This is a genomic window from Luedemannella helvata, from assembly GCF_039528415.1.
Classification (GTDB): domain Bacteria; phylum Actinomycetota; class Actinomycetes; order Mycobacteriales; family Micromonosporaceae; genus Luedemannella; species Luedemannella helvata.
The window spans coordinates 159725-217395 of the sequence record NZ_BAAALS010000001.1 but is presented as its reverse complement, the minus strand read 5'-3'; the positions used below and the strand labels follow the sequence as shown (position 1 = coordinate 217395).

Here is a 57671-nt window from a genome sequence, read left to right as displayed (position 1 = left end):
TGGCCAACGACGACGAGCACGACCCCGAGGGCACCACGATCGCTTTCGAGCGGGCCCAGGTCGCCGCGCTGCTCGACCAGGCCCGTGGGCGGCTGACCGACCTTGACGCCGCGCTGGCTCGGCTGGCGGAGGGCACCTACGGCACCTGTGAGCGGTGCGGGCGGCCGATCGACCCCGAACGTCTCGCGGCCCGGCCGGCCGCCCGCACCTGCATCACGTGCGCGTCCCGGCGCTGACCGCGCCCGTCGCACCCTGGCGTCCTCAGTTGCCTGATCGCCCGGCCCGTCAATCTTGACGGCGTCAGGTCAGGCGCGGGCCGCCCCCGGCCCGGGGGCGGCGACGAAGGCGGCGGGGACATCGAAGCCGTGCTCAGCGAACGCGCTGCTCACCGCGGTCGCGACGGCGTCCGCCGACTCGGTACGGACGAGTGCGATGACGCAGCCGCCGAAGCCGCCGCCCGTCATGCGGGCGCCGAGCGCCCCGGCGGCGAGGGCCGCGTCGACGGCCACGTCGAGTTCGGGGACGGTCACCTCGTAGTCGTCGCGCAACGACGCGTGCGACGCGGTGAGCAGCGGGCCGATCTCGCTCGTCCGGCCGGCGCGCAGCAGGGTCATCGTGTCGAGGACGCGCTGGTTCTCGGTGACGACGTGACGGACCCGGCGCACCGCGACCTCGTCCCCGGCGAGCGCGGCGAGCGCCTGGCCGAGGTCGGCGACCTCGCGCAGCAGGTCGACGCCCAGCCGGGCGGCGGCGGCCTCGCAGGTCTGACGGCGGGCCGCGTACTCCCCGTCGGTGTGCCGGTGCGGCGCGCGGGTGTCCACGACGAGCACGGCGAGGCCCTCGTCGGCGATCGTGAACGGCACCTGCTCGGTCTCCAGCGACCGGCAGTCGAGGAACAGGGCGTGGTCGGCGCGGCACAGCGACGACGCGGCCTGGTCCATGATGCCGCAGGGCATGCCGACGTAGACGTTCTCAGCGCGCTGGGCCAGCGCCGGCCAGTCGTCGAGCGGCAGCTCCGAGCCGGCCAGGTCCAGGAGGGCGCCGAGCGTCGCGCACTCCAGGGCGGCAGACGACGACAGGCCCGAGCCGACCGGCACGTCGGAGGCGACCGTGAGCCGCGCGCCGGGCACGTCCACGCCGGTGTCGCGCAGCGCCCAGACGACCGCCGCCAGGTAGCCGGCCCAGCCGGTGACCCGGCCGGGTTCGAGGTCGGCCTCGGCGAAGGTGACCGGCGCCGCCCGACCGACCTCCGACCACACCGTCCACTCGCGACGGTCGAGGCGACCGGCGGCCACGGCGGTGCGCTGCGGCAGCGCGAACGGCAGCACGTACCCGCCGTTGTAGTCCGTGTGCTCGCCGATCAGGTTCACCCGGCCGGGCGCGGTCCAGACGGTGTCCGGCGCGGCGCCGAACTCGGCGGCGAAGGCGGACCGGGCGCGGTCCTCCGGGGCGGTCATCGCAGTGCCTCGCGCAGCATCTTGGCGGCCTCCTCGGGACGCACGTCGTTGATGAAGACCCCCATGGCGGACTCCGAACCGGCGAGGTACTTCAGCTTGCCGGCCGCCCGGCGGATGCTGAACAGCTGCAGGTGCAGCCACGCCAGGTCGCGGCCCGCGTGGGTCGGCGCCTGGTACCACGCCGAGATGTACGGCATGGGCGCGCCGAACAGCGCGTCGAACGCCCGCAGCAGGCGCAGGTAGAGCCCGGCGAACGCGGCCCGCTCGGCGTCGTTGAGGGCCGCCAGGTCGGGCACCTGCCGGTGCGGCACGACATGCACCTCGAACGGCCAGCGCGCGGCGGCCGGCACGTACGCCGTCCAGAGGTCGTCGGCCAGGACGACGCGCTCGCCGCTGGCCCGCTCGGCGGCGAGGATGTCGCCGAAGAGGTTGGCGCCGCCGTGGGCGGCCGCGTACCGGACGGCCGAGGCCAGCATCGCGCGGGTGCGCGGCGTGACGAACGGGTACCCGTAGATCTGTCCGTGCGGGTGGTGCAGGGTGACGCCGATCTCCACGCCCCGGTTCTCGAAGCAGAAGACCTGCTCGACGTCGTCGCGCGCGGACAGCGCGGCCGTACGGTCCGCGAGGGCGTCGAGGACCGTACGGGCCCGGGTGGGGCTCAGCTCGGCGAAGCACGACGTGTGCTCGGGCGTGAAGCAGACGACCTCGCAGCGGCCCACGCCCGGGCGGATCGGGCTCAGCGGCGTAACCTGCGCCCCGACGGCCAGGTCGGCCTCGGCCGGGTTGTCGCTGAACGAGGGGAACCGGTTCTCGAAGACCGCCACGTCGTAGCTCGCGGCGGGCACCTCGCTGGCGTGCGTGGGCGTCGACGGGCACAGCGGGCACTCGTCGGTGGCCGGCAGGAACGTGCGGGTCTGCCGGTGCGCGGCGATGGCGACCCACTCGTCCAGCAGCGGGTCGTAGCGCAGCTGCGAGGCGAGTGGCCGAGGGTCGAGTGTCCGGGTGTCGACGGCGGCCGCACGGTCGGGCGGGTAGACCCCGGACGCGTCCGGCTCGTCGAAGTAGATCAGCTCGCGCCCGTCGGCAAGCGTGGTTGCGGTGCGTCTCATGCCGCCGGGGCCTCCACGATGATGAGTTCGCCGACCTCGCCGGCGAGGATGTCGCGGGCGGCGTCGGGCAGCCCGGAGTCGGTGATGAGCACGTCCGCCTCGCGCAGCGCGGCCATGGTGGAGATGCCGACCGTGTCCCACTTGGTGTGGTCGGCGAGCACGACGAGCCGGCCGGCGGACGCGACGAGCGCCCGGTTGGTCTCGGCCTCCATGAGGTTGGGCGTGGTGAAGCCGGCCCGCTGGCTCATGCCGTGCACGCCGAGGAACAGCACGTCGCAGTGGAGGCTGCCGATCGCGGCCACGGCGATCGGCCCGACGAGGGCGTCCGAGCGGGTGCGCACCCCGCCGGTGAGCACGACCTGCGGGCCGGACTCCAGCAGCGCTGAGTCCGCGTCGGCGGGGTTGTCGCGGCGCAGGGCGTCGGCGACCGGGATGGAGTTGGTGACGACCGTGAGGTCGGGGACGTCGCGCAGGAGCCCGGCGAGGCCGGCCGTCGTCGTGCCGGCGGACAGGGCCACGGCCGTGCCGGGTCGCACGAGGGACGCCGCGCGCTGCGCGATGGTGGCCTTCTCGGCCTGCTGGCGCACCGACTTGGCGGCGAAGCCGGGCTCGTGCGTGGCGCCCGGCCCGGCGGCGGTCGCCCCGCCGTGCACTTTGGACAGCAGGCCCCGCTCGTCCAGCGCGTCGAGGTCGCGGCGGATCGTCATCTCGGAGACCGCCAGCTCCGTCGCGAGTTCGGCGACCCGCACCGATCCCGTGCGCCGGACCCGCTCGAGGATCTCGGACTGCCGCTGGGCCGCGAGCATCACGCCGCCTCGGCGAGCGGCACCGGCAGCTGCGCGGCGGCCTCCCGCAGCACGACCACGCCGCCGGCCGCGACCTCGGTCGGGCCGGCCCACACGGTGCCGCTCAGCAGGTCCTCGCCGGCGACCGGCACGGTGGCCGGCTCGTCGCCGTGGTTGAGCAGGAACAGGAACGACGTGCCGTCCGCGTGGGCGCGGCGGACCGCCTCGACGCCCGGCGGCGTGCCGGGCAGCGTCGGCTCGACGCGAGCGGCCACCGCCACGCCAGCCAGCAGCGTGTCGAGGGACTCGTCGGGCAGGCGGGTGCCCACGTACCACGCCGTGCCCGCACCGTGGCGGTGGCGGGTGAGCGCGGGGGAGCCGGTGACCGGGCCCTCCGCGTACGTGACCAGCACCTGGGCGCCGTCGGCGCGGCCGAGCTCCGACCACGCGTATCCGGTCGCGCCGTTGGTCAGGGCGATCGTGGCGCCCGCCGGCAGCGGGTAGAACTCCTCGATCCGTACGCCCAGCAGGTCGCGCAGGGCGCCCGGGTAGCCGCCGGTGCGCACCCGGTGGCGCTCATCCACGACGCCCGAGTACGGCCCGACGACCAGGTGGGCGCCGTCCGCCACCCGGCGGGTCAGGTTGGCGGCGCCGGCGTCGCTCAGGGCGTACAGCGCCGGGGCGAGCAGCACCGCGTAACCGTCGAGGTCCGACTCCGGGTGGGCCACGTCGGCGGCGATGCCCGCCCGCCAGAGCGCCCGGTGCCAGCGGGCCACCTCGTCGAAGCAGGCCATGTCGCCGCTCGGGTGCGCGCCGTGCTCCTGTGCCCACAGCGACTCGTAGTCGAGCAGGATCGCCACGGGCGCGGTCACGGTGGAGCCGTCGACGTCGGCGAGCGCGCGCAGGTGCCGGCCCAGCTCGACGACCTCGCGCCAGATCCGGGAGTCGGTGCCCGCGTGCGGCAGCATGGCCGAGTGCCAGCGCTCGGCGCCCGCGACGCTGGCCCGCCACTGGAAGAACATGGCGCCCTCGCTGCCGCGCGCGACGTGCCCGAGGGCGTCGCGGACCAGCCGGCCGGGCGGCTTGGCGAGGTTGCGCGGCTGCCAGTTGACCGCGCTGGTGGAATGCTCCATGAGCAGCCACGGGGCGCCGGCGGCCAGCGAGCGGGTCACGTCCGCCGCGAAGGCGATCTGAGCGGCCGGCGGGGCGGCCGCGTCATTGATCACGTAGTGGTCGTTGGAGACCAGCCGGCCCGGGCCGCGCAGTTCGCGAGCCCACGCCCAGTGGTCGAGCTGGGTGTGCGTGGCGATCAGGTTGGTGGTGACCGGCACCTCGGGGGTGAGCCGCGCCAGCAGGTCACGCTCCGCGACGCACAGCGACAGGATCTCGGCGGAGCTGAACCGGCGGAAGTCGAGCGCCTGGCCCGGGTTGTGGAACGTCGGCGTGGCGCGCGGCGGGATGACCTCGGACCAGTCGCCGTAGCGCTGCGACCAGAAGGCGGTGCCCCACGCGTCGTTGAGCGCCTCGACCGTGCCGTAGCGCTCGCGCAGCCAGCCCCGGAACGCCTCCGCCGACGTGTCGCAGTAGCAGGCGGGGACGTGGCACGCGTATTCGTTGTTGAGGTGCCACAGCGCGAGCGCGGGGTGATCGCCGTAGCGCTCCGCGAGCCGCTCCACGAGCGTCAGCGCGGCGGCCCGGTAGTCCGGCGAGGACGGGCAGTAGGCCTGGCGGCTGCCGTGGCTGAGGACGCGACCGTCGGCGTCCACCGGCCGGCTGGCCGGGAAGGCCGTGGTGAACCACGGTGGCGGGGACGCGGTGGCCGTGGCCAGGTCGACCGCGATGCCGCCCGCGTGCAGCAGGTCGATCACCCGGTCGAGCCAGCCGAACTCCCAGCGGTCGGGCGTGGGTTGCAGCCACGCCCAGCTGAAGACCCCGACCGTGGCCAGCGTGACGCCGGCCTCGCGCATCAGCGCGACGTCGGCGGCCCAGACCTCCTCGGGCCACTGCTCCGGGTTGTAGTCGCCGCCGTAGCACAGGCCTGAGACGCGCGGGATGATGGCCGGCACCGTTCGCCCTCCCCAAGGACCGCACACAACCGAACAGGTCCGCACACTATCGCACGCGAGTGCCGCACACAAGAACTCAGATGCCGCGGCCCAGGCGGTGCAGCGCGTGCAGCACCCGCTCCACGCGGACGAGGCCACTCGCGGCGGCCATGGCGATCGCGGCCCGCGGCTCCCGCCAGTTGTTGCGGATCGCCGCGCGGGCCCACCGCAGCGCCTCGGTGCGGTTGCCCTGCGCGGCCTCCCAGCAGGCCATCTGCCCGTACACCCGGGCGGCCCCGGGCGGCGTCGCGCCGATCTCCGGGTGCCGGGCCAGCATCCAGCGCAGCGAGGAGATCTTCGTCTCGTACTCCTGGGCGAAGAGCGAGCTGCGCCCCCACAGCACCCGCACGAGCGGGACGTCCAGGTGCAGGATCGGGGCCAGGCGGGCGGCCCGCAGCAGCAGGTCCCAGTCCTCGTTCTGGCTGCCCGGGGCGTCCTCGGCGACCAGGCCGATGCCGCCGCGCGCCGGGTCGGTCACGATCGCCTCGCGGCGCATGAGAAAGCCCGACGAGTGCAGCATCGCCATCCGCGAGCGCGCCAGGTCGGCGACGGCCACCTCGTGCTTGCCGGCCAGCCGCGGCACCCGGCGTCCCCCGTACTCGACCTCGATCGCGCAGGTGGTGAACAGCGTGCCGGGCCGCGCGCGCAGGGCGGAGACCTGGGCGGTGAGCTTGCCCGGCAGCCAGGCGTCGTCATCGTCCAGAAAGGCGATCATCTCGCTGTCGGTGGCGGCCAGGATGCCGCGGTTGCGGGCGCCGGCGAGGCCCGGCGTACGCAGGTTGGACAGCACCGACACGGGCCGGTCGCCCGTGGCGTGCAGGGCGAACTCGGGCTCGGTCTGGTCGAACACGATGAACACCTGCAGCGGCCCGGGATAGTCCTGCGCCAGCACGGAACGCAGCGCGCGCCGCAGCAGCTGCGGCCGGTTGCGGGTGGGGATGACGACGCCGACGGGCGGCCAACCGACGTGCCGTGGCGCCGGGATGATGGCGTGCCGCGGCAGCAGCGAGGTCACGTCCGGCGTCCCGTGATCGGGTAGCCGTACGCGCCGTGCAGGGGGGCGGCGATCGCGGCCACGAGGCGGCGCTGGCGTGGCGGCAGGGCGGTGCGCCAGCTCTCGTCCGCGCGTACCTCGACCGGGCCGGTGCGGAAGCGCATCGGGTTGCCGGCGGCGCTGTGCGCGGGCGGCAGGTCGGCGTACACGCTGCCGTCGGCGCCCTCGGTCAGGAAGTCCAGCGCGCCGGTGTGCAGGTCCAGGCCCGCGAACGCGGCGATGGACAGGCTCACGCCGCGCGGGTCGGCGACGAATTCCTCGTACCGGAACCGTCGCACGGCCACGCCTCGCGCGCCGAGCAGCCCGAACGCCGCGTTGTGGGCGCTCCACAGGAGCGCCGCGCGGCCGGGGGAGTACCGCGTCATCGTCTCCCGCCGGTCACTCTCCGGGCGGGTCACCGTCTTGGTCCACGAGTACGCCACGCCGCGCGCGTCCCGCACGACATGCGCGACGCGCAAATCGATGTTCGGAGCGTGCCGGAGACAGTAGGCCAAGCTGGCGTGCTTGGAGGAATCGACGACCACGTTTGCCCCGGTGACCTCGGCCGCAGCGGCGTAGACGCGCGCGTAGTACAGGGCGTAATCTCGCGCATCATCGTTGCGCGTGCGCCCGGCGAGACTGGGGATGTGGCGGGTGCGCTCCACCCGCGACTGGAGGCGTAGGACGTGATGCGGGTCCAGCCGGTCCCACCCGCCGAAGGCGCGCTTGCCCACCTCGTGCCAGAACCCGCAGGCGGAGAACGCCTGCCCGCAGCCGCACCGCTCGTCGTCGATGAGGTCGCGGCGCCACAGGTGGACGACCTCGCCGAGGGTGCAGACCCCGGGTAGGCAGCCGAGGACACGTTCGAGCAGGGTGGTGCCGCTGCGCCCGAGACCGCCGAGGAAGAGGACGCGTACCACGACCACCCCCATTCTCGTTCTACGTCACATAACGAACGATTGCCCGAGTAGAGGCGAAATGTCTGCTTCATTGCGTGCGGCCGCGCACAGCCCCGCACGGGTGACAGTCGCCGGTGTGAACTTCGACCCGATCACCGAGGCCGACGCGGTCCACCGTGTCCGCGCGGCGATGCGCGCCGGCCTCGGCGGGCGCATCGTGACGCCCAACGTGGACATTCTTCGGCTGGCCGCCCGCGATGACGCGCTGCGCGCGTATCTCAACGCGGCCGACCTCGTCGTCGCCGACGGGATGCCGGTCGTGTGGGCCAGCCGCCTGTCCCACGGCCGCGACGGGTGCCTGCCCGAGCGGGTGGCCGGCGCGGACCTGATCTGGTCGCTCAGCGAGGCATGCGCGATCGACGGCCGCCGCGTCTTCCTCATCGGCGGCGTCCCACCCGCGCCCGTCCCCCGGCCGGCCGACCCGGCCGAGGCAGAAGGCGTCGGCAGCGCCGATGCGGTCGGGCGGACGGAGGGCGCCGATGCGGTCGGGCGGACCGACGGCGCCGATGCGGCTGCGTGGACCGGCGACGCGGACGCCCTGCGCGACTGGAGCGCGGCGCGGGAGCTGCCCGCCGGCGCGGCGCGGGCGGCGGCCGTCCTGGGCACGCGATACCAGGGCCTGCGTCTCGTCGGAGCGGTCAGTCCGCCGTTCGGCTTCCTCGACGACCCGGCACAGACCGAACGGCTGCGGGCGGCCGTCGTCGCGGCCAGGCCGCACCTGGTGTTCGTCGGGCTCGGCTTCGCCAAGCAGGAACGCGTCATCGAGCTGCTGGCGCCGCACCTGCCGGACGCCTGGTTCCTGGGCTGCGGCGCCGCCATCGACTTCGTCGACGGCGACCAGCGGCGGGCGCCCGGGTGGATGCGCCGAAGCGGGTTGGAGTGGGCGCACCGCCTCGCCCGGGAACCGGGCCGGTTGGCGGGGCGCTACCTGCGCCACGACGTGCCGTACGCGCTCGGCATGCTCGCCCGCGCGGCCGCCCGCCGTTAAGGAGCGCGTGGGGCGAAGTACGCGTCACGGGCCATGGACGTGAAGGAGCGCAGGGCCGCGGGCGTGTCGGAGATCGCGAACTGTTGCGCCTCGTCCTTCGGGTCGGGGTCGGACTCGAAGTAGCTGACCGCCTTGATCTGCGGGTTGGCCCGGAAGACGGACGCGGCGTTGGTCAGCCATTCGGCGCGCCGGGCGGCCGGGTAGGCGCGCGATACCCCGTACTCGCCGATGATGATGGGTTTCGGGCGGGCCGCGGACCACTGGAGGAACGGGGTGAGCAGCGTGTTGAGGTCGGCGAAGCGGCTCGCCGCGTAGACGTCCACGCACAGCCAGTCGACCTCGTCGTCGCCGGGATAGAACTCGGGGGCGGAGCCGCCCGCGAAGCCCTCGGCGGTCGGACACCAGACCCAGGAGACGTTCGTCGCCCCCTCCTCGCGGAACAGCCGGCGCACGTGCTTCCAGGCGGCGATGTAGTCCGCGCCGGACCACATCGAGGCGCGCAGGTTGGGGCGGTCCATCTCCCACCGGAATCGGATCATGATGGGTCGGTCCAGCTCGGCGACGCGTTCGGCGCGCTCGCGGATCAGCTCGTCGTAGCGGCCCAGCGCGGTCGCGCGGGTGTCGCCGGACGCCCAGCTCAGCATGAGGATCGACCCGCGCTGCAGGAAGTGCAGGTCCGACTGCGTGAAGAACTCCTCGGTGAACGGGCGGTACGTGTTCACGAGCGTGACCTGCCGGCCCAGCCTCGCCTCGAAGCGGTCGAAGGCGGCGATGCGTTCGCGCTGGTTCACGACCCGGGGCTTGACCCAGGCGCCCAGGTACGCCCCCTCGCGCGGCGGTGCCACCGGCCCGCCGTTCAGGCCCGTGGCCGTGGCGATCGGGGCCGGCGTGACGTCCAGGCGGGGCGCCGGATCGGGCGTCTCGAGGGCGCCGCCGCAGCCGGACAGCAACCCGCACAGGGCAACGGCCGCGACGACGCGCGCGCGGCCCGTGGCCGCTATGGCGTGGATCCGCTCGCTCATGACAGCTCCGGAAGGTCGGTGACGGCGGGCGCCGCGGGCGCGGTCGCCAGGTCGAGGTCGGGGCCGCCGGTGCGGCGGGCGACGTACAGCACCGTGGTGGCGACCCCGGCGAGCGCCGGGATCCGCCAGGCGAGCCCGTCCACCAGGCGCGCGACCGGGCGCAGCCAGCGGCGGGCGTACGCGCCGGGCGGGCAGACGGCGAACCCGCGCCGCTCCACGACCGTGAACCCGTGCCGGGCCAGCAGCAGGTCCACCTCGGCGTGGGACAGCTCGTTGAACCACGGGTCGCCGGCCCGGCGGCGGTGCCGCAGGTGGCGCACGGAGGTGCGGTTGCCGTGGTTCTCGATCACGAGCAGGCCGGAGCAGCTGTGCGGCAGCAGGCTCGCGGCGAACCCGATCGCCCGGTCGCGAACGTCGTCGCCGACGTTGAGCAGCAGGCGGAACACGGTGACTAGGGCGGGCGCGCCGTCGCCCATCGGGCGCGGCAGCCGCCCGGACTCGGGCACCTGGTGCAGGTGGGCGAAGACGCCGCTGGCGCGGGCCCGCTCCAGCATCGCGGCCGAGGTGTCGTACCCGTGGGCGTCGCGGACCAGCCCGTGCAGGATGCGGATGGCCCGGCCGGTGCCGCACGCGAAGTCGTGCTGGACGGGCCGCCGCTGGGGGAACGCCCGGGCGACAAGGGAGCGCAGGTAGGCGCGCTGGCGCCGGTTGACGGCCGACGAGTACGTGTCGGGCGCGTACACGACCTCCTCGTACTTCTCCACGGCCGTGAGGTTCTGGAAGATCCGCGTGTAGTCCTCGCGCATGTTTCCTCTCCGCGGTTTCTCGTCGTGACGGCGGCGTAAAGCGGTGAGCCCGAGCACGCCCCGAAACCGCCAGCAGGCCGCCGCGTACCCGGCGATGCCGAGCGCGACCAGGGCGAGGGCCGCGAAGCCGCGCCAGGGCGGGGGTGCCGCGAGGCTCACCATCGGCAGGACGCCGAAGCAGGTGACGGCCGCGGCGCACGCGGTGACCGTGCCGGCGCCGAACGGGTGCACGCCCACCAGGCGCCCGACCTGCACGATCGGGACGAGGTTGTTGAGCAGCACGGCGGCGGCCAGACCGAGCGCGGCGCCCAGGGCGCCCAGCGGGGGGATCAGCAGCACGTCCAGGACGATCATCACGGCCAGGGCGGCGGCGACGTTGTACAGGTTCCAGGAGGTGCGCCCGGCCATGGCGAGCACGGAGTCGACCGTGCCGCAGGCGCTGGCGACCAGCATCGCGGCGGCGAGCACGGCGACCACGGGCACCCCGGCCCGGTACCCGTCGCCGAACAGGCCCAGGTAGACCGGCGCGAACACGGCCGTGAGCAGGTGGACGGGCCAGACGAGCAGCACGAGCCACGCGGTCGCGCCCTGGTAGAGGGTGGCGGTCGCGCCCCGGTCGCGCAGCGCGACGGCCTCGGCGAGCCGGGATTGCACGGTCTGCGCGATGGCCTGGTTGGCGAACTGGCCCACGACGACGAACCGGCCGGCGACCGCGTAGACGGCGGCCGCGCGCACACCCGCGAACGTGGCGACGAGCAGCACGTCGACGCGTTGCAGCGCGGTCTGCAGCACCCCGGCGACCGCGCGCGGCGCGGTGAACCGCCAGAAGTCGCGGCCGAGGCCCGGCGAGGGCGGGGCCGACAGCGGCAGACCCGGCGAGGGCGAGGCCGGCGGCAGGCCCCGCACGCGCCGCCGCAGGGCCAGACCGGCCAGCGCGGCCGCGGGCGCGTAGGGCAGCACCATGGCCAGCGCGAACGGCATCAGGTCCGGCTCGACCAGCAGGACCGCCAGGGCGGCGAACCCGGCCAGCTGAAGGCCCGGCCGCAGCAGCTTGTCGACGACCACGGTGGCGCGCACGCTGTGCAGGCCGCGGGTCGCCGCGAGCAGCGTGTCGGTCGCGACCGCGAGAGGCAGGAACCCCGCGAGGACGCGCACGGCGGTCGCGAACTCGCCCGGGTTGCCCGGGTCGGCCAACCGGGCCAGGGGTGCCGCGCCGAGGAAGAGCCCCGCCCCGGCGACCACGCTGGCCGCCACGACCGGCGCGATCGCCAGCCACAGGCAACGCCGCAGCAGGTGGGCCTGGTCGAGCGCGCGTAGCCGGGCGATCCAGTAGACGAGGCCGGTCTGCGTACCCAGCTTCGCGACCGTGGAGACCAGCACGAACGCGGCGAGCGCCGCGAACAGCGCGCCGGCCCGGGGCGGTGGCAGGGCCCGCGCGGCCAGCCAGGTGACCAGGACCCCCATCGTGGTGGCGGCGACCGCGCCGGCCAGGTTCGCCACCCCGCCGCGGGCGACCTTCTGCAGCGAACCTAGCGTCGCCGCCACGACGGCTCCCTGCCGAGCCAGTCGCCGAGCTCCTCGTCGTACGGCCGGTAGTGTTCGCGCAGTTCGGCCCGCAGGCGCGCCGGCAGGGCCGAGACGCGCGGCCGCGCGTTGTGCCGCTCGAACGGCGGGTAACCGAGGTTGGGCAGGCCGAGGAAGCGCAGCACGCCGTCGTAGGCGGACTCCGGTTCGGTGAAGAAGTCGCCCGCGTCGACCACGTGCACGCGGTCGCGGCCCACGAGCTGTTCGAGCCGGCGCAGGAACGTCACGTACTCGCCGCGTTCGCGGTAGGCCAGGTGCTGGTGGGCGAAGCTGTGGTACCACGGTTCGACGCGCATGCGGGCGACCTCGCCGGCCAGCCGGGACGGCTCGGCGGCCAGCGCGCGGGCCACGTCCGGCTCCCGCTCGAAGCCGCGCGCCACCTCGTGGGCGTGCTGGGAGTACGCGCGCTCGACCGGGTCGCGCACGAGCACGATGAGCTTCACCCCCGGCAGGTCGTCGGCGATGCGCGACGGCGCGTGCGGGTGGTAGAGGTAGTACGGGCTGGACTCGAACACCTGGCCGGGCACGCCGTACCGCGCGGTGATCCGGCCGACGGTATCGCGCAACGGGAAGTGCGCGCGGTACCAGGCCGGCCCGCGGTGGTAGTTCGTGTCGAAGTAGTGCACGCCCTTGTGCAGCACCGCCTTGAGGATGGCCGGGTGGGCGGCGAGCGCCCGGTACAGCGAGGTGGTGCCGCAGCGCTGGCCGCCGCAGATCAGGAACGTCGGCAGGGCGCGGGCCGGGGCGGTGAGCCGGCCGTAGGTGAGCGAGCCGAAGTGGGCCAGCCGGGTGACGGCGGCCGGCCGCCCGAACCCGAGCGGCGGCGGGGTCTGGGTCTGTTCGCTCACGCTGACGCTCCCAAGGGCAGGCCGGACACGCGGCGGATCAGGGTGGGCAGCAGCCAGGTGCCGAGCGCGCCGAGCCGGGCGCCCGCCTCGGCCTGCCGGTCGGCGAGGTACCGGGCCGCGAGGTCGACCAGGTAGAGCAGGGCGGTGGCGTGCGCCGTGGGCCGGTCGGTCACGCCGAACGGGCGCAGGGTCTCGGGCGCCGCGTCGACGCAGTCGCGTACTGTCGCGCCGGCGCGGGTGACCGCGAACCCGGTCGCCTGCAGGTCACGTTGCAGCGCGAAGTGCAGCGCGTCGAACCCCAGGGGCACCCCGGTGGCGAAGCGCTCCCAGTCCCACAGCAGCAGCCGGTCGGCGAGCGTCGCCATGTTCCAGGGGGCCCAGTCGCCGTGCCACTGCCCGTACGCCAAGCGGGTGGCGCCCGCGCGGTCCACGAGGTCGTGGGCGGCACGCCGCAGCGCGGCACCGTCGCTCTGACCGCCGAGGGCGGCCAGCCGCTCCCGCAGCCCCGCCCAGTACGGGCTGGTCGCGAGGTCGCCGTCGGCGACGCCGCCCGCCCCGGCCACCGCCACCATGGCCCGGGCGAGCCGGCCGGGGTCCCAGGCGGCGCGCGAGCGCCACACCGGCAGGGCCGACTGGACGAGCACCTCGTGGCCGTGCCAGCGGCCCGCGTGCCGGACGGCCGGCACCTCGACCTCGCCGAGCGGCAGGGTGGCCAGCCGGGTCAGGGCCTCGGTCTCCCGGCGGACCAGGTCGCGCGTGAGCGGGCCCACCCCCAGCTTGGCGAAGCCGACCGTCGTCCCGTCCGGGGCGAGCAGTTGCAGCACCGGCTTGCGGTTGGCCCGGGCGGGGCCGATGTGGACGCTCAGGCGCAGGCCGGCGCCGCACGCCTCCCGCAGGTACGTCTCGATGGTGTCGGTGCCGGCGGCCACCCGCACGCGGGAGCGCAGCAGCAGCCGCGACGCGCCCGTGCGCAGGCAGGCGACCACGGCGTCACGCTTGAGGCGGGCCAGCCGCGAGTGCGGGCGCGCGTACCGGCGCACGGCGGCGGCCGCGATCCGCCGGTCGTCGGCCGGTACGAGCAGGCGCGGGCGGCGGTGGTCGGGGATGACGAGAAACTCGGCCGCCTCGCCGCCGGCGCCCGGGTACAGCAGGTCGAGTACCTCCCCCAGGTACTGCGCCCGCAGCGCGGCGTCCCCCGTGATCCGGACCGAGCTCATCGGCGCCCCAGCGCGTTGCGCCACAGGAGGGCGTAGCCGAGGAAGAGGAACGCCAGGGGCGTGACGAGCGCGTTGTACCAGAGCATCGCCGCGAACGAGGCGACCAGCGCGGCGGAGCCGGCGATGCCGATCGCGGTGTCGTCGCGGCGGAACCGCCACAGCCCGTACCCGAGGAACACCACGTACCCGACCGTGCCGACCAGGCCGTGCGCGAACAGCAGCTGCCAGAGCTGGCCGTTGCCGCCGACGGTGAAGTTGCCGCAGCGCGGGCAGTCCGGGCTCTCGCCGACCGTGATCGACGTGCGCCCGCCCGCGGTGTCGCGCGTCGTCCCGAAGCCGATCAGCGGCGACTCGGCCAGGCCGTCGAGCGCGCGGTTGACGAGGAACAGGCGGACCGCGTTCGATCGCCCGTACTCGATGCGCTGGCTCACCATGTCGCCGAGCGGCGTCGCGCCGATCAGGGCGACCACCGCGAGCGTCGCGACCAGCACCCGCATCGCCAGCCGCCGCCGGCGGCGCACCAGCCGGACGGTCACGTAGGCGACCGTGACCGCCAGGCCCAGCCACAGGCCGCGGTTGAGCGAGTGGACCACGGGGATCACCGCGATCGTGAGCACGAGCGCGCCGGCCGCCTTCGCGAGCGGGGTGCGCGCGAGCGGCCAGCAGGCCACGACGAACCAGACGACCAGCAGGCAGAGGTTGTTGCCCCAGGTGTTCGTGTAGCCCCACGGCGCGGCCGGCCGGGCGGACTCGTGCCCGAGCACGTTCATGATCTGCGCGGCGGAGGGGTGCACGAGTGACTGCACGAAACCCTGGGCGCGCACGTCGGTGGGGAGCAGGTGCTCGACCGGCGAGGTGAACTGGAAGCGACCCGCCGCCACGCCCAGCAGGCCACCGCCCACGGTCAGCACGAACAGCCAGGCCAGCAGCCGCACCAGCGCGGCCTGCGGCACCTTGGTGACGGACAGGTTGCCCACATAGAGCAGCAGGACGGTGAGCGCGAGGTACATGCCGAAGCGGAAGACGACCGCCGAGACGGCGGTCTGCGCGGCGCGGTCGACCGTGCCGGTGGCGGCGGACCCCATGGCCGCGGCGCTGATGGCGACGGCCGCGAGGAACAGCAGCCACCAGCCGAATCCGGGCGGGACCCGCACCTTCTCGCCCCTGATCAGGCGGCGCAACAGGATGAGGCCCATCGGCACGGCGGCGATGGCGAAGATGAGCACGCCGAGGCCGAGGGCCCACCACAGGGGGTAGAGGGCGCACAGGCCGACGACGGGCCAGCCGTGCCTGATGAGGTCCCGGACCCGGGAGGTGTCCCCCACGGGTACGGGGGTGGCGGCCAGGTCACGGTCCGTCAGCGCGGGTGGGTCGGGGGCGGCCGTGCGGTGGACCGCGCCCACGAGCGTGCGGGTACGCGGCTGCGCCGTCATCGTGTCGTGCGGGGCGCGTCGTCGCCGGGCGTCCCGGCCGGCAGCGGCGGGGCGGCGTGCGTGGGCAGGCCGCCGGTCGGGGTCGGGTCCTCGTCCCACAGGTCCACGACCAGGGTCGGATCATCGGCGGCCACGTGGTGTGCCGCGGCGTGATGCGCCGGGGCCGGCCGCTGCGTCGGGCGCACCGGCCGCGCGGCCAGCTTCACCGTGGGCAGGAGCACGCCGCCGAGCAGGGGGGTGCCCACGCGGGCGAACTGCTGCGCGGCGTCGGCCACCTCGGCGATCCGCGACGTGTCCCGCTCGGCCGTGATGATGGCCGCGTCGGCCAGGCCGGCGAGGCTCTGCGCGTCGGCGCTCGACGCGGTCGACGGGGCGTCGATGACGACGTACTCCGTCTGGTCGCACAGGGCGGTGAGCACCGTGCGGACGTCCTCGCCCTGGAGCAGGCCCGCGGCGGTCGCGGTGCCGCCGGTGGTGATGACGCTGAGCCGGGAGTTGCGCTGGGTGGGCTGCAGGGCGCTGGTGAGGGTGGCCCGGCCGGCGAGGACGTCGGTGAAGCCCGGCCCGCCGGCGACCCGGAACAGGTCCGTCAGTGGCGTCGTGGGCGTGCCCAGGTCGGGCGCGTGCGCGCTCACCAGGACGACCTCGCTGCCCGATCGGGCGAGCGCGTCGGCGAGGTTCGCCGCGACCAGGGTGGAGCCCGCCCCCGGGTGCGCGCTGCTGATGACGATCACCTGGTCGTCCGGCGTCAGGGTGGCGAGCACCTCGTTGCGCAGCCGGTTGAACACCCGCCCGCCTGGCGTGTGCGGCGCGCACAGTTCGGTGGCGCTGAGGTTGAGGCGGTCGTCCAGGGCGGCCAGCAGCGGCACGCCCGCGCGGCGCGGCAGGTCGGAGCCCTGGCGCACGCGCCCGTCGAAGCGCTGCCGGCAGATCGCGATGAACAGGCCGAGCAGCAGCCCCAGCACGGCGCCGCTGCCCAGGTAGAGCGGCACGTCGGGTTTGGTGGGGCGGCCCGGCAGCGCGGCGTCGGTGATGATCCGGCCGCCCTCGGCCGTCATCACGCTGAACTGGTTGAGCCGGTTGCTCATGTTGGTGATCTGGGCGGTCAGGGTCGCCTTGCGCGAGCGCAGGTCGGTCATCTCGGCGGAGCCCCGCTCCGCCTCACTGATCTTGCGGTTGGTCGTCCCGAGCTGGCTGTTCAGCGCCTTGATCTTCGAGTCGAGCGAGGCCATCTGGCCGTCGATCTCCCGCTGCGCGCTCTGCTGGCGGTGGTGCAGGTACGCCTCGGCGAACGCGTGCGAGCCCGCCTGCGCGGCCACGGCGGTCCTGGCGTGGAACCGGATGCGCAGCACCGCGGTGTTCGGGGGCACGTCCACGCTCACGGCGGTGGCCAGCCGCTGCGGCGAGACCGACCCGCGCAGCAGGGTGGCCGCCTCGGTGGAGACGTCGTTGGAGCGCACGAGTTGCGCCTCGGTGTCCAGGTTGATCTCGGCCCGGGTACGCCCGCCCACGACGTTCGCGTCGAGGCTGGCCACGGGCTGCACCAGCACCGACGTGGTCGAGGCGAACTCCTTGGGGGTACCCGCGGCGAGCGCGGCCGCTCCGGTGACGCCGACCAGCAGGGCCCCCAGGACGGTCAGCCAGTGCCGTTTGGCCATCCCGATGTAGTCGTTGAGGTCGGCGGCGGGACGGGCGCTCTCCATGGGCACGCACCTTTCCGGGCTGAGCGGGTACGGGGACGCGACGGCCCCGACCGGGCGCCTTGGCCACGACGCGTGGCCGCCCAGAGAGGTAAACGGAGGGATGTTCCCGACGTAACGGACTTAGCGGTTAGGTTGCGCGCTGATCCAGCCAGCCTTCGGCGGCGAGGTGGTTCAGCACCACGTCGACCGCCTCGTCCACGTCGATCGTGGAGGTGTCGATCACCAGGTCGGCGTCCGTGGGGACCTCGTACGGGTCATCCACGCCGGTCATCCCGGTGAGCTGGCCGGCGCGTGCCCGGGCGTAGAGGCCCTTGCGGTCGCGCTGCTCGCACACCGCCAGCGGGGTCGCCACGTGCACGAGGACGAACCCGGCCCCGGCCGCGTGGGCGAGCTGCCGCGCCGTGGCCCGCGCCGCCGCGTACGGGGCGATCGGACAGCACAGCGCCAACCCGCCGTGCCGGGCCGCCTCGGCCGCCACGAAGCCGATCCGCCGCACGTTCATGTCCCGGTCCTCCTTGGAGAACCCGAGACCCGCCGACAGCCAGCGGCGCACCACGTCGCCGTCGAGCAGCGTCACCGTCCGCTCGCCCGTCTCGGCCAGCACGTCCGCGATCCCCCGGGCCACCGTGGACTTGCCCGAGCCCGACAGGCCCGTCAGGAAGACCACGACGCCGCGCACCCAGCGCGGCGGCCGGGCGCGGGTCAGCTCCCGGGCCACGGCCGGCGGCGTGTGCCACTCCGGCAACGGCACGCCCCGGTCGAGCAGGTTGTCGATCTCGGCGGGCGTCAGCGGTACCCGCCGGTGGCGGGGCGGGATGTCGTCGGCGGCCCGCCACTGCCCGTCGCGGCCGTCGTACGCCAGCTCGCGCGGCAGCAGCGCGCGCGGCCCGCCACCGGAGATCGCCGGGCCGGCCGCGAGCAGGTGGGTCGCGCCGTACGCGGCGGCCACCCGGGCCCGCAGCAGGGCGTCGAGGACCTCGTTGCCCCGGCCGCGCAGCGGCACCGCCACGATCGTCGCCGCCGGCATCCGGTCGCGGGCCGCCAGCACGGAACGCACCAGCACCTCGGGCGCGAGCCCGTCCGGGCCCGGCTCGGCGACCGGCACGATGAGCAGCACGTGCCCGGCGATCGTGCGGGCCGCGTACGCGATCTGCGCCAGTTGCGGCCGGTGCAGCGGCCGGTCGACGATCACGCCGAGCACCCGGCCCTCGGGCAGCAGCGCCCGGATCTCGTCCGGCGGCCGGCGCATGTGGGGGAACGCGCCGTGCTCGCCGTCACCCGCGCGGCGGACCGGGCCCGCGACCCCGCACAGCCCGTGCCGGGTCGGCCAGATGTCCATCGCGTCCAGGGCGGCGATCGGCGCGCCCTCGGGGTCGGTGAGGATGAGGACCCGCTTGAGCGGGTTCGTCGGGTCCAGGCTGGCGACGACGTGCTCGGGCACCTCCAGCGTGACCGGCACGGGCCACGGCGTGCCGTCGGCGAGGCGACCCGTACGGGCCATCGACGCCAGGTCGGCCCGGCCGAGGAACCCGGTCAACGGGGGCAGCGCGCCCATGAGGAGCAACTGCAGGTCGGCCAGTTCGCGGGGTCGCGGCGCGTACGACGGGGCGTCGCGAAGCACCTCGTCGGGCAGCACCCAGCCGTCCATGTCACCCCTTCGTCTGTCTGTTCGTCCGTAACCTTCACCGCGACGCTGGACAGTCTCGCAGCCGATCGAGGTGCGGTCGACCCCCGACGACCCGTCCTATCATGGACTGGCCCGCGACGCGCGCGGGACGGGTCATCATCGTGCGGGAGGGGTCGCCATGCCGAGGTACGAGTTCCGGTGTCGGGCGTGTGGCGACACCTTCGAGGTCAACCGGGCGATGGCCGACTCGGCCGCACCGGCCGCCTGCCCCGCCGGGCATGACGACACCGTCAAGCTTCTCTCCACGGTCGCGCTCGGCGGCCGCGGTGGATCTTTCAACGCGCCGGCCGCCCGCCCGGCCGCCTCGGGCGGCGGGGGCTGCTGCGGCGGCGCCTGCGGCTGCTGACCCCGTTCACGCCGCGCGCCCGCACGCCGGGGCGGGCGGGCGCGCGCGGCTGCGTCAGCCGGTGTTTCGCAGGCCCGCCGCGATGCCGTTGATGGTCGTGAGCAGCGCGCGTTCCAGCTTCTCGTCCGGCGTTCCCTTCGCGGCCGCCGCCCGGTACTGCGACAGCAGGGCCGCCTGCAGGTGGTGCAGCGGCTCAAGGTAACTGTCCCGGACCGCCAGCGTGCGGGCCAGCCCGGGCTGCGCTTCGAGCAGCGCGGATTCCCCGGTGACGTGCAGCAGCCCGTCGACCGAGCTGGCGTACTCGTGCTGGATCTTTTCGAAGATCGGCTGAAGGTTCTCGGGGACCAGGGTGCGCACGTAGCGCTCCGCGATCGTGAGGTCGGTCTTCGTCAGGGTCATCTCCACGTTGGAGATGAAGGTCCGGAAGAAGTGCCAGTTGGTGTACATCTCGCGGAGCGTGTCGCCGAGGCCGGCCTCGCGGGCGGCGGCGAGGCCGGTGCCGACGCCGTACCAGCCGGGAACGATCTGGCGGGACTGGGTCCAACCGAACACCCAAGGGATGGCCCGCAGGCCCCCGAGGCCGGCGGACGCGTCCGGGCGGCGGGCCGGGCGGGAGCCGATGTTGAGCGCGCCGAGCAGCTCCGTCGGGGTCGCCGCCCAGTAGTAGGCCGGCAGGTCCGGGTCCTCGACCAGCTTCCGGTAGGCCCGGAAGGCAGCGTCCGAGACCAGGTCCATGACCTGGTTCCACCGGGACAGGTCCTCGGGGCTGAACCGCGGTGCGGTGTTGAGCAGGGCGCTCTGCAGCACGGCGGCGACGGTCAGCTCAAGGTTCTCCCGGGCCAGGGCCGGCAGCGTGTACTTGTCGGAGATGACCTCGCCCTGCTCGGTGACCTTGATGGCCCCGTCGAGGGTGCCGTTGGGCTGGGCGAGGATCGCCTCGTGGGTGGGCCCGCCGCCGCGGCCGATGGAGCCGCCCCGACCGTGGAACAGCCGCAGCCGCACGCCGTGTTTGTGCGCGACGTCGCGCAGCGCGCGCTGGGCCCGGTGGATCGCCCACTGCGAGGTGGTGATGCCGGCGTCCTTGTTCGAGTCCGAGTACCCGAGCATGACCTCCTGCACGTCATCGCGCGCCCGCACGATCGCGCGGTAGGCGTCGACCGACAGCAGGGCGTCGAGCAGCTCGCCGCCCGCGTCCAGCTCGGCGGGGGATTCGAGCAGCGGGACGAAGCCGACCCGGGCGACGCCGGCGCCGACGTCCACCAGGCCGGCCTCGCGGGCCAGGATCGCCGCCGCGAGCACGTCGTCGATGCCGAGGGTCATCGAGATGATGTACGACTCGACGACCTCCTCGCCGAACCGGTCCTGCAGGTCGCGGATGGTGGTGAAGACATCGAAGGTCTTGCGGTTGTTGTCGGTGAGCGGCGTGGACACGCTCGCGAGCGGGCGCCGCCCCGACAGCTCGTTGATCAGCAGCTCGGTGCGGGACGCGCGGTCGAGCGACCGGTAGTCGGCCACCTCGCCGACCCGCTCGTAGAACTGGGCGAGCACGGCGTGGTGCGCCTCGGCGTGCTCGCGGATGTCGAGCGTGGCCAGGTGCAGGCCGAACGCCGAGACCGTGCGTACGACGTCGGCGAGGCGGCCGGTGGCCGGCAGCATGCCGGTGTTGCGGGCCAGCGAGGCGCGCATGAGTTCGAGGTCGGTGATGAGGTCGTCGCCACCGACGTAGTCGTGCCCGGGCTTGTGCGGGGCGCCCGTGGCCAGCCGGCGGCGGGTGTTGCCGAGCTTGGCGAGGATGCAGCGGCACTTGAGCCGGTACTTCTCCTCGGCGTTGACCCGCCGGAACCGGGGCGCCACCTCGTTGCCGAGGACATCGAGGTCCCTGGCGAGGCTGGAGTCGAGGTCGATGGAGACGTGGCGCAGCCGGCGCGACACCGACAGCTCGCTGATCAGCTCCTCGATCGCCTCCTCGGCCGCCTGGATGCCGTACTCGTGCATCATGAGCAGCACGTCGCGGGTGACCGCCGGGGTGACGAACGGGTTGCCGTCGCGGTCGCCGCCGATCCACGAGCCGAACGTGAGCGGCCGGCTGGTGGGCGGGGTCTCCACGCCCAGGTCGGACAGGGTGGCCGACAGGTCGGCGAGCACCCGCGGTGCGGCGCTGGCCGCCAGGTCGGACAGGTAGTAGACCGCGTTGCGGGCCTCGTCGCGCGGGTCGGGGCGGGTCAGGCGCAGCTCGTCGGTCTGCCAGAGCAGGTCGATGATCTCGGCGAGGCGTCGCTCGGTGCGCGCCGACTCGGCCGGGTTGGGCCCGTAGAGGGCGGTCTGCGCGGCCTCGGCGTTCAGCTCGTCGGCGATGGAGCGCAGCTTGGACAGGATCGAGCGGCGGGCGGCCTCGGTCGGGTGTGCGGTGAACACCGGGCGGATGGCCAGCCGGCGGGCGCCCGCGTCGATCTCCTCGGCGCTGACCCCCCGCTCCTTGATCAGCTGGGCGGCGCGGCCGAGCCAGCCGCCGTGCAGGGCACGCTCGCGACCGAGTTCGCGGGCGCGGTGCGCCTGCTCGGTGATGTTCGCGAGGTGGAAGTACGTGGAGAAGGCCCGGGCCAGCTGAGTGGCCGTGGCGAGGTCGACGCCGGCGAGCTTCGCCCCGGCGGCGGCTCCGTCCGTGCGGACCAGGCCGCGTACCTCCTCGACCAGGTCGAGCAGGGGCTGGCCCTCCTGGCGCACCAGGGTCTGGCCGAGCAGGGTGCTCAGGCGACGGATGTCCGCGCGGAGCGCGGCGTCCACGGCCTCGTCGGGGCCGGTCTTCCTGTAGATCTCGCTGTCCGCGGTCACGCAGAATCCAATCGCTGAGTACGCGGTGACAGCGCTGTCCGGGCACCAGGATCGTAACGGTCGTGGCGCCGTCACGTCAGGTGAGCCTCGTTACGGCCGGCGGCGGCTACAGCGCGTCGTCGCTCCTGTGACCGAGAGCCATCGTCGCGGCGAGCGTACCGAGGATGCCGGCCACCGACCAGAGCAGGAGCCCGGTCACCGGCCAGCCGGCGGCCGCCCGCTGGAAATAGGCCACGGCCCGGATCAGGTCGACGCCCAACCCGCCCGGCACCCACACGTGCATGCCGCGGAAGAACGTCGGCAGGAAGGGCCAGGCGAACACCCCGCCGGAGCCGGGGTTGCTGAGCACCACGAGCAGCGTGATGGCCAGGCCGGTACCGACGATGCCGAGCCAGCCCTGCAGCGCGGACGTGATCGTGGCGCCGGCGAACGTCATCAGCGCCCCGCCGAGCGTCAGCCCGAGCATGTGGTGGGTCCAGATGCCGAGGATCGGCCCGACGACCAGCGCCCCGGCGAACCCCATGACCAGGGCGAACGCGGCGAACGCGGCCAGCCGGGCCACGGCGTGCGCCAGGTTGCGCGGTGCCGTGCCCAGGCTCAGCCCGAGGACGGTCGCCGACAGGTACCCGCCCAGGGTCAGCCCGACGACCAGGTAGAAGGCGACCAGCCCGCGCGAGTCCTCGTTCGAGAGCGGGTGGGCGTCCGTGGTCGTGACCGGGATGCCGGCGGCCTGCGCGACCGTCTCCACGGAGCCGCTCACGACCTCGGCCGTGAACGCGCCGGCCGCGCTCGAGGTGGTCAGTTGCAGGGCGCGGCGGTCGCTGGCGAGGACGGCGAACACCTCGCGCCGATCGAGGGCCGTGCGGGCGTCCGCGAGCGTCGCGTACGTGCGGCCGTCCACGAGTTCGGTGCGCTCGTCGAGCAGGCCCACCACCTCGGTCGCCGTCTGGTCGCCCTGGACCACCGCGACCGGGATGTCGCGGGGCGTCGGGTCGTGCAGCCCGCCGACGTACGCGGCGATGAACGCGGTCGCCAGCAGCAGGACGCCGAACAGCAGGACGACAGCCCGGAACACCCAGGTGTGCCAGAAGCGCTGGCCCAGGTGGTGCGGCACGTGCCACATGCCCCGCCAGATCAGCGGATTCGCCGGCGTACTCTGCGCGCCGGGCGGGGCGCGGCCCTCGTTGCTCAGCGGGCCGGGCTCGTCGCTCTCGCCGACGGCGTCGTCGACGGCGCTGCCGGCGGACGGCGGCGCGTCATGTGGCTCGATGGCCGCGTGCCGGCCGACGGGCGGGGTGGCGGCCCCGCCGGGCGGTTCGTCGCCGGAGCCGAGGGCGTCGTTGACCCTGCTGGCGGGCGTGGGTGGGGACTCGTTCGGCTCCGTCATGACAACCCTCCGTGCGTCATCTTTGTCAGCTTAAGCACGATTAGTCGCCCGTGTGGCTGGATCCGTCCGGGGGCGGCCGCGGCCCGGCGGCGTACGCTTGTTCGCGTTGCACCCCCTGTCCGAGCCGGCTGGGGGCTAGTTGGCGTGCCGGGCGGCACGCGTCGGCGTTTCAAGCGTGGGCGGGAGTCCTTGTGATGTTGGTCGGTCTGCTGGAGGCGGCGTTCGGCGATCCGGCGCTGGCGCGGCTGCGCGACTTCGCCCGGGGCATCTCCGAGCGCGGCGCGGCGATCGAGGCCGAGCAGCTCGACCTCACCGCGCCCGCCGGCTCGCGTCCGTTCGTCACGGCCGCCATCGCCGCGCAGGCCGGCGGCGGCCGGCCGGTGCTCGCCGTCACAGCCACCACCCGGGAGGCCGAGGACCTCGCGGCCGCGCTCGGCGACCTGGTCGACCCGGCCGAGGTGGCGGTCTTCCCGTCCTGGGAAACGCTGCCGCACGAGCGGCTGTCCCCGCGCTCCGACACGGTGGGGCGGCGCCTCGGCGTGCTGCGCCGCCTTGCCCACCCGGAGCCCGGCGACCCCGCGCGCGGGCCCGTCCGCGTCGTCGTCGCGCCCGTGCGCTCCGTGTTGCAGCCGCAGCTCAAAGGCCTGGGCGACCTGGCGCCGCTGGAGCTCGTGCCCGGCGCCACGGCCGACCTCGACGAGACCACCCGCCGGCTGGTCGACCTCGCGTACGCCCGTACCGACCTGGTCACCAAGCGCGGCGAGTTCGCGGTCCGCGGTGGCATCCTCGACGTGTTCCCACCGACCGAGGAGCACCCGCTGCGGGTGGAGTTCTGGGGCGACGACGTCGAGGAGATCCGCACGTTCGCGGTCGCCGACCAACGCACCATCGACAAGGTCGACCGGCTGTGGGCGCCGGCGTGCCGGGAGCTGCTGCTCACCCCGGCCGTACGCGAGCGCGCCCGGCGCCTGGCGGAGGACCACCCGGAGCTGTCGGAGATCCTCGACAAGCTCGCCGAGGGCATCCCGGTCGAGGGCATGGAGTCGCTCGCGCCCGCCCTGCTGGGCTCCGACTCGCTGGAACTGCTCGTGCACTGCATGCCGGCCGGCACGCACGTGCTGCTGTGCGACCCGGAGCGCATCCGCACCCGGGCGCACGACCTCGTGCGTACGAGTGAGGAGTTCCTCCAGGCGTCCTGGGCGGCGGCCGCCGTCGGCGGGACCGCCCCGATCGACACCGGGGCGGTGGCCTTCCGGAGCCTCGCCGACGTGCGCGCCGCCGCGGCGTCGCTGAACCAGCCGTGGTGGTCGGTGTCCCCGTTCGGTACCGCGGAGGCGGCCACACCGGTCAGGGACGACGAGCCCTGGCGCGAGGGCGAGGACGCCCCGATCGAGGTGCCCGCCGACGCGGGCGAGCTGCTCGCCCTGCGGGCGCAGCCCGTGCCGCTCTACCACGGCGAGACCGGCCGGGTCGTCGACGACGTGAAGCGCTGGACCGGCGACGGCTGGCGGGTCACGCTGGTCTTCGAGGGCCACGGCCCCGCCCAGCGGGCCGCCGAGGTGCTGCGCGACTCCGGCATCGGTGTGCGCCTCGCCGACACGCTCGACCAGCCGCCCGCCCCCGGCGAGGTGGTCGTCACGCGGGGCCGGCTCAACCACGGCTTCCTCGACGAGGCCTCCCGGCTGGCTGTCGTCACCGGGTCGGACATCTCCGGCGGGCGGGGCGCGTCCACCCGGGACATGCGCAAGATGCCGAGCCGCCGGCGCAACACGATCGACCCGCTGGAGCTGCGCGCCGGCGACTACGTGGTGCACGAGCAGCACGGCATCGGCCGGTACGTGGAGATGGTGCAGCGCACCGTCAACGGCGCCGACCGCGAATACCTTGTCATCGAGTACGCGTCGAGCAAGCGGGGCCAGCCCGGCGACCGGCTGTTCGTCCCGACCGACTCGCTCGACCAGCTCTCCCGCTACGTCGGCGGCGAGACACCCACCCTGCACAAGATGGGCGGCGCCGACTGGCAGAAGGCCAAGCAGCGCGCCCGCAAGGCCGTCCGCGAGATCGCCGCGCAGCTCATCCAGCTCTACGCCGCCCGGCAGGCGTCCAAGGGGCACGCGTTCGGGCCGGACACCCCGTGGCAGCGCGAACTGGAGGACGCGTTCCCGTACACGGAGACCCCCGACCAGCTGGCCGCGATCGAGGAGGTCAAGGCCGACATGGAGAAGTCGGTCCCGATGGACCGGCTCATCTGCGGCGACGTCGGCTACGGCAAGACCGAGATCGCGGTACGGGCGGCGTTCAAGGCCGTCCAGGACGGCAAGCAGGTCGCCGTGCTCGTACCGACGACGCTGCTGTCGCAGCAGCACTTCAACACGTTCTCCGAGCGGATGGGGCAGTTCCCGGTCGACATCCGGCAGCTGTCGCGGTTCGTGACCCCGAAGGAGGCCGAGGAGGCGCTGATCAAGGTCGGCGACGGTACGGCCGACATCGTCATCGGCACCCACCGGCTGCTCCAGCAGGCGACCAAGTTCAAACAGCTCGGGCTCGTCATCGTCGACGAGGAACAGCGCTTCGGCGTGGAGCACAAGGAGTTCCTCAAGCAGCTGCGCGCCCAGGTCGACGTGCTCACCATGTCGGCCACCCCGATCCCGCGCACGCTGGAGATGGCCATCACCGGCATCCGGGAGATGTCCACGATCGCGACCCCGCCGGAGGAGCGCCACCCCGTCCTGACCATGGTCGGCGCGCAGGACGACAAGCAGGTCGCCGCCGCCATCCACCGCGAACTGCTCCGCGACGGGCAGGTTTTCTACCTGCACAACCGGGTCGACTCGATCGAGAAGGCGGCGCGGCGCCTGCGCGAGCTGGTGCCCGAGGCGCGCGTCGCGGTCGCGCACGGCCAGATGGGCGAGGACGCGCTGGAGCGCGTCATGGTCGGCTTCTGGGAGAAGGAGTACGACGTCCTCGTCTGCACCACGATCGTCGAGTCCGGCATCGACATCCCGAACGCGAACACCCTCATCGTGGAGCGCGCGGACCTGCTCGGCCTCGCGCAGCTGCACCAGATCCGGGGCCGGGTCGGCCGGGGCCGCGAGCGCGCGTACGCGTACTTCCTGTACCCGCCGGACCGGCCGCTCACCGAGCACGCCCACGAGCGGCTCGCCACGATCGCCCAGCACACCGAGCTGGGCGCCGGCATGTACGTCGCCATGAAGGACCTGGAGATCCGGGGCGCGGGCAACCTGCTGGGCGGCGAGCAGTCCGGCCACATCGAGGGCGTCGGCTTCGACCTGTACGTCCGGATGGTCGGGGAGGCGGTGCAGCACTTCAAGGGCGAGGCCCCCGAGGAGGTCGCCGACGTCAAGATCGACCTGCCGGTCGACGCCCACCTGCCGCACGACTACATCGCGGTGGAGCGGCTGCGCCTGGAGATGTACCGCAAGCTCGCCGAGGCGCGCGACGCCGCCAAGCTGGAGGAGATCGTCGCCGAGATGCAGGACCGGTACGGCAGGCCGCCGGAGCCGGTCGCCAACCTGCTCGCGGTCGCCCGGCTGCGGCTGCTGGCCCGCCAGCACGGTCTCGCCGACGTGAGCGTGCAGGGCCGCCACGTGCGGTTCGGCCCCATGCCGCTGCCGGACTCCAAGCAGCTGCGGCTCAAGCGGTTCTATCCCGACGCGGTCTACAAGCAGGCCACCGAGCAGGTGTCCGTACCCCGGCCCAGCACCCGGCGGGTCGGCGGCGAGCCGATGCGCGACGTCGCGCTGCTCGACTGGTGCGCCGACCTCATCACGACCGTCCTGGACGGTGCCACGCCGCGCTAGGGCACCGTCTCGGACGAGGTGACCCGCAGCGACAGCGCCAGGGTGCCGGACGTGAGGGCGGCGGCCGCGAGCTGTCGGGCTGCCGCCACGTCATGCCGCCAGGGGCGGTCCGGCGGGTGCGGTGGCGGGTACGCGTTCGGTGGTACCCCAGGCTTTCTGGAGGGCGGCGGCGGCGAGCCAGCCGACGGCGAGCACCCCGGCGGCGGCCGGGGCGAGCACGTAGGTCGACGGCGGTAGCGCGATGAGTTCGCCCTGCGCCCAGCCTCCGGCGTAGACGGCGGTCGCCACGACGGCCGCGCCGACCAGCCCTTCCACCGCCCAGGGCAGGCCGGCCGCGCAGACCAGGTCGATGGCCACCGCGCCGGCGAGCAGCAGGAACGGCACGATCGAGCGGGTGAACCCGCTGCCGGCGAGCAGCACGAACATCACACAGCGGTAGGCCACGTACGCGCCCGCGATCGCGGTGGCCGCCCAGCGCACGCCCAGTTGCCGGCGGGCGATGACGAGCACGATCATGCCGGCCGTTGTCACCCAGGCGAGGTACACCCAGTCGGCGATCGGCAGGGCGAAGCTGCGGAAGCTGGACTCGTCGAGAGCCGCCACGCCGAGCTGGTTCGCGGCGAACGCGAGCAGGCTCGGCTCGGCGGTGGTGCGACCGTCCAGGTAGGCGCTCAGCGCGAGGGTGCCGTACTCCTGCTGCTGGTTGGGGAACAGCACGTTCTCCAGGAAGAACAGCCACAGCGTGCCGAGGACCAGGGTGCGCCGGCGCTGGCCGGTCGCGTGCCGGGTCCAGCCGACGATGGCGCCCGCGATGGCCAGCGCGGTGCCGAGGTAGAGCCCGGAGTGGCTGAAGCTCCACGACGTGATGTCCAGGCCGTTGACCCGGTGGTTGATCACGTCAATCGGGATGGAGACGAGGAAGACCGCGCTGCCGACCTGCATGAGGCGCAGCGCCAGCTTGTCCACCCCGAAGCCGGTGACCGTGTGGAAGACGACCAGCCCGATCATGACAACGTCGCCCACGACGTTGATCAGGTGCGGCGGGGCGAGGTCGTCGCGCAGCCACTTGAAGTGCCACGACACGTCCCAGGAGGAGCCCAGCGCCTTGAGCAGCAGGGCCACCAGCCACAGGCCGTAGAGCTGGCGTATGACCAGCGCCGTCTCGGACTCCGAGAGCCCGGCGCGCACGCGCGCGAGGAACGGCCGCGGGTCGGGCAGCGCGGTCCGCAGCCCGGTGCCGGGCGACCCGAACCAGTACTCGCTCATCCTTCAATCCCCGCTCGTCAGACGTCCGGTGGTCGCAACATGGTGGCGTGTGTTGGCCGTCGAGTCCAGCGGCCGATCGTCTTGTTTACCGGCGGGAGGGTGCCGGCCTCACCCCCGCGGCCGGGCTGACCGGGCCGGGATGAGAGAGTGACGTCCATGCAGCATGTGCGTCGCCTGGCCCCAATAGTCGGGGTAGTCCTGCTCGGTGGGGTGGTTCTCGCGGGTTGCCGCAGCCAGCCGGACGTGGCCGCCTACGTGGGCACGGACCGGATCACCGAGGCTCAGGTCGATGATCTCCTTGACCAGATCGCCGCCAAGCAGGCGCCGGCCACCCCCGCCGCGTCCCCCGGTGTCGAGGCGCCGCAGGCGCCGCGTGTCTCGCGGACCGAGGTCGTCACGACCCTCGTGCTGCAACGCGTGTGCGAGCAGCTCAAGGCCAAGGGCCTCACGCCGACCCCGATCACCCCGGCGCAGATCGAGCAGGCGGAGGGCGTGCCGGCCGACACCGCGTACGCCCAGGCCCGCGCCAGCGTCTGGAGCTGCGTGTTGGGCGCCCAGGGCGCGGAGGGGTTCAAGCCCACCGACGAGGAGCTGCTCGCGCTCTACAACAAGGCGGTCGCCGAGGGCGCCTTCGACCCCGCGCAGGCCCCGTTCGACGCGGTCAAGGGCGAACTGGCGAGCAACCAGCAGGTTCTCGCCGCGCTGGCCAAGAACCGGGTGCTCACCGAGGCCGCCGCTGCCGCCGACGTGACTGTCAACCCGCGCTACCGCCCGCTGGAATTCCCGGTATTCGGCCTGCAGAACGGCGCGACGCTGATCTCGGTGACGGTCGGCGAGGCCGCACTCAACGCGGTCACCCCCGCGCCGAGCGCCGCAGCCGCCACCCCCGACGGGGCCGAGGCCCCGCCGCAGTGATCCGGTGAACGCGCGGATCGTTCTGCTCGTCACCTCGCCGCGGGTGCCCGCCGGGCTGCTCACCGCGCCCGCGTGGGACCTGTTGCGGTCCGCGCCGGCCTTCGCCGCCGCGGACGATGATCAAAGCAATGCGGTACGCGCGCAGGGCGTCACGGTGACCGTGCTCGCCCCCGACGCGGCCGTCGACGCGCTGCTGGCCGCCGCCGCCGAGCACGGCGTCGCCGTGTGGCTGGCCGGCCCGGGCGGCGACGAGTCGCTCGGCCGCTCCCTGGGCCTGCGGCTCGCCCGCGAGCCGGGCCTGGCCGAGCTGGAGCTCATGTACGGCTCGTGGGATCCGCCCGGCGCGCGCCTGCTCGACGTCGTCGCGGTGATGGACCGGCTCGTGTCGCCGGGCGGCGACCCGTGGAAGCGCGAGCAGACCCACCGCACCCTCGCCAAGTACCTGCTCGAGGAGGCGTACGAGGCGTACGACTCGATCGTGGCCGACGACCTGGACGCGCTGCGCGAGGAGCTGGGCGACGTGCTGCTGCAGGTGGTGCTGCACGCGCGGATGGCGCAGGAGGCCGAGCACGCCTGGTCGATCGACGACCTGGCCGGCGACCTGGTGGCCAAGCTGATCCGGCGCAACCCGCACGTCTTCGCCGGACAGGCGGTGTCAACGGTCGACGAGATCACCGAGAACTGGGAACAGATCAAGCGCGCCGAGAAGGCCCGTGACTCGGCCATGGACGGCATCGTGCTGGGCCAGCCGGCCCTGGCCCTGGCCGCCAAGGCGCTGCAGCGGGCCGCCCGGGCGGGCCTGCCCGTGCCGCCCGCCGCCCCGGTCGCCGGCCCGCCCGCCGGCCCGGTCGCCGAGGACGAGCTGGCCGACCAGCTGTTCGCCCTTGTCGCGGCCGCGCACGCCGCCGGCCTGGACCCGGAGGGCGCGCTGCGGGAGCGGGTCCTGCGCTACATCGCCGATGCGCGGGCCGCCGAGTCGGCGTGAGACGCTGGGAGCGATGAACAGTCTCTCCCCGAGCGAGAAGCGCCAGCGCAATGATCACGGCCGGCGCGGTGACCCGCCCCCGGCCCCCGAACCTTTGCCGGCGCCCGTCCTCGACAGCCACACGCACCTCGATCTGGTGGGCGGCGATCCGGATCATTGGCTCGCCGAGGCGGCGGCCGTCAACGTCACCCGCGTCGTGCAGGTGGGCTGCGACGTGCCGAGTTCCCGGTACGGCGTCGACCTGGCCCACCGCAACCGCGCCGTGCTCGCCACGGTCGCGCTGCACCCGAACGAGGCGCCCCGGCTCGGCGACCGGCTCGACGAGGCGCTGCGCGAGATCGAGGCGATGGCCGCCGACCCGCGCGTGCGCGGGATCGGCGAGACCGGGCTGGACCACTTCCGCACCGGGGAGGATGGCCGCGAGGCGCAGGAGCGCAGCTTCCGCGCGCACATCGCCATCGCCAAGCGGTACAACAAGGTTCTGGTCATCCACGACCGTGACGCGCACGCGGACATCCTGCGGGTCGTCGACTCCGAGGGCGCGCCGGAGCACGTGGTCATGCACTGCTTCTCGGGCGACGCGTCCTTCGCGCTGGAGTGCGTGAAGCGCGGGTTCGCGCTGAGCTTCGCCGGCACGGTCACGTTCACCAGCGCGGCCGGCCTGCGCGAGGCCGCGCACGTCACCCCGCTGGACCAGGTCCTGGTGGAGACGGACTCGCCGTTCCTGACCCCGATGCCCTACCGGGGCCGCCCCAACAACTCCTACCTGGTGCCGCTCACGGTCCGGTCGCTGGCGACCGCGATGGGCGTCGACCTGACCGAGTTGTGCGATGCCATCTCCGCCAACGGGGAGCGTATCTTCGGCCCATGGTGAGGCCCCCCACCCCGCCCGGCCACTGGCTCCTGGGCAACCTCCCCGAGGTCCGCCGTGACATGCCCCAGGTGCTGCGCGACGTCACGGCCGTCCACGGTGGACTGACGAGGCTGCGCATGGGCCCGGCGTCGATGTACCTGCTGGCCGAGCCGGATTTGATCCACGAGGTGCTGGTGACCCGGGCGGCGGAGTTCCGCAAGTCCAGCCGCACCCGTCAGTCGATCGGCTGGCACCTCGGCGACGGGCTGGTGACGCTGGAGGGCGCCGCGCACCGCCGGCATCGCCGGGTCATGCAGCCGGCTCTGCACACGCAGCGCGTCGCCGCGCAGGCGGACACGATCGTGGCGTTGGCCCGCGAGCGGGTCGAGTCGTGGCCGGCCGGTTCCGAGCAGGATCTGCTGGCCGAGATGGCGGACCTGACGCTGCGCATCGTCTGCGCGGCGCTGTTCGACCTGCGCCCGGCGGAGGACGAGCGCCTCATCGCGGCCGTCCACGACTTCGCCGCGTCGCTCAACTGGGCCACGGGCCGCGCTTTCCCGCTGCCGCGGTGGTTGCCGTCCGCGGGCAACCGTCGGGCCCGCGCGATCATCAACACCTTGAACACCCAGGTGTACGCGCTCATCGCGCGCCGCCGCTCGGAGCCCGCGCGATCGGGCGCGGATCTGCTGTCGATGCTGCTGGCGGCCCGCGACGCGGACACGGGCGCGCCACTATCCGATGTGGAGATCCGCGACGAGCTGATGACGGTCTTCTTCGCGGGCCACGAGACGAGCGCGGCGGCCCTGACGTGGGCGTTGCACCTCCTGGACGCCCACCCGGACGTGATGAAGCAGTTGCGCGCCAACCTGGGTGACGGCACGCTGACGATGGCGGACCTGCCCCGTGTCCCCCTGCTGGGCCACGTGGTGAAGGAGGTGCTGCGGCTATATCCGCCCGCGTGGCTGTTCGACCGCAGCCCGCGCGCCGACCTTCGCCTGGGCGGCTACGATCTCCCGCGCGGCGCCACGCTGCTGGTCAGCCCGTGGGTGGTGCACCGCGACCCGCGCTGGTGGGACGCCCCCGACGAGTTCCGTCCGGCCCGCTTCGCCGACGAGCCCAGCCGGGGTCATTATTTCCCGTTCGGCGACGGCCCGCGCCTGTGCGTCGGCAACCGCTTCGCGGAGACGGAGATAGCCCTGGTCCTCGCCACGATCGTCCCCCGCGTGGACCTGCCCAGCCTCGACCCGTCGCCAACCTTGGTTCCACCGGCCGGCGAGGCAACGCTGCGCCCGAGGTCCCGCCTGCGGGTCCGTGTCACCCCCACGGGCCGCTGAGCCATTACGTCAAGTAGCGGCGTCTCCGACACTCTCCGTGAGTAACAGCGGCACCGCCGCCGCCGTAGGCATATCCCACCCCCCACGCTTTGCTCTGCTTACTCGGAGTAAGCACCCGCTCTCAGCTCTATAAATCTCGGTATGTAGCGGCACGATTACCTACTGATACATAACGGTGCGTTGCCGATGCGTATGAGTAAGCAGAGCAAAGGGAGAGTGAGGGCAGGATGCTTGAGGGGAGGTTTGTTACCGAGAGTGATCGAAGGGTGGGGCGGCGTCGGCGGGGGAATCCGGGCCGGCGATCGCGAACAGGGCCGGGTCGGCGCCAGCTCCTGGTTGTCGTCGACCGTCGCCCGTGACGCCCGGGCACCGCCACCGCGGGGATCGGCAGCCCGTACCGTGGGGTGGTGACCGCCCTGCTCGGCCCGGCGGAGATCCGGGCGCTCGCCAGCCGTCTAGGGGTGAGCCCCACGAAGACGCTGGGGCAGAACTTCGTCCATGATCCGAACACGGTGCGTCGCATCGTGCGTGCCGCCGAGGTCGGCCCCGACGATGTCGTCGTGGAGGTCGGGCCGGGGCTTGGCTCGCTCACCCTCGCGCTGCTGCCCGAGGTCGCCCACCTGCACGCCGTCGAGATCGACCCCGTGCTCGCGGCTCAACTACCGAAAACCATCGAGGAGTACGCGCCGGCGCGCGCGAGTGCGCTGAGCACCCACCATCGCGACGCGTTGCGGGTCACGGCGGCGGAGCTGGCCGACCCGGCGCCCACGGCGCTGGTGGCGAACCTGCCTTACAACGTGGCCGTCCCCGTGGTGCTGCACCTGCTCGCCGAGCTGCCGACGTTGCGGCACGGCCTCGTGATGGTGCAGCAGGAGGTCGCCGACCGGCTCACCGCCGGGCCCGGCAGCAAGGTGTACGGCATTCCCAGCGTGAAGCTGGCCTGGTACGCGGCCGCCCGGCACGCCGGCAAGGTGCCCGCGAGCGTGTTCTGGCCGGTACCCAACGTCGAGTCCGGCCTGGTCCGGTTCACGCGGCGCGAACCGCCGGCCGACATCGACCGCGACGCGGTGTTCGCCGTCGTGGACGCCGCGTTCGCGCAGCGACGCAAGATGCTGCGCTCCGCGCTGGCGTCGTGGGCCGGCGACGCGGCCACCGCGGCCGAGATCCTCACGGCGGCCGGCGTCGATCCCACGAGTCGGGGCGAGCAGCTCACGGTGGGTCAGTTCGCGGCCGTGGCTGCCGCCGGGGCGGACCGCCGGGCCGCCGGTATGGTGAAGTCATGACCGTGGCCGGGGAGATCAACTCGTGACCGAACCGCTCTGGGGTGAGGATGATCGGCCTCGCCTGGGGGCGTTCGGGCCGGTCAAGGTCCGGGTCCCCGCGAAGATCAACCTGCATCTCGGCGTGGGGCCCGTGCGTGCCGACGGCTACCACGAGTTGGCCACCGTCTATCACGCGATCTCCATCCATGACGAGCTGAGCGCGCGTGCCGCCGACAGTCTCGTGCTCACCATGGACGGCGAGGGTGCCGGCGAGCTGGCCCTCGACGACACCAACCTGGTGATCCGCGCCGCGAAGGCGCTCGCCGAGGCGACGGCCCGTCCGGCGCACGCCCGCCTGCACCTGCGCAAGCAGATCCCGCTCGCGGGCGGCCTGGCCGGCGGCTCCGCCGACGCGGCCGCCGCGCTCGTGGCCTGCGACGCGCTGTGGGGCACCGGCCTGGGCCGCGAGGAACTCGCGCACATCGCGGCGAGCCTGGGCTCGGACGTGCCGTTCCTCGTGCTCGGCGGCACCGCGCTGGGCAGCGGCCGGGGCGAGACCGTCACGCCGATCCTCGCCTCCGGACACCAGTGGCACTGGGTGGTCGCCGTCGCCGATGGCGGCCTGTCGACCCCGGCGGTCTACCAGCGCCTCGACGAGATGCGCGAGGCCGGGGAAGCGCCCGACCCCATCGGGGCGCCCGACGAGATTCTGGTGGCGTTGCGCCAGCGCGACCCAGCCGTACTCGCCAAAGCTCTGCAGAACGACATGGCGCCGGCCGCCCTGTCGCTGCGTCCCGCGCTGCGCGACGTCCTCGCGGCCGGGGACGCGGCGGGCGCCCTGGCGGGCCTCGTCTCCGGCTCCGGCCCCACCTGCGTGTTCCTGGCGCGCGACGCGTCCCACGCCGGCACGGTGGCCGCCGCGCTGAACGCCAGCGGCACCTGCCGCGACGCCCGGGTGGCCCACGGGCCCGTCGCCGGCGCCCGGCCGGTCTGAGGCGTCCGACCCATGGCCAACATCGTCAGCTTCGACCGCGTGTCCAAGGGGTACGCGGCCCTGCCGCTGCTCACGGACGTCTCCCTGGGACTCGATGAGGCCGACCGGATCGGCGTCGTGGGCCTCAACGGCGCCGGCAAGTCCACGCTCCTGCGCCTGCTCACCAAGGCGGAGGACCCGGACGAGGGTCGGGTCACCCACCGGCGCGACCTGCGGGTCGCGGCCCTGCCGCAGTCGCTGGACCTGGCGCCGACCGCGACCGTGCGCGACGTGGTGCTGGGTACCGCCTGGCTGCCGTCCGGGTTCGCCGCCGAGCACGAGTGGGCCGGCGACGCGGGCGTGCGTACGGTCCTGTCGGGGCTCGGCATGGCGCACATCGGCCTGGACGCGCCCGTGGGCCCGATGTCCGGCGGCGAGCGGCGCCGCATCGGGCTCGCCGCGCTGCTGGTGCGCGCGGGCGACCTGCTCGTGCTCGACGAGCCCACCAACCACCTCGACGTGGCCGGCATCGACTGGCTCGCCGACCACCTGCGCACCCGGCGCGGGGCCCTGATCGTGGTCACCCACGACCGGTGGTTCCTCGACGCGGTGTGCGAACGCATGTGGGAGGTCGCCGACGGTACGGTCCGCGCGTTCGAGGGCGGGTTCGCCGCCTGGACGCTGGCGCGCGCCGAACGGGTACGGCTGGAGGCGGCCGCCGAGGCGCGCCGGCAGAACCTGCTCCGCAAGGAGATCGCCTGGCTGCGCCGGGGCCCGCCGGCGCGCACCTCGAAGCCCCGCTTCCGCATCGAGGCCGCCAACGCGCTCATCGACGACGTACCGGAGCCGCGCGATGCCGTGTCGCTGCGGCGCCTCGCCACGGCCCGGCTGGGCCGCGACGTGTACGAGCTGCGCGACGTGTCCGTCTCGATCGGCTCGCGGGCCCTGCTCGACAAGGTCGACTGGATCGTGGGGCCGGGCGACCGGATCGGGCTGGTGGGCGCCAACGGCGCCGGCAAGTCCACGCTGCTGTCGCTGTTGGCGGGCACCCGCGAGCCCGACTCGGGCGAGGTGCGGCGCGGCTCCACGGTGCGGCCGGCGTTCCTGTCGCAGGAGTTGCGGGAACTGCCGGGGCACCTGCGCGTACTCCAGGCTGTTGAAGAGGTCGCGACGCGGGTCAGGCTGGGCGACAAGGAGCTGAGCCCGTCGCAGCTGGCCGAGGTGTTCGGCTTCACCGAGAAGCGGCTGTGGACGCCCGTGTCGGACCTGTCGGGCGGCGAGCGGCGGCGGCTGCAGATGCTGCGCCTGCTCGCGACCGAGCCGAACGTGCTGCTGCTCGACGAGCCGACCAACGACCTCGACACGGACACCCTGGCGTCGCTGGAGGACCTGCTCGACTCCTGGCCCGGCACGATGATCGTCGCCAGCCACGACCGGTACCTCGTCGAGCGCGTCTGCGACACCGTCTACGGCATGTTCGGCGACGGCCGCCTCGTGCACCTGCCGGGCGGCATCGACGAGTACCTGGCCCGCACGGGCGCCCCGGTGGTCGGGTCCCCGGCGCCCGCTCCGTCCCCGGCGTCCCCCGCGCCGTCCGGGTCGCTGTCCGCGGCCGACCTGCGGGCCGCGAAGAAGGAACTCGTACGCCTGGAGCGCGCCGTCGCCAAGCTCGAACAGCGCGAAACCCAGCTGCACGAGCAACTGGCCACGCACGCCACCGACTACGAGAAGGTGGCCGCGCTGGACGCGGAGCTGCGCGCCGTACGGCACGAGCGCGACGAGACCGAGGAGCGGTGGCTGACCCTCGCGGAGAGCGTCGAAGGGGCGTAGGCGAGAATCTTGCCTGACCCCGCCCGGACCTCTCACCCCGAAGGACGTTGTCATGCTGTCGCACCTGCCGACCAACCACCACCTGCGGCCGCTCTACCGCCTGCTCGCGCTCGCCAGCGGCGTGTACGTGCTCGTCTTCGGGATCATCGGCGTCGTGCAGACCTCCGGGGCGGAGACCTTCGACCGCTCCGGTGACGCGACGGCGCTGGGCCTGCCCACCAACCCCGCCTTCGCGTACGCGTCGGTCGCCGTGGGCGCCCTCATCGTGCTTTCCGCGCTGATCGGCCGCAACCTCGACTTCTACGTGTACTCCGTGGTCGGCCTGGTCTTCCAGATCGTCGGCATGCTCGCGCTCGCGTTCCTGGGTACGGACGTGAACTACTTCAACTTCTCCGTGGCGACCTGCGTGGTTTCGCTGGTGATCGGCCTGGCCCTGTTCACCGCCGGCCTCTACAGCCGCGTGGGTGCCCGCGCCGACGCCCACTAACTCCGGACGCCTGGGCATAAGCCGCAAAAAGGGCGTTTGGGGCGCCGGGCTGGTGGAAAAGTGGTGCCCATGTCGGTACTACATCTTCCGGTGAACCACCCGCTGCGGCCGCTGTACCGGGTGCTGGCGGGGCTGGCCGGCCTCTACGTGCTGATCTTCGGGATCGTCGGGTTCACGAAGACGTCCGGCATGGCGTTCTTCGCGCAGGACGACCTGCCTCACGCGATGGGGCTCAAGACCAACAGGGCCTTCGCGCTGCTGTCGATCATCGTGGGCGTGGTGATCGTGGTGGGCGCGCTCATCGGCCGCAACGTGGACCATCTGATCAACCTGGCGGGCGGCGTCGTGTTCCTGCTCGCCGGGATGATCATGTTGACGCTGCTGCGCACGAACGTGAACTTCCTCGGGTTCGACGTCTCCACGTGCATCGTGTCCTTCATCATCGGCGGCGTGATGGCCACCGCCGGCCTCTACGGCAAGGTCGGTACGCCGGAGCAGGCGGCCATGGAGGAGGGCTTCCGGCACGGAACGCCCGACCCCACGGACCACAAGTGGAAGTTCCACGGCCCGCCCAAGGATCCCGAACGCTCCACGAGCCGCTTCGCCTGACGCTGCCGGTTGTGGAGACTAGCGGGGGCGGACCGTGAGGAGGCTGGGCTTGGCCTCCAGGTGGGACAGGCCGTTCCAGGCGAGGTTCACCAGGTGCGCCGCGACCGTCTCCTTGCGCGGCTTGCGGACCTCCAGCCACCAGCGGCCGGTGAGCGCCACCATGCCGACGAGCGCCTGGGAGTACAGCTCGGCGAGCTTCGGGTCGTATCCGCGGGATTTGAACTCCGAGCCGAGGATGTGCTCGACCTGGTGGGCGACGTCGTTGAGGACGGAGACGAAGTTGCCCGACGACGAGCCGACCGGGGACTCCCGGACCAGGACGCGGAACCCGTTCGTCTCCTGCTCGATGTAGTCCAGCAGGGCGAGCGCGGCCTGCTCGAGGAGTTCGCGGGGGTGGCCGGCGGTGAGCGCGGCCGTGATGCGGTCCAGAAGGGCGCGGACCTCGCGGTCGACGACGACCGCGTAGAGGCCCTCCTTGCCGCCGAAGTGCTCGTAGACGACGGGCTTGGAGACCTTCGCCCGGGCGGCGACCTCCTCGACGGAGGTGGCGTCGAGGCCCTTCTCGGCGAAGAGCTGGCGGCCGATCGCGATCAGCTGTTCGCGGCGCTGGGCCGACGACATGCGGACCTTGCCGCTGGGTGGGGCCGGGCGGGCGGGGGCCGTGCCACGCGGCGGGACGGTGGTGCGTCCCGCCGCGCGCGTGCTTGCCGTGCCGGCGTCGGCTGCCGGCTCGCCCTGTCGCTCCGGCCGACTTACCGCGCGTTCACTGTCCGTCACGCGGCTATCCTGCCAGGAAGCGTGCCGTGGCTGCTCAGTCGCTAGGAGGACTTGCCGCCGAAGGTTGCCGAGCCGGGCTCGATGAGCTTGGCGGACAGCCGGTCGACCTTGGGCCAGCGGACGTTGGTCGCCCAGCCGAGCTTCTCGAAGATCCAGATAAGGCGGGCGTTCATGTCGATCTGACCGCGCAGCACGCCGTGGCGGGCGCAGGTCGGGTCGGCGTGGTGCAGGTTGTGCCAGGCCTCGCCGAAGGACAGGATCGCCAGCGGCCAGAAGTTGGTGGCCTTGTCGCGGCTGTCGAACGGCCGGTCGCCGTACACGTGACAGACCGAGTTGATCGACCATGTGACGTGGTGCAGCAGCGCGATACGCACCAGGCTGGCCCAGAAGAACGCGGACAGGGCGCCGGCCCAGGACCACGTCACGAGGCCGCCGATGACGGCGGGCAGCGCGACCGAGGCGATCACGATGGGCACGAACAGCTTGTCGACCATCCGGATGTCCTTGTCGGCCACGAGGTCGGGCGCGAACCGCGCCTGGTTCGACATCTCGCGGTGGAACAGCCAGCCGACGTGCGAGTAGAACAGGCCCTTGGTGAGCCCCCAGAACGATTCCCCGTAGCGCCACGGCGAGTGCGGGTCGCCCTCCATGTCGCTGAACTGGTGGTGGCGCCGGTGGTCCGCGACCCACTGGGTGGGCGCGCCCTCCAGCGCGACCGAGCCGGCGACCGCCATCGCGATCTTCAGTGGGCGGTTCGCCTTGTACGACCCGTGGGTGAGCAGACGGTGGAAGCCCGCGCCGATCCCGTGGCCGCCGATGAAATACATCACCGCGAACAGGACGACGTCGATCCAGTTCAATCCCCAGCCCCACATCACGGGCACGGCCGCGACCAGGGCGACGAACGGGATCAGGACGAAGGCCCACAGCGCGATCAGGATGCCCACGGGCTGCTTGCCCGTGGTCAGCGGCTTGGGAGTCGGACCGGCCGGCGCGTCCGGCGCGGGTGGGTCGATGACGGCGGCGGTCATGGCACCTCACTGGGAAACTAAGTTACTTACGCCTACGTCACCGTAACTTAGGCATGCCTCTTTTGACAGGGGGTGCCAGCTCAGAGGCGTGCAAGCGAATTCTCTTGACCCCCCGAAAGGGGTCACCTGGCCCAGCCGGCGAAGGCCGGTCGACTCTTCCGGAAGGGGTTGAGTAAGCCCTCATCCGGTGCCCCCACCGGGAAAGGGAGTAGGGCCGGCGGCGGGTAAGGCGTTAGGCTGGGGCCCACGATCGGCCGTGGTGTAATTGGCAACACGTCGCCCTTTGGAGGCGATTTTCTAGGTTCGAGTCCTAGCGGCCGAGCTTCTCCCCGATCTTTCCCGCTGGCTGTCCGGTCTCCGGCGGTCGGGTCGGTGCCCCCCGCCGGCGTGGTTAGCATGTGCCGAGGTGCGCCGGCAGGCGCTGGTCAGAGGGAGCGGGCGGCTGTGAACAGCACACGTACGGTGATCGTTCTTGCCGCGGGCGAGGGCAAGCGCATGAAGTCGTCGCTGCCCAAGGTGCTGCACCCGGTGCTCGGCCGTACCCTGCTGGGCCACGTGCTCGCCGCTGCCGAACCAGCCGGGGCGGGCACCACGGCCGTCGTCGTCGGGCACGGCGCCGACCAGGTGCGGGCCCACCTCGCCGAGGTCGCTCCGGACGCCACGACCGTGCTGCAAGCGCAGCAGCGCGGCACCGGGCACGCCGCGCGGGTCGCCATGGAGGCGACCGGCACCGCGACGGGCACCGTTCTCGTCATCAACGGCGACGTTCCGCTGCTGCGTGCCCGTACGCTCGTGAACCTGATCGAGACCCACGAGGCCGGCGGCGCGGCAGCCACGGTGCTGACCGCGGAGGTCGCGGACCCGACCGGGCTGGGCCGCATCGTGCGCGACGCCGCCGGCGGGGTCGAGGCGATCGTCGAGGAGCGCGACGCGACCGCGGCCCAGCGGGCGATCGTCGAGATCAACGCCGGGGTGTACGTGTTCGACGCGGCGCTGCTCGGGGTGGCCCTGACGAAGCTGAACACCCAGAACGCGCAGGGCGAGGAGTACCTGACGGACGTGATCCGCCTCCTCGTCGACGCCGGTCACCCGGTGGGCGCGCACCGCGCGGCCGACGCGACCGAGGCGCTGGGCGCCAACGACCGCGCCGAGCTGGCTACCCTGCGCGCGCTGCTGCGCGACCGGATCAACGGCGACCTCATGCGTTCCGGCGTGACCATGATCGACCCGACCACCACGTGGGTGGACGTGACCGTGAGCGTGGGCCGGGACGCGGTGATCGAGCCGAACACCCAGCTGCGCGGCGCCACGGTCGTCGGCGAGGGCGCGCTCGTCGGGCCGGACACGACGCTGCTCGACACGACCGTGGGCGACGGCGCGTCCGTCGTGCGGTCGCACGCGCTGGGCGCCGAGGTGGGGCCCGGCGCGTCCGTGGGGCCGTTCGCCTACCTGCGGCCGGGCACCCGGCTGGCCCGCAAGGCGAAGGTCGGCACGTTCGTCGAGACCAAGAACGCGTCGCTGGGCGAGGGCGCCAAGATCCCCCACCTGACGTACGCGGGTGACGCGACCGTCGGCGCCGGCGCGAACGTCGGCGCGGGCGTGATCTTCGCCAACTACGACGGGGTGCGCAAGCACCAGACGGTCATCGGGGAGAGCGCCTTCATCGGCTGCGACTCCACCCTGGTCGCCCCCGTCGAGGTGGGCGCCGGGGCGTACGTGGGCGCGGGCACCACGGTCGTGAAGCCCGTACCGCCGGGAGCGCTGGGCGTCGCGCGGACCCCGCAGCGCACCGTCGACGGCTGGGTGGAGCGCAAGCGACCGGGCACCCGCTCGGCCGCCGCGGCCGCTGCCGCCGCTGGTGAGAGTGTCGCGGGGCACGCCGGGGCGGGCGGCGAGCGGTCCCCGGAGGGTCCGGGAGATACTGCAACCGAGTAGATCCTTGGGGCGGCCCCGGCGGGGGTCACCACCACTGATGGGGGAGCGGGCAACCGGATGGGCAACATCGTCGCGGAGAACCGGAAGACCCTGATGCTCTTCTCCGGAAGGGCGTACCCCGAGCTTGCCGAGGAGATCGGCTCGGTGCTGGGTGTCGCGATCACGCCGGCGGCGGCGTACGAGTTCGCGTCGGGAGAGATCTTCGTCCGGTACAAGGACTCCGTACGCGGGTCGGACGCGTTCGTCATCCAGTCCATGGCCGCGCCGGTCAACACCTGGATTATGGAAACCCTGATCATGGTGGACGCGCTCAAGCGCGGCTCGGCGAAGCGCATCACCGTCGTCCTGCCGTTCTACCCGTACGCCCGGCAGGACAAGAAGCACCGCGGCCGGGAGCCCATCTCCGCGCGGCTGGTCGCGGACCTGCTCAAGACGGCCGGCGCGAACCGCATCCTCACGGTCGACCTGCACACCGCCCAGATCCAGGGCTTCTTCGACGGCCCGGTCGACCACCTGTTCGCGATGGACACGCTCGCGGAGTACATCGAGGGCAAGTACGCCGGACGCCAGATGACCGTCGTGGCCCCCGACTCCGGCCGGGTACGCGTCGCGGAGCGGTGGGCCGACCGCCTCGGCGGCACCCCGCTCGCCTTCATCCACAAGACCCGCGACCCGCTCAAGCCCAACCAGGTCGTCGCCAACCGAGTCGTCGGCGACGTCGAGGACCGGGTCTGCCTCATCGTCGACGACATGATCGACACGGGTGGCACCATCTGCAGCGCGGCCGAGGTCCTCATCGAGGCCGGCGCCGCCGACGTGATCGTCGCCTCCACCCACCCGGTCCTTTCCGACCCGGCCACCGAGCGCCTGTCCGCCAGCAAGATCAGTGAGCTGGTGGTGACGAACACGTTGCCCCTCACGGACGACAAGCGCCTCGACAAGATCACGGTACTGAGCATTGCGCCCCTGGTGGCCCGCGCCATCCGCGAGGTCTTCGACGACGGCTCGGTAACGACCCTCTTCGGCGGCCTGAGCTAGCCAGCACGCCCTCCCGCCCCGCACGCGCGGGCACGGGCGCGGGCGCGGGCTTTTCGGGCTTTTCGGGCTGGCACGCGCCAAAGTCATGCTTTTGGCGGGAGGGGTCCTCTCGGGCGTCGACCATAGTCACGCTTTTGGCGAGCGGTGGTCGGCGGCGCCTCGCCAAAGTCGTGTCTTTGGTCGGGTGGGCGGGGTCGGGGCTCGCCATAGTCGTGCTTTTGGCGAGCGGTGGGGGGCGGCGCCTCGCCAAAGTCGTGCTTTTGGCGAGCGGTGGGCGGCGGCGCCTCGCCATAGTCGCGACATTGGCGAGCGGTGGGCGGCGGCGCCTCGCCATAGTCGCGACTTTGGCGAGAGGGGGTGGGGCGGCGTCCCGCCAAGGCGTGACTTTGGCGGGAAGACCGCCCGCCCGCCTCCCGCCATAGGCGCGCGAGCGGCGCGTTCAGCGGTCGGCGGGCGGGCGACGTCGGCGTTATGGGCGGGTACGGCGGCGGGCGTGCAGGGCCTGGGTCACCTCGCGGATGATGCCGTCCAGGTCCGTCCGGAGGCGGGTCGAGGTGACGTGGAGCACGAGCCAGCCGGCGGCCTGGAGGCGGTTGAGCCGCTGGCGGTCGCGGTGGAGTTGCGCGGCGTCGCCGTGCCAGACGCCGTCGTACTCGATGGCGATGCGTGCCTCTTCGTAGGCGAGGTCGGTGCGGGCGACAAAGCCCGCCGAGTCGTGGATCTCGTGCTGGACCTGCGGTGCCGGCAGCCCGGCGAGGCGCAGCGCGACGCGCAGCCGGCTCTCCTGGGGGGACGCGGCCCGTCCGTCGGCCAGGGCGATGACCCGTCGGAAGCGGCGGATGCCGCGTACGCCGGCCCGATGATCCGCGTACCGGGTCAGGTCGGTGACGGTCACCTGCCTCGCGTGGAGCAGGCGGTCGACCAGCACGACGGCCTCCTCCAGCGTTAGCCATTGCGCCAGGTCCCAGCACGTCCGGAGGGCGGTGGTCACGGGTACGCCGCCGATGGTGCGTACCTCGTCGGGGCCGACGGTGCCGGTATGGGGGATCACGTCGGCTATTCGGGGGCGCGCCGGTCGTGGCGTGATGGTCTCCACGGGATCGTCCGGGCCGCAGAGGCCGGGTCCGAGGAGGGTGGCCGCGGAGCGGCCGGCGATGGCGCCACCCGTGGGCAGCAGGAACGTGGCGACCGCGCGGCAGCGCAGCTCGTGGTTGATGGGAGTGCGGGCGTCGGCGTAAATGCCGCGGATGACGCGACACCACGCGCGGCTGCGCAGCGTTGTTCGGGTGACGCGGCCGTCGGCGACGGCGGCGGCGCCGTGGATGACGTGAGCGGAGAGTGGCATGGGGCACATGGTTGGCAGCCGACCGGCCGTGGCGTGGCCCGCTATCAAGATCTGTGGATAACTGCGCGGAGTGGGGACGGCGTCAAGGGCGTTATCGGGATCCGGTAAGCTGACAGGGTTGCCACGGCGAGGGCGCCCATCGGTGGAGTAAAGCCGAGTTCGGGCACCGTGATCGACGCGGTGCTCCGGGCCTGTGCCCCATGCGCCTCCGCCCGCCGCACCGCACGCCATCTGCCGGCATCACGTCGCGCAGGCACTCAGAACGACACCGCATCGATCAGGGAGTAGTCCGTGTCCGAGGTAAAGATCAGCGCCGAGCCCCGCACCGAGTTCGGCAAGGGTGGTGCCCGTCGTACCCGCCGTGCCGGCCTGGTGCCCGCCGTGCTGTACGGCCACGGCTCGGCCCCCAGGCACATCGCGCTGCCCGCCCGCGAGTTCGCGGCCGCCATCCGCCACGGCGGCATGAACCAGGTGTTCAGCGTCGACCTGACCGACGGCGGTCCGGTGCTGGCGCTGCCTAAGGCGATTCAGCGCGACCCGATCAGGGACACGTTCGAGCACGTGGACCTCATCATCGTCCAGCGCGGCGAGAAGGTCACCGTCGACGTCCCGGTGCAGCTGATCGGCGAGGCCGCCCGGGGCACCCTGGTCGTGACCGAGCACGACACCCTCTCGATCAACGCCGAGGCGCTGCACCTGCCGGAGCACCTCGAGGTCTCCATCGAGGGCTTGGAGGCCGGCTCGCACGTGACCGCCGGTGACGTGACGCTGCCGTCCGGCGTGTCCCTCGCGGGCGACGCTGAGACGATCCTCGCGGTGATCAGTGTCGCGCCGACCGCCGAGCAGCTTGAGGGTGAGGGTGCCGGCGAGGCCGCGCCGGAGGCCGCCGAGGCCGCCGAGGCCGAGGCCACCGAGACCGCCGAGGCCACGGCCGAGGCCTGAGTCGGCGACAGCCACCCAACGTAAGGCGTCCCCGGTGCCCCGCACGGAGCATCGGGGACGCATCGTCTCCAGCGAGGAATGACGAAGATGAGCGACGGCGCGCAGTGGCTCGTGGTGGGCCTCGGCAACCCGGGCCGCGAGTACCAGCACAACCGCCACAACGTCGGCTTCATGGTCGCGGACCTGCTGGCGTCGCGGATCGGCGCCCGGTTCAGCCGGCACCGCCGCGCGGTCGCCGACGCGGCCGAGGGGCGGCTGGGTGTGGGTGTGGACGCGCCCCGGCTGGTGCTCGCCAAGCCGCTGACGTACATGAACCTGTCGGGCGGCCCGGTGGCGTCGTTGGCGCAGTTCTACAAGGTGCCGCCCGCACAGATCATCGCCATCCACGATGAGCTCGACATCGCCTTCGGCCAGGTGCGCTGCAAGCTCGGCGGCGGCGAGGGCGGCCACAACGGGTTGCGGTCCATGAGCAAGTCGCTGTCCACTAAGGACTACCTAAGGGTACGGTTCGGCATCTCGCGCCCGCCCGGCCGCCAGGACCCGGCCGACTATGTTCTGTCGGACTTTTCGGCGGCAGAGCGCAAGGAGCTGGACTTTCTCGTCGACCGCGCCGCCGACGTGACCGAGTCGTTGATCACGCGCGGGCTGGAGTGGACCCAGAACGCATACCACGCGAGCGAGCGGTAACCCGCGTCATCGTCGTCCGTTACACCCTTCGTCATATCTTGTCGGCTTTGTCTGGCTGACATCGTGATCGCAAGGGGGCGTGGTGGCGGAGAGCCGGCGCAGCCCGATACCTTCAGTCGGCCCGCGTACGCCCGCTCCCCGCGCGTACTCACGAGGGAAGAGTGACGGATGCGCGGAGATCGACCACCCCGCGACGGAGCCGCGGGGACGGGGTCGGGCCAAGCGGTGGGAGACCCGCTACGCACGGCAGTTGTTGATCGCTGACGCGGTGATGGGCCTCGGCGCGGGGCTGATCGCTTTCTACGCGCGGTTCGGCACCGAGGTCACTGAATACAACCGCGTCTATCTCTGGCTGTCTGCGATGCTGCCGCTCGCCTGCATCATCGCCCTCGCCGCCAACCGGGCCTACGAGCGGCGCTTCCTGTTCGTGGGCACGGAGGAGTACCAGCGGGTGCTGCGCGCGGGCCTCGCGCTGACCGCGGCCGTCGCCCTGACCTCGTACGCACTGGACGTGCGGCTGTCGCGCGGTTACCTCATCGTGGCGCTGCCGTCGGCCACGGTCGCGAGCATCGCGGCCCGTTTCGCCGTGCGCCGCCTGCTGCACCGGGCCCGGGCGAACGGGGAGTACCTGCGCCGCGTCGTCGCCGTCGGGCATCCGCAGGCGGTCGCGGACCTGACCCGCCAGTTGCGTCGGGAGCGGTACCACGGCCTGGACGTGGTCGGCGGGTGCCTGCCACCGGGCGTACGCGGCGGCCTGGAGTCCGTGGACCTGCCCGTGGTCGGCACGTTCGACGACATCCAGGACGCCGTCGAGGCGACCGCCGCGGACACGGTCATCGTGCTGTCCTGCCCGGAGCTGGACGGGCGGGCGCTGCGCCGGCTGGCGTGGCAGTTGGAGGACGACGACGCCGACCTGATCCTCGCCAGCGCGCTCATCGACGTGGCGGGGGCGCGCACCACGATCCGCCCGGTGGACGGCCTGCCGTTGCTGCATGTCGACCACCCGCGCCTGGCGGGCGCCGGCCGGGTCGTGAAAGCCGTCTTCGACCTGGTCGGGGCCGCCGTGTTGATCTGCTTCTTCGCCCCGCTGCTGGTGCTCGTCGCGGTCGCCGTGAAGGTCGGTTCGCCCGGGCCGGTGATCTTCCGGCAGGTGCGCGTCGGCAAGAAGGGCCGCGAGTTCGCGATGTTCAAGTTCCGCACCATGTCGCCCGACGCGGACGCGTGCCTGGCGCAGCTGCGCGCGTGCAACGACTCCGACGGGGTGCTGTTCAAGATGCGGGACGATCCACGGGTGACTAGGGTGGGACGCTGGCTGCGCCGGTACTCCGTGGACGAACTGCCGCAGTTGTTCAACGTACTGCTCGGCCAGATGTCGTTGGTCGGGCCGCGGCCGCCGCTGCCGAGCGAGGTCGCCGCCTACCCCGACGACCTGCGGCGGCGACTCGCCGTCAAACCGGGTATGACTGGACTGTGGCAGGTGAGCGGCCGCTCCGACCTGCCGTGGGAGGAGGCGGTCCGCCTTGACCTGCGTTACGTGGAGAACTGGACGCTGACGATGGACCTGGCCATTCTGCTGCGCACCGTGAGTGCCGTGCTGCGCTCCTCGGGGGCCTACTGATGAACACGAAGGTGTCACCGCCGGCCACGGACGCCGGCTTCGCCCGTTGGCTGGCCGACCAGGTGGCCGCCGATCTGATGCGGCTGCGCGCCGAGGCCGACTTCGCGGATCCGGCGGTGCTGCGCAAGACCGCGGACGCCCGGGCGCACGACCTGATCGTGACGTTGCTCACCCGCTGGCGGCCCGGCGACGCGGTCCTGTCCGAGGAGGGCGTACGTGACGACGCGCGGCGGCTGCGGGCGTCCCGGGTCTGGATCGTCGACCCGCTGGACGGCACCCGGGAGTTTGGCGAGCCCGGCCGTACGGACTGGGCGGTGCACATCGCGCTGTGGCAGGCCGGCGCGCTCGTCGCCGGCGCGGTGGCGATGCCGGCCCGCGGCCTGACCCTGAGCACGGAACAGCCGCCCAGCTATCCCGAAATATGGGACGGGAATCCGGGTCGTCCGCTGCGGGTCGCGACGAGCCGCACCCGGCCGCCGGCACTGCTCGACCGGTTCGCCCAGGCGTGGGAAGGGACCGTGGAGCCTGTGCCGATGGGATCGGCCGGCGTGAAAGTCTGCGCGGTGATCTCTGGTGCCGTGGACGCGTACATCCACGCGGGAGGCCAGTACGAATGGGACTCCGCGGCGCCGGTGGCTGTGGCGACGGCCACGGGCCTGTACGCTTCCAGGGTTGATGGATCTGCGCTGGAATATAACCAGCCGGATCCATCCCTGCCAGACCTGCTGGTGTGCCGGAAGGATCTTGCGCCCCGGATCCTCGCGGCGCTCGACGCCGCGAGGGCGCATCGGTCGACGTAGATATCGAAGGAATTGAAACATGGGTGCCGCCTCGTACAAGGTCTCCCACCTGGATGCTCTCGAAGCGGAGAGCATCTTTGTCATGCGTGAGGTGGCCGCCGAGTTCGAGCGCCCTGTGCTGCTCTTTTCCGGTGGCAAGGACTCCATCGTCATGCTGCGGCTGGCCGAGAAGGCGTTCTGGCCCGCCCCCATCCCGTTCCCGGTGATGCACGTGGACACCGGCCACAACTTCGCCGAGGTTCTCGAATACCGGGACCGGCGGGTGGCCGAGCTGGGCCTGCAACTGATCGTGGCGAGCGTCCCGGACGCCATCAGGCGCGGCCTCGTGCGCGAGCCGGCCGACGGCACCCGCAACCGCATCCAGACCCCCGTCCTGCTGGAGGCCGTCGAGCAGCACCGCTTCGACGCGCTGTTCGGCGGCGCCCGCCGCGACGAGGAGAAGGCCCGCGCCAAGGAGCGGGTGTTCAGCTTCCGCGACGAGTTCGGCCAGTGGGATCCGCGCAACCAGCGCCCGGAGCTGTGGTCGCTCTACAACGCCCGCATCGACTCCGGCGAGTCCATCCGCGTCTTCCCGCTGTCCAACTGGACCGAGCTGGACATCTGGCACTACATCGCCCGCGAGCACATCGGCCTGCCCGCCATCTACTTCGCCCACGAGCGCGAGGTCATCGACCGCGACGGCATGCTCTACGGGGTGCACGAGCACCTTCCGCTGCGCAACGGGGAAGAGCCGTTCGTCGAGACCGTGCGCTACCGCACGGTCGGCGACGCGAGTTGTACGGCCGCCGTGAAGTCCGACGCCGACACCATCGAGAAGGTGATCGCCGAGGTGGCCGCGACGCGGATCACCGAGCGCGGCGCCACCCGGGGCGACGACCGGGTGAGCGAGGCCGCCATGGAGGACCGCAAGCGGGAGGGCTACTTCTGATGGTCGACGACGTCCGGCTCATGGAGCGCACCGAGCGGGGCCGCGCCGCCGATCTGCTCCGCTTCGCCACCGCGGGCAGCGTGGACGACGGCAAGTCCACGCTGATCGGCCGCCTGCTCTACGACAGCAAGGCCATCTTCGAGGACCAGCTGGCCGCCGTGGAGACGGTCTCGGCCGCGCGCGGCGACGAGTACACGAACCTGGCCCTGCTGACCGACGGCCTGCGCGCCGAGCGCGAGCAGGGCATCACGATCGACGTGGCGTACCGGTACTTCGCCACGCCCCGGCGCAAGTTCATCATCGCCGACACTCCGGGCCACATCCAGTACACGCGCAACATGGTCACCGGCGCCTCGACCGCCGACCTGGCGCTCGTGCTGGTCGACGCCCGCAAGGGCATCGTCGAGCAGTCGCGCCGGCACGCGTTCCTGTGCTCGCTGCTGCGGGTGCCGCACCTGGTGCTGTGCGTCAACAAGATGGACCTGGTCGACTGGTCCGAGGACGTCTTCGAGGCCATCGCCGAGGAGTTCACGGACTTCGCCGCGAAGCTCGACGTGCCCGACCTGACGATCATCCCGATCTCGGCGCTGCACGGCGACAACGTCGTGACGCGGTCGCAGAAGATGCCGTGGTACGAGGGCCCGTCGCTGCTGCACCACCTGGAGCACGTGCACATCGCCTCCGACCGCAACCTGGTTGACGTGCGCTTCCCCGTGCAGTACGTGATCCGTCCACAGTCGACGAGATACCCGGACTACCGGGGCTACGCCGGCCAGGTGGCCTCGGGCGTCATGAAGCCGGGCGACGAGGTCATGGTGCTGCCGAGCGGGTTCACCACGCGCATCGCCGGCATCGACACCGCCGACGGGCCGGTCGACGAGGCGTACCCGCCGATGTCGGTGACCGTGCGGCTGGCCGACGAGCTCGACGTCTCGCGCGGCGACCTGATCTGCCGGGTGCACAACGCGCCCAAGCCCGCCCAGGACATCGACGCGCTCATCTGCTGGATGGACGAGGCGGCCGTGCTGGAGCCCCGGCGCAAGCTCGCCGTCAAGCACACCACCCGCTCGGCGCGCGTGGTGGTCAAGGAGTTGCAGTACCGGCTGGACGTCAACACGCTGCACCGCGACGAGAGCGCCGAGGCGCTGAAGCTCAACGAGATCGGCCGCGTCCGGCTGCGCACGACCCTGCCGCTGCTCGCGGACGAGTACCGCCGCAACCGCACCACGGGCGGCTTCATCCTCATCGACGAGCAGACGAACCGCACGGTGGCCGCCGGCATGATCATCGACGCGGGCTGACGCCGGGGTCAGCAGGCGCGGCGGTAGAACTCCCACGCGTCCGCCACGATGTCGCGCAGGTCCGTGCGGGCCGGGTTCCAGCCCAGCTCCGCGCGGGCCCGCTCCGACGACGCCACCTGGGCGACGATGTCGCCCGGCCGGCGCGGGGCGATCTCCACCGGCACCGGGGCGCCGGTCACCTCGCGGACCGCCTCGACCACCTGCCGGTTCGAGTACCCGTTGCCGTTGCCCAGGTTGTAGACGCGGTGCTCGCCCGGCTTCACGGACTCCAACGCCAGCAGGTGCGCGCTCGCCAGGTCGGTCACGTGGATGTAGTCGCGCACGCAGGTGCCGTCCGGGGTGGGGTAGTCGTCGCCGTACAACGGCAGCTTCTCCCGCTCGCCCGCCGCGACCTGCAGCACGATCGGGATCAGGTGCGTCTCCGGGTCGTGGCGCTCGCCGTACGCCGTGCCGTCCGGGCGCAGCAGCGCGCCGGAGGCGTTGAAGTAGCGCAGCGACACCGCGCCCAGCCCGTGCGCGGCCGCCTCGCCGGCCAGGGCGTAGTCGACCGCCAGCTTGCTCGCCGCGTACGGGTTCAGCGGCCCGACCGGCGCGTCCTCCGCGATCGGCAGCGCGTCCAGGTCGCCGTGCACCGTGCCGGTCGACGAGAAGATCAGGCGTGGCACGCCGGCCGCCCGCATCGCCGACAGCAGGCTCAGCGTGCCCACGACGTTGTTGTCCCAGTACCGCTCCGGCTGGCGAACGCTCTCGCCCACCGAGATGAACGCCGCGAAGTGCAGCACGCCGTCGAACCCGGCCTCGGGGGTGAGCAGCTCGGCCGCCCTGTCCTGCACCCGGCCGCGCACGAACGTCGCGCCGGACGGGACCGCCTCGGCGTACCCGGTGGACAGGTCGTCGAGGACGACGACCTCGTGACCGGCGTCGAGCAGTAGCGCCGTGACGACGCTGCCGATGTAGCCGGCACCGCCGGTGACGAGCAACTTCACGCCAACACCTTCCCTCGTGCCTCTGGGCACAACCTTATGCCGGGTCGCGACTTGCTGTGATCCGGCGCGGGCGGTCGCCGCCGCAGGCGCGTACCTCTAGAATTCCGACATGCACGAATCCGCGCCGCCCGGCGGTGACCCGGACCATAGAACCGGCCGGCTACGCAGGGCGCTGGCCCGCGTGCTGGTCCGCGGCGCGGACGCCGCCACCCGGTGGGTCACCCACCTGCTCGGCGAGAGCGCCACCGCCGGCCGGGAACGCATCTCCCAGGCCGAGTTGCGCGACCTGGTCGCCGCGAACACCTCGATCGACCCGGAGGGCCGGCGCCTCATCGACGAGGTCCTCGCGGTCGGCGCCCGGCACGTGCGGGAGCTGATGGTGCCGCGCACCGAGGTCGTCTTCCTGGACCGGGGCATGACCATCGCCGACGCGGTGCGCGTCGTCCGCGACGCGTCGCACTCCCGCTTCCCGGTCGTCGACGGCTCCCGCGACGATGTGATCGGTTTCGTGCACCTGCGTGATCTGCTCATCCGCCCCGAGGAGGAGTGGGCCGTCACCGTCGGGGCGCTGGCCCGCGAGGTGAAGCGGCTGCCGGCCGCCATGCGCGTGCTCACCGCCCTGTCGCAGATGCGCCGCGAGGGCAGCCACCTGGCCGTCGTCGTCGACGAGTACGGCGGGACGGCCGGGGTGGTCACCCTGGAGGACCTGCTTGAGGAGTTCGTCGGGGAGATTCACGACGAGTACGACGAGGTGCCGCTGCCCGCGGCCGGCCCGGGTGAGATCGACGCGCGGCTCAACCTGTCGGACTTCGCGGAGTCCGCCGGGCTGACCCTGCCGCCCGGCCCGTACGAGACCGTGGGCGGGTTCATCATGGCGGCGCTCGGCCGGCTCCCCGAGGCGGGCGACGTCGTCGACGTGCCGGCGGGCCGGCTGGTCGTGACGGCGATGGAGGGCCGGCGGGTCGCCCGCGTCTCGATCGCCGCGCGCCCCGCCGAGCAGGCGCCGGTCGAGACCGCGCCGGCCGCGAGTGTGCCGGTGGCCCGGGTCGGCACCGCCACCCAGCCGGCCGACGAGCTGATCCCGGCCGTCAGCGGATCGTGAGCCGCTGCCAGAGGATCCCGTCCATGCTGCGCGCGACCGTGCCGCTGCGGTCCAGGTCGTAGGCGATCCAGCCGACGTCCGTGCGCCGGATGGCCCGCACGTACGGCACGTCGTCGGGGGCGGCGACGAAGCGGGTGCCCGAGGGGAAGCTCATCGACAGCCCGGCGGACGCCACGACGATCCGGCCGTCGAGCAGCGGCACGGCGTCGCCCGTGAGCGCCGGCAGGCCGTAGCCCGCGAACGGCGCGAACGTGTGACCGCCGTCGGTGGACCGGTGGATCGCCATGATCTGCGTGGCACCGTGGATCGACCCGACGTTCGCCTTCCCGGACACGACCGTCACGTACGTGCGACTGCCGACGAAGGTCACCTTCGGCCACGCCTCGGGCGCCGTCTCGACGGTCGGGAATTCCACGGTCGCCCAGGTGACGCCCGCGTCACGGCTCGCCGCCACCGCCGGGCGGCCCTTGCTGCTGCGCCCGCCCACCCACCAGACGCCCCCGACGGCCTCGGCGTTGGCGACCCAGCACACCCCGATGGGCGGCTGGTTCGCGAGCTGGGCGCGGGTGCCGTTCGGGAAGAAGGCGTCCACGCGGGAGCCGGGACAGTCCGGACCGCCGGACATATCGGCGTCGAGCACCAGCTTGCCGCCGTCCGGGATCGAGCGCACCTCCGGCGGGTCGAGGGGCCGCTGACTCGGCTGCCAGGTCCGGCCCGCGTCCGGGCTGAACCACGTGCCGAACCCGGTCACGACGAGCGACGAGCCGCCCAGCGGCACGATGTTGAGCAGGATGTCGTGCCCGGTGGTCGCCTGGGTGGCGGGCAGCGAGCGCGCCTCCCACGTGCGGCCGCCGTTCTCCGTGTACTGCATCGTGTACTGGCACGAACTCTTGGCGTCCGCACCGCATTGCGCGAGGACGGCGTACCCGACGTTCGGGTCGACGAACTCCACGTCGACGGGTTCGCCGGGCAGGTCCGTCGACACGGCACCCGCGAACCGCAGGTCGTCGCCGTTCCACTCGTCCCGGTCGGGCGGCATGGCGGTCGTCGTCGGCCGTACGGTCACGGGCGGGCCGCCGGACGGCCCGGCGGGGGTGGGCAGCGCCTGGGTCCCGGCGGCGCCCAGAAAGCCCCACAACGTGAGCGCCAGGGTGGCCCCGGCCGCGGCGGTCGACGCCGCGATGGCGCGCCGGCGCCGGCGCAGCGTGTCGGCGCGGGCGGTGACCCGGTCCAGGTCCGGGCCGTCGATATCGTCGAGGAGGTCGGCGCGCGTGGACCGCAGCAGGCGGTCGAGATCGTCAGGCACGGAACGCCTCCGTGGCGGTGGCGGCCATGGCGGAGACCTGGCGGGGCAGGGGAGCGGCGGGTCGCGGCACGACCGGCCGCGACACGGCGGCGCGGGCGGCGGCCGGGGCTGCGGCGCGGGGAGCCGGGACGCGGGCCGGGGCGTCCGCCGTCTCGGCCCGGTACCCGTCGAGCTGCGTGGCGAGCGCCCCGCGGGCCCGCGACAGCCGCGACTTCACCGTTCCCACCGGAATGTCGAGCAGCTGGGCGACCGACTCGACCGGCAGATCGGCCAGGTAGTGCAGCACGACCACCTCCCGGTACGGGCGCGGCAGCTGGGCGAGCGCGGCCCGCAGGTCGGCCCGGTCGGGCTGGGGCGCCTCCGCGACCATCGCCTGCACCGGCCGGTCACGCAGCAGGATCGTGTCCAGCAGCCGGCGGCGCCGGTACCGCCGCCGCACCACGTTGATCGCGACCGTGCGCAGCCAGGCCTCGGGGTTCTCCACGTCGTCGAGCCCTTTCGGGCGGGCCAGGGCGCGGGCGAACGCCTCCTGCACCACGTCCTGCGCCTCGGTGAGGTCGGTCGTGAACGCGAACAGCTGCAGCACGAGCCGTCGGTACGAGCCACGGTAGAGGTCGGTCAGCGCGTCCGCTGCCCCCGCGCGGACAGCCTCACCGGCGTCCAGGTCGTCCCCCGCACCCAGGTTCACGATCGTGTGCTCCTTCGGCTAGGCGCGTATGCATCGTCGCGTATCGAAGGGCCGAGCCGTCGCGCCGGTGGACGGTTCCTGTCGACGGCGACAGTTACCAGACCGAGACAATCGACCGGCCCGTCCGGTGGGGTCGAAGGACGGGCTGTCAGAATGGCGGACATGTCCGCGCCTGTCGACCGTCCCCGCGTGCTCTCCGGCATCCAGCCCACCGCCGACTCGTTCCACCTGGGCAACTACCTCGGCGCACTGCGCAACTGGGTGCAACTTCAGGAGACCCACGACGCGTACTACATGGTGGTGGACCTGCACGCGATCACCGCAGGGCACGACCCCGCCGTCCTGCGCCAGCGCACCCGGGTCAGCGCCGCGCAGCTGCTCGCGCTCGGTCTCGACCCGGAGCAGTGCACCCTGTTCGTGCAGTCGCAGGTGCCCGAGCACGCGCAGCTCGCCTGGGTGCTGGGCTGCATCACGGGCTTCGGCGAGGCCAGCCGGATGACCCAGTTCAAGGACAAGTCCCTGAAGCAAGGTGCGGAGCGCGCCTCGGTCGGCCTGTTCACCTACCCGATCCTGCAGGCCGCTGACATCCTGCTCTACCAGGCCAACCTGGTGCCGGTCGGCGAGGACCAGCGCCAGCACCTGGAGCTCACCCGCGACCTGGCGCAGCGGTTCGCCTCGCAGTTCGGCCCGGCATTCACCCTGCCGGAGCCGTACATCCTCAAGGGCACCGCAAAGATCACCGATCTGCAGGACCCCACCGCCAAGATGTCGAAGTCGGCCTCGACGCCGGCCGGCATCATCGAGCTGCTCGACCCCCCGAACGTGTCCGCGAAGAAGATTCGCTCGGCCGTCACCGACACCGGTCGGGAGATCATCTACGCCCCCGCCGAAAAGCCCGGCATCTCGAACCTGTTGACGATCTACTCCGCGCTCAGTGGCCGTACGATGGAGGACCTGGTCGCGGCGTACGACGGCAAGGGGTACGGCGACCTGAAGAAGGACCTCGCCGAGGTCGTGGCCGAGTTCGTCGCGCCCATCCAGGAGGCGACGCGCGGCTACCTCGCCGACCCGGCCCAGCTCGACAAGCAGCTGGCCATCGGCGCGGAGAAGGCGCGGGCCGTGGCGGCACAGACGCTGCGCACGGTGTACGAGCGGGTTGGCTTTCTCGCCGGTGTTACCCGCTGAGGCACAACGTGGGGGACACCGTGGTCCGCACCATCGGGGTGGCGTTCGGCATTCCGGCGCCCTGGGGACCTGAGCTCGACCGGTTCCGCGCCGCCTCGGGCGACCCCCTGGCGGGCAACATGCCCGCGCACGTGACGCTGCTCGGGCCCACCGAGCTGGGCGCGGCCACCCTCGACGAGACGGAGCGGCATCTGGCCGCGGTCGCCCGGGCCCACCCGCCGTTCCGGCTGCGGCTGCAGGGCACCGGCACGTTCCGGCCGGTGACGCAGGTGGTCTTCGTCGCGATCGCCGACGGCGCGGCCGAGTGCGCCCGGCTCGCCGACGACGTCCGGTCCGGGCCGCTCGACCGCGAGCTGGCCTACCCGTACCACCCCCATGTGACCGTTGCCCACGACGTGCCGCCCCTGGCCCTCGACACCGTCTACGCGGACCTCGCCGCCTTCGAGGCGGAGTTCGAGGTCGCGAGCTTCACCCTCTACGAACACACGGCCGAGGGCCGGTGGCGGCCGGAACGGCATTTCGCGCTCACCGGGCCCTGACCCGTGAACGTCATCGACCGGGCGTATGCCAGGTACCAGGCTTCGGTCGCCTGGACGCGGCGGCACTCGGCGGTGTTCGATCACCTGTGGCGGGCGCGGGAACGGTACAACGAGGTCCTCGGCGGGCGGCTGGCGGCCGCGATCTCCTACTACGGCTTCTTCGCCGCCTTCTCGCTGGGCCTGCTCGCCTACGCCATCCTGGGGTACGTGCTGGCGAGCGACCATGCCTTCGTCACGCAGGTCAACGGCTTCCTCAGCGCGAACCTGCCGTGGATCAACTCGGTGGCGCTGTCGACCCGGCGCGGCGCGCTGACCCTGATCGGTCTGGTATCGCTCGTCCTCGCCGGGGTCGGCTGGGTGGAGTCGCTGCGCAGCTCCCAGCGGGCCGTCTGGCGGCTCGAGCAGCACCCCGGCAACTACGTCGTCCGCCGGCTGCTGGACCTGGTCATCCTGGTCGCGCTCGGCCTGTTGCTGCTGCTGTCCGTGTGGCTGACCTGGGCCGTCGGGCGCCTGCTGGCGTGGGCGGTCGGCCCGGACTACGGCCGCTTCGGCGGCGGCGTGCTGCACTGGTCGCCGCCGGTGGTGGAGTTCATCATCAATATCGTGCTCGCGGCGGCGCTGCTCGCCGGCGTGCCGCGCCTGGCCATGAGCCCGCGTCGCCTGCTGCCCCCGGCCGTCCTGCTGGGCACGGGCATCCAGATCCTCAACGCCCTCGTGCGCCTGGTGGTCGTCCGTACCGAGCACAACCCGGCCTACGCCCTGGTCACCGGCGCGGTCGGCCTGCTGGTCTACCTGTACTTCCTGAATCAGCTGATCATCTTCGCCTCGGCCGTCGCCGCGACGGGCACGCACGGCCGGGTCGTGGACCTGGCGGCGCAGGCCTCCGCCGACCCGCCCGCCGACCCTGCGTCGATCCGGCCACCGGACACGCCATGATGGGCCGGTACACCGAGCACAGCCGATAGGAAAGGCGGGCACTGTGGGTGCCATTGTCACATTGGAGCTGCCGGACGACTCGCCGGTGCTGGCGCTCCCCTGGATCATCACGTTCGGCCCGCTCGACGAGGACGAGGACTGGGAGCCGGTCGTGTGCGGCCCGTACGAGCGGGCGCACGCGCTGTCGCTGGCCGAGACGGTCGTCGCGGACGAGGAGCTGATGGCGGTGGTCGAGCCGGTGCTGCCGCACACCTCGGTCGAGCAGATCCAGGCTGAGATCGCCTCCGCCCAGCTGCTGGCCCAGGAGGCGGAGGACGAGGCGGTCGAGGACGAGGAGATCGAGGCCTTCCTCGACGACCACGACCACGAGGAGGACGAGTACGACGAAGGCGAGGAGGTCGAGGCGACCGCGCCGCCGACCCCGGAGGAGATCCGTGCCGGCTTCGCCCGCATCGCCGCGAAGCTGACCTCCGCCTAACCCCTCTTCCGCAACAGAACCGACGGCCCGTAGCCGCGCGGTGCCCACACAAGGGCGCCGTCCGGCCACGGGCCGTCGCCATCTCCCGCACTGGCTCTGCTTACTTATGCGCATCACCGCGCCTGCGTGCGTGGGGGCGATCAGATGGGCGGAGACGCGCATCTGCGCCGCCAAAGTCGTGCCTTTGGTGGCCCGGCAACGCCACTCGCTCGCCAAAGTCGTGCCTTTGGCGACTGGGATGCGCGGGTCGCTCGCCATAGTCGTGCCTTTGGCGGTGTAGGGGGTCGGAGCGCTCGCCATTGTCGTGACTTTGGCGGCTGGATGGGCGGGCCCGCTCGCCATAGTCGTGCCTTTGGCGACTGGGATGCGCGGGTCGCTCGCCATAGTCGTGCCTTTGGCGGTGTAGGGGGTCG

Annotated in this window: 48 protein-coding genes and 1 tRNA gene (1 of these 49 cut by a window edge); 27 read left to right on the top strand and 22 right to left on the bottom strand. The window is 72.9% G+C overall.

The features are described 5' to 3' along the window. On the top strand, positions 1-236 hold the 3' portion of the coding sequence (locus ABD191_RS00995; RefSeq protein WP_344075671.1) for a TraR/DksA family transcriptional regulator. The gene continues 97 nt to the left of window position 1, outside the view; only the last 236 of its 333 coding nucleotides appear in the window; the start codon falls outside the window, past its left edge; the stop codon is at positions 234-236. A 69-nt stretch (positions 237-305) separates the two neighbouring features. Here the strand turns inward: ABD191_RS00995 and galK are convergent, their stop codons facing one another. From galK to ABD191_RS00965, 6 genes are all read right to left on the bottom strand, one after another. Beyond that, a complete protein-coding gene (galK, locus tag ABD191_RS00990) occupies positions 306-1457 on the bottom strand; it encodes a galactokinase (RefSeq protein WP_344075670.1) in 1152 nt (383 codons plus the stop codon). After that, entirely contained in the window at positions 1454-2566 is a 1113-nt protein-coding gene (galT, locus tag ABD191_RS00985) for a galactose-1-phosphate uridylyltransferase (RefSeq protein WP_344075668.1), read from the bottom strand. The genes galK and galT overlap by 4 nt, the downstream gene beginning before the upstream one ends. Beyond that, positions 2563-3372, bottom strand: a complete 810-nt coding sequence (locus ABD191_RS00980; protein WP_344075666.1) for a DeoR/GlpR family DNA-binding transcription regulator — start codon at positions 3370-3372, stop codon at positions 2563-2565. Before ABD191_RS00980 ends, galT begins: the two co-directional genes overlap by 4 nt. After that, the gene (locus ABD191_RS00975; RefSeq protein ID WP_344075663.1) at positions 3372-5417 is read right to left on the bottom strand and encodes a beta-galactosidase; all 2046 of its coding nucleotides are present in this window, start codon (positions 5415-5417) and stop codon (positions 3372-3374) included. Before ABD191_RS00975 ends, ABD191_RS00980 begins: the two co-directional genes overlap by 1 nt. A gap of 76 nt (positions 5418-5493) precedes the next feature. Beyond that, a complete protein-coding gene (locus ABD191_RS00970; protein ID WP_344075661.1) occupies positions 5494-6471 on the bottom strand; it encodes a glycosyltransferase family 2 protein in 978 nt (325 codons plus the stop codon). Beyond that, positions 6468-7421 carry a sulfotransferase gene (locus ABD191_RS00965; RefSeq protein WP_425560618.1) on the bottom strand — a complete coding sequence of 318 codons (954 nt, stop codon included), beginning with the start codon at positions 7419-7421 and terminating at the stop codon, positions 6468-6470. The genes ABD191_RS00970 and ABD191_RS00965 overlap by 4 nt, the downstream gene beginning before the upstream one ends. Before the next feature lie 103 nt (positions 7422-7524). On the opposite strand from ABD191_RS00965, the gene ABD191_RS00960 reads away from it, so the two are divergent. Beyond that, on the top strand, positions 7525-8436 hold the full coding sequence (locus ABD191_RS00960; RefSeq protein ID WP_344075657.1) for a WecB/TagA/CpsF family glycosyltransferase: 912 nt from the start codon (positions 7525-7527) through the stop codon (positions 8434-8436). On the opposite strand, the gene ABD191_RS00955 is transcribed toward ABD191_RS00960, so the two are convergent. From ABD191_RS00955 to cysC, 7 genes are all read right to left on the bottom strand, one after another. Continuing rightward, the gene (locus tag ABD191_RS00955; RefSeq protein WP_344075655.1) at positions 8433-9458 is read right to left on the bottom strand and encodes a glycoside hydrolase family 26 protein; all 1026 of its coding nucleotides are present in this window, start codon (positions 9456-9458) and stop codon (positions 8433-8435) included. The genes ABD191_RS00960 and ABD191_RS00955 overlap by 4 nt on opposite strands. Next, a complete protein-coding gene (locus ABD191_RS00950; RefSeq protein WP_344075653.1) occupies positions 9455-11809 on the bottom strand; it encodes a polysaccharide biosynthesis C-terminal domain-containing protein in 2355 nt (784 codons plus the stop codon). The genes ABD191_RS00955 and ABD191_RS00950 overlap by 4 nt, the downstream gene beginning before the upstream one ends. Further along, on the bottom strand, positions 11794-12696 hold the full coding sequence (locus tag ABD191_RS00945; protein ID WP_344075652.1) for a sulfotransferase domain-containing protein: 903 nt from the start codon (positions 12694-12696) through the stop codon (positions 11794-11796). The genes ABD191_RS00950 and ABD191_RS00945 overlap by 16 nt, the downstream gene beginning before the upstream one ends. Further along, the gene (locus ABD191_RS00940) at positions 12693-13913 is read right to left on the bottom strand and encodes a hypothetical protein (protein ID WP_344075650.1); all 1221 of its coding nucleotides are present in this window, start codon (positions 13911-13913) and stop codon (positions 12693-12695) included. The genes ABD191_RS00945 and ABD191_RS00940 overlap by 4 nt, the downstream gene beginning before the upstream one ends. Further along, a complete protein-coding gene (locus ABD191_RS00935; RefSeq protein WP_344075647.1) occupies positions 13910-15346 on the bottom strand; it encodes an O-antigen ligase family protein in 1437 nt (478 codons plus the stop codon). The genes ABD191_RS00940 and ABD191_RS00935 overlap by 4 nt, the downstream gene beginning before the upstream one ends. Then, positions 15343-17049: a polysaccharide biosynthesis tyrosine autokinase gene (locus ABD191_RS00930; RefSeq protein ID WP_344075645.1), complete on the bottom strand. Its 1707-nt coding sequence runs from the start codon at positions 17047-17049 to the stop codon at positions 15343-15345. Before ABD191_RS00930 ends, ABD191_RS00935 begins: the two co-directional genes overlap by 4 nt. Positions 17050-17176: 127 nt before the next feature. Next, entirely contained in the window at positions 17177-18697 is a 1521-nt protein-coding gene (gene cysC / locus ABD191_RS00925; RefSeq protein ID WP_344075643.1) for an adenylyl-sulfate kinase, read from the bottom strand. A 157-nt stretch (positions 18698-18854) separates the two neighbouring features. On the opposite strand from cysC, the gene ABD191_RS00920 reads away from it, so the two are divergent. Continuing rightward, positions 18855-19082 carry an FmdB family zinc ribbon protein gene (locus ABD191_RS00920; RefSeq protein WP_344075641.1) on the top strand — a complete coding sequence of 76 codons (228 nt, stop codon included), beginning with the start codon at positions 18855-18857 and terminating at the stop codon, positions 19080-19082. Between the two features lie 54 nt (positions 19083-19136). Here the strand turns inward: ABD191_RS00920 and ppc are convergent, their stop codons facing one another. Further along, positions 19137-21914: a phosphoenolpyruvate carboxylase gene (gene ppc / locus ABD191_RS00915; RefSeq protein ID WP_344075639.1), complete on the bottom strand. Its 2778-nt coding sequence runs from the start codon at positions 21912-21914 to the stop codon at positions 19137-19139. A 106-nt stretch (positions 21915-22020) separates the two neighbouring features. Next, a complete protein-coding gene (locus tag ABD191_RS00910) occupies positions 22021-23301 on the bottom strand; it encodes a hypothetical protein (RefSeq protein ID WP_344075637.1) in 1281 nt (426 codons plus the stop codon). 194 nt (positions 23302-23495) lie between these two features. Between ABD191_RS00910 and mfd the strand changes: the two genes are divergently transcribed. Beyond that, on the top strand, positions 23496-27122 hold the full coding sequence (mfd, locus tag ABD191_RS00905; protein WP_344076126.1) for a transcription-repair coupling factor: 3627 nt from the start codon (positions 23496-23498) through the stop codon (positions 27120-27122). 90 nt (positions 27123-27212) lie between these two features. On the opposite strand, the gene ABD191_RS00900 is transcribed toward mfd, so the two are convergent. Then, a complete protein-coding gene (locus tag ABD191_RS00900) occupies positions 27213-28388 on the bottom strand; it encodes a hypothetical protein (RefSeq protein ID WP_344075635.1) in 1176 nt (391 codons plus the stop codon). 156 nt (positions 28389-28544) lie between these two features. Between ABD191_RS00900 and ABD191_RS00895 the strand changes: the two genes are divergently transcribed. The 9 genes from ABD191_RS00895 to ABD191_RS00855 all read left to right on the top strand — a co-directional run bounded on the left by ABD191_RS00895 (position 28545) and on the right by ABD191_RS00855 (position 37636). Further along, a complete protein-coding gene (locus tag ABD191_RS00895; protein WP_344075634.1) occupies positions 28545-29303 on the top strand; it encodes a hypothetical protein in 759 nt (252 codons plus the stop codon). A 4-nt stretch (positions 29304-29307) separates the two neighbouring features. Next, positions 29308-30288, top strand: a complete 981-nt coding sequence (locus ABD191_RS00890; RefSeq protein ID WP_344075632.1) for a nucleoside triphosphate pyrophosphohydrolase — start codon at positions 29308-29310, stop codon at positions 30286-30288. Between the two features lie 13 nt (positions 30289-30301). Next, on the top strand, positions 30302-31162 hold the full coding sequence (locus ABD191_RS00885) for a TatD family hydrolase (protein ID WP_344075630.1): 861 nt from the start codon (positions 30302-30304) through the stop codon (positions 31160-31162). Continuing rightward, a complete protein-coding gene (locus ABD191_RS00880; RefSeq protein WP_344075628.1) occupies positions 31156-32475 on the top strand; it encodes a cytochrome P450 in 1320 nt (439 codons plus the stop codon). Before ABD191_RS00885 ends, ABD191_RS00880 begins: the two co-directional genes overlap by 7 nt. Before the next feature lie 407 nt (positions 32476-32882). Continuing rightward, positions 32883-33758, top strand: a complete 876-nt coding sequence (gene rsmA / locus ABD191_RS00875; RefSeq protein WP_344075626.1) for a 16S rRNA (adenine(1518)-N(6)/adenine(1519)-N(6))-dimethyltransferase RsmA — start codon at positions 32883-32885, stop codon at positions 33756-33758. A gap of 22 nt (positions 33759-33780) precedes the next feature. Then, positions 33781-34731, top strand: coding sequence for a 4-(cytidine 5'-diphospho)-2-C-methyl-D-erythritol kinase (locus ABD191_RS00870; RefSeq protein ID WP_344075624.1), 951 nt, complete (start codon positions 33781-33783; stop codon positions 34729-34731). 12 nt (positions 34732-34743) lie between these two features. Further along, positions 34744-36540: an ABC-F family ATP-binding cassette domain-containing protein gene (locus tag ABD191_RS00865; protein ID WP_344075623.1), complete on the top strand. Its 1797-nt coding sequence runs from the start codon at positions 34744-34746 to the stop codon at positions 36538-36540. Between the two features lie 52 nt (positions 36541-36592). Beyond that, positions 36593-37027 carry a DUF4383 domain-containing protein gene (locus tag ABD191_RS00860; protein WP_344075621.1) on the top strand — a complete coding sequence of 145 codons (435 nt, stop codon included), beginning with the start codon at positions 36593-36595 and terminating at the stop codon, positions 37025-37027. 69 nt (positions 37028-37096) lie between these two features. Continuing rightward, the gene (locus tag ABD191_RS00855; protein WP_344075619.1) at positions 37097-37636 is read left to right on the top strand and encodes a DUF4383 domain-containing protein; all 540 of its coding nucleotides are present in this window, start codon (positions 37097-37099) and stop codon (positions 37634-37636) included. Positions 37637-37654: 18 nt separating this feature from the next. On the opposite strand, the gene ABD191_RS00850 is transcribed toward ABD191_RS00855, so the two are convergent. Continuing rightward, a complete protein-coding gene (locus tag ABD191_RS00850; protein ID WP_344076124.1) occupies positions 37655-38257 on the bottom strand; it encodes a TetR family transcriptional regulator in 603 nt (200 codons plus the stop codon). Between the two features lie 197 nt (positions 38258-38454). Beyond that, positions 38455-39444 carry an acyl-CoA desaturase gene (locus tag ABD191_RS00845; protein WP_344075618.1) on the bottom strand — a complete coding sequence of 330 codons (990 nt, stop codon included), beginning with the start codon at positions 39442-39444 and terminating at the stop codon, positions 38455-38457. Between the two features lie 250 nt (positions 39445-39694). Between ABD191_RS00845 and ABD191_RS00840 the strand changes: the two genes are divergently transcribed. The 3 genes from ABD191_RS00840 (at position 39695) to ABD191_RS00830 (ending at position 42417) form a co-directional block, all read left to right on the top strand. Beyond that, positions 39695-39766, top strand: a tRNA-Gln gene (locus ABD191_RS00840). A 74-nt stretch (positions 39767-39840) separates the two neighbouring features. After that, a complete protein-coding gene (gene glmU, locus ABD191_RS00835; protein WP_425560617.1) occupies positions 39841-41379 on the top strand; it encodes a bifunctional UDP-N-acetylglucosamine diphosphorylase/glucosamine-1-phosphate N-acetyltransferase GlmU in 1539 nt (512 codons plus the stop codon). 57 nt (positions 41380-41436) lie between these two features. Next, a complete protein-coding gene (locus ABD191_RS00830) occupies positions 41437-42417 on the top strand; it encodes a ribose-phosphate diphosphokinase (RefSeq protein ID WP_344075614.1) in 981 nt (326 codons plus the stop codon). 469 nt (positions 42418-42886) lie between these two features. Here ABD191_RS00830 and ABD191_RS00825 read toward each other — a convergent pair whose 3' ends face one another. Then, on the bottom strand, positions 42887-43762 hold the full coding sequence (locus tag ABD191_RS00825) for an endonuclease domain-containing protein (RefSeq protein ID WP_344075612.1): 876 nt from the start codon (positions 43760-43762) through the stop codon (positions 42887-42889). Positions 43763-44053: 291 nt separating this feature from the next. On the opposite strand from ABD191_RS00825, the gene ABD191_RS00820 reads away from it, so the two are divergent. The 6 genes from ABD191_RS00820 to ABD191_RS00795 all read left to right on the top strand — a co-directional run bounded on the left by ABD191_RS00820 (position 44054) and on the right by ABD191_RS00795 (position 50038). Further along, positions 44054-44704, top strand: a complete 651-nt coding sequence (locus ABD191_RS00820) for a 50S ribosomal protein L25/general stress protein Ctc (protein WP_344075610.1) — start codon at positions 44054-44056, stop codon at positions 44702-44704. Between the two features lie 87 nt (positions 44705-44791). After that, a complete protein-coding gene (gene pth / locus ABD191_RS00815) occupies positions 44792-45391 on the top strand; it encodes an aminoacyl-tRNA hydrolase (RefSeq protein ID WP_344075608.1) in 600 nt (199 codons plus the stop codon). Positions 45392-45641: 250 nt separating this feature from the next. Next, positions 45642-47009: a sugar transferase gene (locus ABD191_RS00810; protein WP_344075606.1), complete on the top strand. Its 1368-nt coding sequence runs from the start codon at positions 45642-45644 to the stop codon at positions 47007-47009. Further along, positions 47009-47809 (top strand): inositol monophosphatase family protein, encoded by an 801-nt coding sequence (locus tag ABD191_RS00805; protein ID WP_344075604.1) that lies wholly within the window; start codon positions 47009-47011, stop codon positions 47807-47809. The genes ABD191_RS00810 and ABD191_RS00805 overlap by 1 nt, the downstream gene beginning before the upstream one ends. 19 nt (positions 47810-47828) lie before the next feature. Continuing rightward, on the top strand, positions 47829-48737 hold the full coding sequence (gene cysD / locus ABD191_RS00800) for a sulfate adenylyltransferase subunit CysD (RefSeq protein ID WP_344075602.1): 909 nt from the start codon (positions 47829-47831) through the stop codon (positions 48735-48737). Next, a complete protein-coding gene (locus ABD191_RS00795) occupies positions 48737-50038 on the top strand; it encodes a sulfate adenylyltransferase subunit 1 (RefSeq protein WP_344075600.1) in 1302 nt (433 codons plus the stop codon). Before cysD ends, ABD191_RS00795 begins: the two co-directional genes overlap by 1 nt. Before the next feature lie 8 nt (positions 50039-50046). On the opposite strand, the gene galE is transcribed toward ABD191_RS00795, so the two are convergent. Further along, on the bottom strand, positions 50047-51024 hold the full coding sequence (gene galE, locus ABD191_RS00790) for a UDP-glucose 4-epimerase GalE (RefSeq protein WP_344075598.1): 978 nt from the start codon (positions 51022-51024) through the stop codon (positions 50047-50049). Positions 51025-51133: 109 nt separating this feature from the next. On the opposite strand from galE, the gene ABD191_RS00785 reads away from it, so the two are divergent. Then, positions 51134-52126, top strand: a complete 993-nt coding sequence (locus tag ABD191_RS00785; protein WP_344075596.1) for a hemolysin family protein — start codon at positions 51134-51136, stop codon at positions 52124-52126. Here the strand turns inward: ABD191_RS00785 and ABD191_RS00780 are convergent. Continuing rightward, the gene (locus ABD191_RS00780) at positions 52113-53432 is read right to left on the bottom strand and encodes a beta propeller repeat protein (protein ID WP_344075594.1); all 1320 of its coding nucleotides are present in this window, start codon (positions 53430-53432) and stop codon (positions 52113-52115) included. The genes ABD191_RS00785 and ABD191_RS00780 overlap by 14 nt on opposite strands. Next, the gene (locus ABD191_RS00775) at positions 53425-54120 is read right to left on the bottom strand and encodes an RNA polymerase sigma factor (protein ID WP_344075592.1); all 696 of its coding nucleotides are present in this window, start codon (positions 54118-54120) and stop codon (positions 53425-53427) included. The genes ABD191_RS00780 and ABD191_RS00775 overlap by 8 nt, the downstream gene beginning before the upstream one ends. A 162-nt stretch (positions 54121-54282) precedes the next feature. Between ABD191_RS00775 and trpS the strand changes: the two genes are divergently transcribed. The 4 genes from trpS to ABD191_RS00755 are packed head-to-tail and all read left to right on the top strand — an operon-like array spanning position 54283 to position 57258. Next, positions 54283-55305 carry a tryptophan--tRNA ligase gene (gene trpS / locus ABD191_RS00770; RefSeq protein ID WP_425560616.1) on the top strand — a complete coding sequence of 341 codons (1023 nt, stop codon included), beginning with the start codon at positions 54283-54285 and terminating at the stop codon, positions 55303-55305. 8 nt (positions 55306-55313) lie between these two features. Next, a complete protein-coding gene (locus tag ABD191_RS00765) occupies positions 55314-55844 on the top strand; it encodes a 2'-5' RNA ligase family protein (RefSeq protein ID WP_344075588.1) in 531 nt (176 codons plus the stop codon). A 3-nt stretch (positions 55845-55847) separates the two neighbouring features. Then, complete coding sequence (locus ABD191_RS00760; RefSeq protein ID WP_344075585.1) at positions 55848-56780, top strand: YihY/virulence factor BrkB family protein; 933 nt, start codon at positions 55848-55850, stop codon at positions 56778-56780. A 43-nt stretch (positions 56781-56823) separates the two neighbouring features. After that, the gene (locus ABD191_RS00755; protein WP_344075584.1) at positions 56824-57258 is read left to right on the top strand and encodes a hypothetical protein; all 435 of its coding nucleotides are present in this window, start codon (positions 56824-56826) and stop codon (positions 57256-57258) included. The last annotated feature ends 413 nt before the right edge of the window (positions 57259-57671 follow it).

Excerpts from the sequence above, each read along its gene's own strand:
- mfd (WP_344076126.1), top strand. The coding sequence starts at position 23,496 with ATGTTGGTCGGTCTGCTGGAGGCGGCGTTCGGCGATCCGGCGCTGGCG.
- ABD191_RS00830 (WP_344075614.1), top strand. The coding sequence starts at position 41,437 with ATGGGCAACATCGTCGCGGAGAACCGGAAGACCCTGATGCTCTTCTCC.
- galT (WP_344075668.1), bottom strand. The coding sequence starts at position 2,566 with ATGAGACGCACCGCAACCACGCTTGCCGACGGGCGCGAGCTGATCTAC.
- trpS (WP_425560616.1), top strand. The coding sequence starts at position 54,283 with ATGTCCGCGCCTGTCGACCGTCCCCGCGTGCTCTCCGGCATCCAGCCC.
- ABD191_RS00895 (WP_344075634.1), top strand. The coding sequence starts at position 28,545 with ATGCAGCATGTGCGTCGCCTGGCCCCAATAGTCGGGGTAGTCCTGCTC.
- ABD191_RS00805 (WP_344075604.1), top strand. The coding sequence starts at position 47,009 with ATGAACACGAAGGTGTCACCGCCGGCCACGGACGCCGGCTTCGCCCGT.
- ABD191_RS00855 (WP_344075619.1), top strand. The coding sequence starts at position 37,097 with ATGTCGGTACTACATCTTCCGGTGAACCACCCGCTGCGGCCGCTGTAC.
- ABD191_RS00940 (WP_344075650.1), bottom strand. The coding sequence starts at position 13,913 with ATGAGCTCGGTCCGGATCACGGGGGACGCCGCGCTGCGGGCGCAGTAC.
- ABD191_RS00965 (WP_425560618.1), bottom strand. The coding sequence starts at position 7,421 with ATGGGGGTGGTCGTGGTACGCGTCCTCTTCCTCGGCGGTCTCGGGCGC.
- ABD191_RS00845 (WP_344075618.1), bottom strand. The coding sequence starts at position 39,444 with ATGACCGCCGCCGTCATCGACCCACCCGCGCCGGACGCGCCGGCCGGT.
- ABD191_RS00785 (WP_344075596.1), top strand. The coding sequence starts at position 51,134 with ATGCACGAATCCGCGCCGCCCGGCGGTGACCCGGACCATAGAACCGGC.
- ABD191_RS00920 (WP_344075641.1), top strand. The coding sequence starts at position 18,855 with ATGCCGAGGTACGAGTTCCGGTGTCGGGCGTGTGGCGACACCTTCGAG.
- ABD191_RS00935 (WP_344075647.1), bottom strand. The coding sequence starts at position 15,346 with ATGACGGCGCAGCCGCGTACCCGCACGCTCGTGGGCGCGGTCCACCGC.
- ABD191_RS00955 (WP_344075655.1), bottom strand. The coding sequence starts at position 9,458 with ATGAGCGAGCGGATCCACGCCATAGCGGCCACGGGCCGCGCGCGCGTC.
- ABD191_RS00825 (WP_344075612.1), bottom strand. The coding sequence starts at position 43,762 with ATGCCACTCTCCGCTCACGTCATCCACGGCGCCGCCGCCGTCGCCGAC.
- galK (WP_344075670.1), bottom strand. The coding sequence starts at position 1,457 with ATGACCGCCCCGGAGGACCGCGCCCGGTCCGCCTTCGCCGCCGAGTTC.
- ABD191_RS00980 (WP_344075666.1), bottom strand. The coding sequence starts at position 3,372 with ATGCTCGCGGCCCAGCGGCAGTCCGAGATCCTCGAGCGGGTCCGGCGC.
- ABD191_RS00885 (WP_344075630.1), top strand. The coding sequence starts at position 30,302 with ATGAACAGTCTCTCCCCGAGCGAGAAGCGCCAGCGCAATGATCACGGC.
- pth (WP_344075608.1), top strand. The coding sequence starts at position 44,792 with ATGAGCGACGGCGCGCAGTGGCTCGTGGTGGGCCTCGGCAACCCGGGC.
- ABD191_RS00860 (WP_344075621.1), top strand. The coding sequence starts at position 36,593 with ATGCTGTCGCACCTGCCGACCAACCACCACCTGCGGCCGCTCTACCGC.
- ABD191_RS00930 (WP_344075645.1), bottom strand. The coding sequence starts at position 17,049 with ATGGAGAGCGCCCGTCCCGCCGCCGACCTCAACGACTACATCGGGATG.
- ABD191_RS00865 (WP_344075623.1), top strand. The coding sequence starts at position 34,744 with ATGGCCAACATCGTCAGCTTCGACCGCGTGTCCAAGGGGTACGCGGCC.
- ABD191_RS00880 (WP_344075628.1), top strand. The coding sequence starts at position 31,156 with ATGGTGAGGCCCCCCACCCCGCCCGGCCACTGGCTCCTGGGCAACCTC.
- cysC (WP_344075643.1), bottom strand. The coding sequence starts at position 18,697 with ATGGACGGCTGGGTGCTGCCCGACGAGGTGCTTCGCGACGCCCCGTCG.
- ABD191_RS00850 (WP_344076124.1), bottom strand. The coding sequence starts at position 38,257 with ATGTCGTCGGCCCAGCGCCGCGAACAGCTGATCGCGATCGGCCGCCAG.
- cysD (WP_344075602.1), top strand. The coding sequence starts at position 47,829 with ATGGGTGCCGCCTCGTACAAGGTCTCCCACCTGGATGCTCTCGAAGCG.
- ABD191_RS00900 (WP_344075635.1), bottom strand. The coding sequence starts at position 28,388 with ATGAGCGAGTACTGGTTCGGGTCGCCCGGCACCGGGCTGCGGACCGCG.
- ABD191_RS00795 (WP_344075600.1), top strand. The coding sequence starts at position 48,737 with ATGGTCGACGACGTCCGGCTCATGGAGCGCACCGAGCGGGGCCGCGCC.
- glmU (WP_425560617.1), top strand. The coding sequence starts at position 39,841 with ATGTGCCGAGGTGCGCCGGCAGGCGCTGGTCAGAGGGAGCGGGCGGCT.
- ABD191_RS00910 (WP_344075637.1), bottom strand. The coding sequence starts at position 23,301 with ATGACGGAGCCGAACGAGTCCCCACCCACGCCCGCCAGCAGGGTCAAC.